This is a genomic window from Olsenella sp. SW781, from assembly GCF_012027725.1.
Classification (GTDB): Bacteria; Actinomycetota; Coriobacteriia; order Coriobacteriales; family Atopobiaceae; genus Thermophilibacter.
This window is the reverse complement of sequence record NZ_SJOU01000009.1, coordinates 57,672-101,555: the sequence shown is the minus strand read 5'-3', so window position 1 is coordinate 101,555 and position 43,884 is coordinate 57,672. Positions and strand designations below refer to the sequence as shown.

At 67.2% G+C, this 43,884-nt stretch carries 30 protein-coding genes; 12 read left to right on the top strand and 18 right to left on the bottom strand.

Translation table 11 applies throughout. The features are described 5' to 3' along the window. The 4 genes from dnaX to E0L17_RS06945 form a co-directional block, all read right to left on the bottom strand. A partial coding sequence (gene dnaX / locus E0L17_RS06960; protein WP_167930531.1) for a DNA polymerase III subunit gamma/tau occupies positions 1-2,017 on the bottom strand: 2,017 nt, incomplete at its 3' end. 111 nt (positions 2,018-2,128) lie between these two features. Further along, positions 2,129-3,823 carry a hypothetical protein gene (locus tag E0L17_RS06955; protein ID WP_167930530.1) on the bottom strand — a complete coding sequence of 565 codons (1,695 nt, stop codon included), beginning with the start codon at positions 3,821-3,823 and terminating at the stop codon, positions 2,129-2,131. 118 nt (positions 3,824-3,941) lie between these two features. Further along, positions 3,942-5,000 carry a hypothetical protein gene (locus tag E0L17_RS06950; protein WP_167930529.1) on the bottom strand — a complete coding sequence of 353 codons (1,059 nt, stop codon included), beginning with the start codon at positions 4,998-5,000 and terminating at the stop codon, positions 3,942-3,944. Positions 5,001-5,034: 34 nt separating this feature from the next. Then, positions 5,035-8,226 (bottom strand): beta-glucosidase, encoded by a 3,192-nt coding sequence (locus E0L17_RS06945; RefSeq protein WP_167930528.1) that lies wholly within the window; start codon positions 8,224-8,226, stop codon positions 5,035-5,037. A gap of 444 nt (positions 8,227-8,670) precedes the next feature. Between E0L17_RS06945 and E0L17_RS06940 the strand changes: the two genes are divergently transcribed. Both E0L17_RS06940 and E0L17_RS11260 read left to right on the top strand, forming a co-directional pair. Next, positions 8,671-9,381, top strand: a complete 711-nt coding sequence (locus tag E0L17_RS06940) for a LytR/AlgR family response regulator transcription factor (protein ID WP_167930527.1) — start codon at positions 8,671-8,673, stop codon at positions 9,379-9,381. After that, positions 9,378-10,721: a GHKL domain-containing protein gene (locus tag E0L17_RS11260; protein WP_167930526.1), complete on the top strand. Its 1,344-nt coding sequence runs from the start codon at positions 9,378-9,380 to the stop codon at positions 10,719-10,721. The genes E0L17_RS06940 and E0L17_RS11260 overlap by 4 nt, the downstream gene beginning before the upstream one ends. Before the next feature lie 137 nt (positions 10,722-10,858). Here the strand turns inward: E0L17_RS11260 and E0L17_RS06930 are convergent, their stop codons facing one another. After that, on the bottom strand, positions 10,859-13,672 hold the full coding sequence (locus tag E0L17_RS06930; RefSeq protein WP_167930525.1) for a glycoside hydrolase family 3 protein: 2,814 nt from the start codon (positions 13,670-13,672) through the stop codon (positions 10,859-10,861). Between the two features lie 145 nt (positions 13,673-13,817). Between E0L17_RS06930 and E0L17_RS11255 the strand changes: the two genes are divergently transcribed. Continuing rightward, on the top strand, positions 13,818-14,531 hold the full coding sequence (locus E0L17_RS11255; RefSeq protein WP_167930524.1) for a LytR/AlgR family response regulator transcription factor: 714 nt from the start codon (positions 13,818-13,820) through the stop codon (positions 14,529-14,531). Continuing rightward, positions 14,531-15,931: an ATP-binding protein gene (locus E0L17_RS06920; RefSeq protein WP_167930523.1), complete on the top strand. Its 1,401-nt coding sequence runs from the start codon at positions 14,531-14,533 to the stop codon at positions 15,929-15,931. Before E0L17_RS11255 ends, E0L17_RS06920 begins: the two co-directional genes overlap by 1 nt. Positions 15,932-16,024: 93 nt before the next feature. On the opposite strand, the gene E0L17_RS06915 is transcribed toward E0L17_RS06920, so the two are convergent. Together E0L17_RS06915 and E0L17_RS06910 are read right to left on the bottom strand one after the other, a co-directional pair. Then, positions 16,025-17,110, bottom strand: coding sequence for a Fic family protein (locus tag E0L17_RS06915; protein WP_167930522.1), 1,086 nt, complete (start codon positions 17,108-17,110; stop codon positions 16,025-16,027). 215 nt (positions 17,111-17,325) lie between these two features. Beyond that, the gene (locus tag E0L17_RS06910) at positions 17,326-20,412 is read right to left on the bottom strand and encodes a glycoside hydrolase family 3 N-terminal domain-containing protein (protein WP_206109046.1); all 3,087 of its coding nucleotides are present in this window, start codon (positions 20,410-20,412) and stop codon (positions 17,326-17,328) included. A 136-nt stretch (positions 20,413-20,548) separates the two neighbouring features. Here E0L17_RS06910 and E0L17_RS06905 point away from each other — a divergent pair, with 136 nt between their 5' ends. Both E0L17_RS06905 and E0L17_RS06900 read left to right on the top strand, forming a co-directional pair. Beyond that, complete coding sequence (locus E0L17_RS06905; protein ID WP_167930520.1) at positions 20,549-21,259, top strand: LytR/AlgR family response regulator transcription factor; 711 nt, start codon at positions 20,549-20,551, stop codon at positions 21,257-21,259. Continuing rightward, positions 21,259-22,602 (top strand): ATP-binding protein, encoded by a 1,344-nt coding sequence (locus E0L17_RS06900; RefSeq protein WP_167930519.1) that lies wholly within the window; start codon positions 21,259-21,261, stop codon positions 22,600-22,602. Before E0L17_RS06905 ends, E0L17_RS06900 begins: the two co-directional genes overlap by 1 nt. Before the next feature lie 128 nt (positions 22,603-22,730). Here the strand turns inward: E0L17_RS06900 and E0L17_RS06895 are convergent, their stop codons facing one another. The 3 genes from E0L17_RS06895 to E0L17_RS06885 form a co-directional block, all read right to left on the bottom strand. Beyond that, positions 22,731-24,473 carry a PH domain-containing protein gene (locus E0L17_RS06895; RefSeq protein ID WP_167930518.1) on the bottom strand — a complete coding sequence of 581 codons (1,743 nt, stop codon included), beginning with the start codon at positions 24,471-24,473 and terminating at the stop codon, positions 22,731-22,733. Continuing rightward, entirely contained in the window at positions 24,470-24,949 is a 480-nt protein-coding gene (locus E0L17_RS06890) for a PH domain-containing protein (RefSeq protein WP_167930517.1), read from the bottom strand. The genes E0L17_RS06895 and E0L17_RS06890 overlap by 4 nt, the downstream gene beginning before the upstream one ends. Positions 24,950-25,136: 187 nt before the next feature. After that, positions 25,137-28,169: a glycoside hydrolase family 3 protein gene (locus E0L17_RS06885; RefSeq protein WP_353652959.1), complete on the bottom strand. Its 3,033-nt coding sequence runs from the start codon at positions 28,167-28,169 to the stop codon at positions 25,137-25,139. A gap of 191 nt (positions 28,170-28,360) precedes the next feature. Between E0L17_RS06885 and E0L17_RS06880 the strand changes: the two genes are divergently transcribed. The 3 genes from E0L17_RS06880 (at position 28,361) to E0L17_RS06870 (ending at position 33,834) form a co-directional block, all read left to right on the top strand. Then, positions 28,361-30,217 (top strand): magnesium transporter, encoded by a 1,857-nt coding sequence (locus E0L17_RS06880; protein ID WP_167930516.1) that lies wholly within the window; start codon positions 28,361-28,363, stop codon positions 30,215-30,217. Then, positions 30,214-31,461: an Nramp family divalent metal transporter gene (locus E0L17_RS06875; RefSeq protein ID WP_167930515.1), complete on the top strand. Its 1,248-nt coding sequence runs from the start codon at positions 30,214-30,216 to the stop codon at positions 31,459-31,461. The genes E0L17_RS06880 and E0L17_RS06875 overlap by 4 nt, the downstream gene beginning before the upstream one ends. Before the next feature lie 348 nt (positions 31,462-31,809). Next, entirely contained in the window at positions 31,810-33,834 is a 2,025-nt protein-coding gene (locus E0L17_RS06870; protein ID WP_167930514.1) for an FUSC family protein, read from the top strand. A gap of 28 nt (positions 33,835-33,862) precedes the next feature. Here the strand turns inward: E0L17_RS06870 and E0L17_RS06865 are convergent, their stop codons facing one another. The 8 genes from E0L17_RS06865 to E0L17_RS10925 form a co-directional block, all read right to left on the bottom strand. Further along, complete coding sequence (locus E0L17_RS06865; RefSeq protein ID WP_167930513.1) at positions 33,863-34,723, bottom strand: aldo/keto reductase; 861 nt, start codon at positions 34,721-34,723, stop codon at positions 33,863-33,865. 2 nt (positions 34,724-34,725) lie between these two features. Then, positions 34,726-35,583 (bottom strand): protein phosphatase 2C domain-containing protein, encoded by an 858-nt coding sequence (locus E0L17_RS06860; protein ID WP_167930512.1) that lies wholly within the window; start codon positions 35,581-35,583, stop codon positions 34,726-34,728. Positions 35,584-35,688: 105 nt separating this feature from the next. After that, entirely contained in the window at positions 35,689-37,059 is a 1,371-nt protein-coding gene (locus tag E0L17_RS06855; RefSeq protein ID WP_167930511.1) for an LCP family protein, read from the bottom strand. Positions 37,060-37,063: 4 nt separating this feature from the next. Beyond that, positions 37,064-37,897: a class B sortase gene (locus E0L17_RS06850; protein WP_206109045.1), complete on the bottom strand. Its 834-nt coding sequence runs from the start codon at positions 37,895-37,897 to the stop codon at positions 37,064-37,066. 121 nt (positions 37,898-38,018) lie between these two features. After that, positions 38,019-38,618: a hypothetical protein gene (locus E0L17_RS06845; protein ID WP_167930510.1), complete on the bottom strand. Its 600-nt coding sequence runs from the start codon at positions 38,616-38,618 to the stop codon at positions 38,019-38,021. A gap of 397 nt (positions 38,619-39,015) precedes the next feature. Beyond that, the gene (locus E0L17_RS06840) at positions 39,016-39,408 is read right to left on the bottom strand and encodes an IS1096 element passenger TnpR family protein (protein ID WP_167930509.1); all 393 of its coding nucleotides are present in this window, start codon (positions 39,406-39,408) and stop codon (positions 39,016-39,018) included. Then, a complete protein-coding gene (locus tag E0L17_RS11250; RefSeq protein ID WP_353652958.1) occupies positions 39,405-39,785 on the bottom strand; it encodes an IS1096 element passenger TnpR family protein in 381 nt (126 codons plus the stop codon). Before E0L17_RS11250 ends, E0L17_RS06840 begins: the two co-directional genes overlap by 4 nt. Then, a complete protein-coding gene (locus E0L17_RS10925; RefSeq protein ID WP_206109044.1) occupies positions 39,680-39,979 on the bottom strand; it encodes a DUF6429 family protein in 300 nt (99 codons plus the stop codon). The genes E0L17_RS11250 and E0L17_RS10925 overlap by 106 nt, the downstream gene beginning before the upstream one ends. A gap of 179 nt (positions 39,980-40,158) precedes the next feature. Between E0L17_RS10925 and E0L17_RS06825 the strand changes: the two genes are divergently transcribed. The 3 genes from E0L17_RS06825 (at position 40,159) to E0L17_RS06815 (ending at position 43,694) form a co-directional block, all read left to right on the top strand. Next, positions 40,159-41,811 (top strand): ATP-binding protein, encoded by a 1,653-nt coding sequence (locus E0L17_RS06825; RefSeq protein ID WP_167930507.1) that lies wholly within the window; start codon positions 40,159-40,161, stop codon positions 41,809-41,811. Between the two features lie 155 nt (positions 41,812-41,966). After that, complete coding sequence (locus E0L17_RS06820) at positions 41,967-42,260, top strand: hypothetical protein (RefSeq protein ID WP_167930506.1); 294 nt, start codon at positions 41,967-41,969, stop codon at positions 42,258-42,260. 189 nt (positions 42,261-42,449) lie between these two features. Further along, the gene (locus E0L17_RS06815; RefSeq protein WP_167930505.1) at positions 42,450-43,694 is read left to right on the top strand and encodes a Fic family protein; all 1,245 of its coding nucleotides are present in this window, start codon (positions 42,450-42,452) and stop codon (positions 43,692-43,694) included. Positions 43,695-43,884 lie beyond the last annotated feature (190 nt).

The following is a 43,884-nucleotide window of genomic DNA, read 5'->3' as shown; positions in this document are numbered from 1 at the left end:
CGTAGACGGTGATGTCGGCATCTGAGTAGGGGACCTGCTCCGCGGCGGGCTCCTGGGGTGCGGGGGCTGCCTGGGCCGCGGGCTGCGGCGCCGGGGTAGGGGCGTCCCATGGCATGGGGTAGGCGGGCGCGGGGTCCGGGGCGCTCTGCGCGGGAGCGGGCGCCGCCGGAGCGGGCCGGGAAGCGGGCTGTGGCGCCGGCTGGGGCCTCGGGGCCGGAGCCGGGGCGGGCGCCGGGCGCTCGGAGCGGGAGATCGCCTGGTTGGCGAGGCTCGACTCCACATACACCACCTGGCGCGGCCCGAATGCGGCGGAGATCACCGGCTCCACGCTCTCGCGGACGTCCGCACGCTCGAGCATCCTCGCCGCGAAGTGCGACCCCTTCGGCAGCGACACCGTGAGCTTCTCGCCGTCGTCGGAGACCGCCGTAGACGAGAGGAGCAGCGAGCCCTTGGCCGGCACCTGCGCCACGAGCTGGTCGACGACCTGCTTCCAGAGACGCTGGAGGTTGCCGTTGGTATGGCCGCCCCCTCGGGCGCCGGGGTCGCTCCCGCCCGCTCCCCGCTCGCCACTACGCGGCTCGCTCGCTTCGCGAGTCGCGGCGGGAGCGACGGCGGAGCCCGAGGGGGCACTCTGCGTCGGCAACTCCGCGGGTCGGGAGGTCGTCGGCCGCTCGGGCGCCGGGGTGGCCACGGGCTCGCTGCTCCTCTCGGCGGTCGGCCTCGAGACGGCTTCCGTCTGGGGCTGGGATTGAGGCTCGATCGCCGTGCCGGCGGCAGGCGGGGCGGAGCCCAGCTGGACGGCGGGCAGCTGCTCGAGGTTCTTCTCGACCGCCGGCGCCATGCTCGCCAGGGCGCCCGGGACGGCGAGGATCGCCACCTGGCGCTCGAGGTCGGCCACGCGCTCGGCCAGGGACTCGAGCGTGAGGTCGGAGTCCGGGCGGGCGATCCTCGTGAAGGCGATCTCCAGAACGAGGCGCTGGTTGGGGGCGGTGCGCATCTCGCTCGACGCCTCGCCCAGGATGGTCAGGACCCGCGAGAGGCGGTCGGGCGCGCCAAACGCGGCGGCCTCGCCGCGAAGGGAGTCCAGCTCCTCCCCCCGCGCGCTCACCACGTCGTCGGCGCTCGGCACCACCGAGACCACGTAGACGTCGCGGACGTGCGCGGCGAGCTCGCGCGTGAACTGCAGGAGGTCGCGCCCCGCCTCCGCGAGCGACGCCACCTCGGAGAAGAGTGCCGCCACGTCTCGGTGCGCCATCGCGCGGGACACCTGCCCCAGCACGGAGCCCGAGACCTCGCCCAGGAAGTCGGACGCGGCGGCAAGGCTTATCTCCCCCGCCCCGAAGACGGAGAGCTGCTCGAGCGTGGTGAGCGCGTCGCGCATGCCGCCGTGCGCGTGGCGCACGATGAGCTCGAGCGCGCGCTCGTCGTAGGTGAAGCCCTCCTGGCCGCAGACGTAGGCCAGGTGCGCCTGCATTTCCTCGTTGCCGATGGCGTGGAAGTCAAAGCGCTGCACGCGGGAGAGGATGGTGGCCAGGATCTTCTGCGGGTCAGTGGTGCACATGATGAAGACCACGTGCTCGGGGGGCTCCTCGAGCGTCTTGAGCAGCGCGTTGAACGCCGCCGTGGTCAGCATGTGGACCTCGTCGATGATGTAGACCTTGCAGCGGCCGCGCGTGGGGGCGTAACTCACGCGGGAGATGATCTCCTCGCGGACGTTGTCCACGCCCGTGCGGGACGCGGCGTCGAGCTCGATGACGTCCGGGTGCTCGCCGGACGCGATGAGCTGGCACTGCTCGCAGGTGCCGTCGGGCAGGGCAGCCGGGCCGCGCTCGCACATGAGGGCCTTGGCGAGGATGCGCGCCATCGTGGTCTTGCCGGTGCCGCGCGGGCCGCAGAAGAGGTACGCGTGGCTCGTGCGTCCCTCGAGCACGGCGCGCTTGAGGGTCTCGACCACATGGCTCTGGCCCACGACCTGCTCAAACGTCTGCGGACGGTACTTGGTGTACAGCGATTCCATGCGACCTCCGATGGGCGGGATACTGACCTCCCAGTATACCCGGGCCGCCGGACGCCAGACCGCGCCCCACAGGTTCTTCTCGCTCCGCGCCTGGCGCCGGTGGCACGCCTATCAGACGAGGGCGAACGCTAGGATGAGGACGCTCAGGGCGCACAGCGCGAGCGTGGGGACGCCGATGCGGCGAAGGGCGCTCGGGTCCTCGCCCAGGCGCTCGACCGCGGCGCGGCGGCGCGTGGCCTCTGCCAGCACGTAGGCGATGGTCCCGCACGCGAGGCCGAATGCGATGTTGGAGGTGAAGAGCGTGCCGCCGACGGTGGCCGCGAAGGCCGCGGCGACGCTGTACTTCCTCCACTCCTGACCCAGGGCCGAGACCGCCATGGTGGCGCCGACGAGCACCATCACGACGTCCGCGACGGCAAACCCGCACTGCGCGAGCAGCTGCATCACAAAGCCGTAGTGGCCCACCATGTTGAACGTGACGTCATAGGAGGTCACCGTGACCATGAAAAACGGGACCAGCCACACGAACGCGTTCACGAGGTAGCCGAGGGCCGCAACGACCGCGGTGAGGCCCGTCCTGCCGCGATCCTCGACGCCGGCAACGGACTCCTGGCCAATGGCGATCGGCGAGACCCCGAGGACCGGCGCGGCCACGTTGGCGAGCGCGTTGCACGCGAGCGCCCGACCGGCATCCGCCCCGTCGCGCTCGCACGCGCCGGCTGCAGCGACGGCCTCGATCGTGGAGAGGGCGTCGGAGAGTGCCATGACCACGTACGTGGCGACGGAACCCAGCACGAGCAGGGCGACGTTGCCGCCGGCCGAGACGTAGGCGCTGAAGTCGGCCCCCTGCGAGAAGAGCGTGCCGATGGAGAGGTTGCTCATGACCGCACCGCTCAGCAGGTGGAACTGCATGGCGTCCTCGCCGCCGCCCATCCACAGGCGCGCCCAGAGCGAGTCCGTGGAGAAGCGGTCCGTCCCCGCGCTATAGCAGACGAGGCCGAGGTACAGGGCGAGAAACACGACAGTTCCCGCAAGAAGGACCAGGCCGAACGGATGGCGGCTGCGGCGCTTTGCCACGGGGAACAGCGCGAGCGCCACGACGCACGCGACGGCGGTGACGAGCAGCAGCGGGTGGTACTTGTCGGACCCGAAGCCGAGGCTGCCCCAGCCCACGATCGCGGGGAGGGCGGCCGTGTCGGGCGCGGACTCGAGGACCGTCGCGGTGCCGTAGGCCGGGACCTCGGAGCCCGCGACCGTCACGAGGCCGGAGAGCTGCAGCGCGACGAAGGAGATCAGCAGGCCCGCCGCGGCGGGAAGCGCGCGCCTGACCGGCTCGGGAATCGCGGCGAGCACGACGCGCCTCACCGCTGGCACCCCCATGAGCACGGCATAGACGAGCGCGCCGACGAAGCTCAGGAGAAGGACGTTGGCATAGGTGAGCCCGGTCGCCGTCCCCATGAGCGAGATGAGCACGCTCGAGAGCCCGAGGCTCGTGGTCTGGACGAGGGGCAGACGGGCGACGAGGCCCATGAGCAGGCTCGCCGCAAAGGCGACGAGCATCGTCACAAACCACGTGGCGGCGATGACCTCGCCGTTGGCCGCGACCTGGGCCTGGGTCGCCTCCGCATAGGGCCCGGAGACGAGCCTCTGGACAATGAGCTGCATGTTGACGAACATCCCGCACACCGAGAGGGCGCAGACGCCAAGACCGGCGATTATCTCGTCGGACACCCGCGCCCTCCTCTCGCGCAGGCGGAAGAACGCGTCGAGGGGCGAGCGAGCGCCCGCGTCAGACCGTGATGCCATTGACGGGTTCCTTTCTGTCGTGCCGTCGAACGGTGAGGCGAGACGGACGCCGCAGACATCCGTCTCGCCCCCAGGAAACAAGCGCAGGCGGGATGTGGTCATCCCGTTCACGCGATGGCTACTCGGCCAGCGAGCGCGAGGTGGTCTGCTGCGCCGGCGCGTCCACGCGCCCCTCCTGCTGATTGGGGGCCGCGGTCACGGAGGAGCCGTCGAAGCTCGGGTCGATGTAGAGCTCCGTCATGCCCTCGGTGAACTCCGAGGAGGGCTCGGCATCCGTGAGCGTGAACTCGATCGGCGTGCTTGGGTCGGAGTCGGCGACGTAGTCGTAGGCCGAGATCGCCTGGGCGGTCACGTAGTACGTGCCGGGCTCCAGCGTGAACGGGTAGATGTCGTTCACGTAGCCCCATGCGGCCTTCGACGGGTCAACGGGCCCGCCCATGAAGCTCGTGAGCTCGCCGTTGCTCTTGTGGAGGCGAACCACCGAGGCGTCGCGCGCCTCGCCCCAGATGTAGCCGGTTCCGGGAGGGTTCTTCTTCATCCCGCCGAGCAGCTCGTAGGTGTCCACCGTCTGCTCGTCAACGACCTGCGTGAGACCCTCGTCGGAGTAGAACGTGAACTTGACCTGGGGCAGGTACTGCAGCGTGTTGTAGTCGCACAGCGTCCACCAGTCGAGCACGAGCTCCACCTGGTTGCCGCTCACCATGGCGAGCATCTCCGGGCGCTCGAGCTTGCCGCCCACCCCGGACTGCAGGGTCAGGACGACGTTCTCGGGGGACTCGTAGTCGGTCCCCGCCGCGGGGTACGTCACGAGGTCAACGTGGTAGTCGCCATAGCCAAGGGCCGACAGGTCGACCTTCCCGCTCTTCTCGCCCGTGCTGCTGCCCGCGATGCGGTCGGACGACGAGACGACGTCGCCGGCCTCCTTGCCGTCGCGCAGCGCGTAGACGCGCACGTAGTAGTAGCCCGCGTTCTCGTCGTTTGCGGTGAAGGAGAACGCGCCCGTCTCGGGGTCGAACGTGAAGTCCGTGGGCTGGGCGAGCGTCTTTTCGGACGCCGCGGCGGCCGGGGCCGCGCCGGGATCAGATCCGGAGCCCCCCGAGGTCGCGTTGCAGCCGGCGACGCCGCCGAGCGCGAGCGCGCCCACGATGAGTGCCGTCGCCACCTTCTCTACTCTCATGTTTCCTCCTCTTCTCATCTCCTGTTTCTGAGACCTACTCCTGCGAGCCGTCGTCCTCGTCCTCGGCCCGCGGGGCCTGGGGGGCGTCGGCCGAGGCGGCCTTCTTCTTGCGCGCCCTCACCGCAAGCCCCGCCGCGACGGCCGCGGCGGCGAGAAGAACGCCGCCCGCGATGCCCGCCACGGGCACGTCGCCCGAGGACCCGGACGCCGCGGCCGTCACGCCGCCCGCGGCGTTGCCCGAGCCGTCCACGGTCTTGGTGCCGCAGTACTGGAAGAGCGCGTCGCGCATGAGCAGGTGCAGCTGGTGGCGACCGAGGACCGTCGAGGTGGCGTCGCCGAAGACCGCCACGGTCGAGGGGTCATCGGGGTAGGCGTTGAACGCGAGCATGCCGCCGCGCACCGCGAGGATGCACTGGGGGGTGTTGTACACGTCGCCCGAGGCGCCGTCGGAGTCGGTGATGAGCATGCCGTTCCAGCCCCACTCGTCGCGCAGCATCGTGTTGTAGAGGCCGTAGTGGAACCAGGACATGCCCACGCGGTTCATGGAGCCCATGACGCCGTTCATCACGTAGCGCTTGCAGGCAATCTCGAACGGGCGCTGGTAGACCTCGCGCACGGCCTGCTCGTTGACCCAGGTGGTGTTGCCGCCGCGGTTGGTGTCGCCGTCATTGACGCCCATGTGCTTGCCGAAGGTGCCCACGCCCGTGGACTGCACGCCGGAGACCCAGGAGCCGGAGATCTCGCCGGCGATGAGGCCGTCCTCGGAGAAGTACTCGTAGTTGCGGCCGCCGAACGGGGAGCGGTGGGTGTTGATGGCGGGGCCGTAGGTGATACCCACGTTGAACAGGATGTCCTGGTGGCCATGGGCGGTGCCGACGGACTTTGCCAGGTCGCGGTTCCAGGCGCTCGCCATGGAGACCGAGCACGGGAAGAACGTGCCGCCGGCGTTCTTGCCGAGGTTGGCCTCCGACGGGCCGTCGTTGCAGTTCTGGGCGAGCTTGCCGACGGACTTCACCGCCGGGACCTGCCAGCCGCAGTTGCCCTGGACCTCAAGCGCCTCGGCGATGGAGGTCTCGCTCGCGAGCATGTCCCAGATCGCCCGGCCCTCCTCGGTGTCGATGGGGACGTCGGCCATGTCGTCGCAGGTCAGCATGTGGTAGGAGCCGCTTGAGGGCTCGGCGTCCACGACGCGGATGAGGCCGTTGTCCTTCTCGCCCTCGACCACGTAGTAGGTCTGCTCCCAGGCGGGGTCCTCGAGGGAGTCGCACGGCGTCCCGTCGGGGAGGGACTTCGCAAACGGCATGATGTCGTTGCCATGGCAGTAGAAGGTCTTGGTGAGCGCGGTCTTCTCGCCCCGGACGAAGCTGTCAAAGTGATACTCCATCGTCTCCGTCCCGGAGAGCCCGAGCACCGCGACGGCCTCCTCGCGCAGGTTCTCGTTGGGCGCCTCGTCGGAGGTGTGAGCCATGATGGCGGCCATGCCGCCCGCGATGTCGGCGCGGGAGAGATAGCCCTCGAGCATGTTGCCGTCGCCGGCGGTGACGTCGTCCATGACGTTGCGCGCCACGCCCGCGTCGGAGGAGCGGGCGCCGGCGTACGTCGCGCCGGGGACGTCCCCCTCCTCGTCGTAGACGATGGGGACGTCGAGCGTCGCGCTCACCGTGGCCGCGGCGGCGTTCTTCGACCCGGACTCGCCCCAGTGGTGGGCGTCGTCCTGGACGTTGAAGCGGTACTCCCCCGCCTCGAGGACGTAGCAGCCCTGGCCGAAGTTGTCGAAGGACGCAAGGTCATCCGTGTCGAAGGTGATGGTGAGCTCCTGCGAGGCGCCGGGCTCGAGCTTGTCGGTCTTCTCAAAGTCGACGAGCACGACCTTGGCCTTCTCGAGGCCCACGCCCTTGATGCCGAAGTTGTCCGTGTCGGACTGCCAGGGGGCTTCCATGTAGAGCTCGACGACGCGCTTGCCCGCAACGGAGCCGGTGTTGGTGACCTTCACCGTGACGGAGTTGGTGCCGTGCGGCTCGAGAGGCACGTCGGAGTCCGTGATCTCCTCGGAGAACGTGGTGTAGGACATGCCGTAGCCAAAGGGGAACTGGACGACCTGGTCATAGCCCTTGGCCGGGCCGTTCTTGAAGGTGAGGGCCGCAAACTCGGGGGAGTCGAAGTAGCCCATCGCGTCTGCGGTCTCGAAGTAGCGGTAGCCGACGTAGATGCCCTCCTCGTACTGGTAGAAGGCCTGGTTGCCGCCGCGCGAGCCCTCGCAGTTGGCGTAGCGGTTGTCGTCGGTGTTGTAGTAGGTGGGGTTGGTGGTGACGTCGTAGGCGTAGGTGTCCACGAGGCGGCCGGAGGGGCAGTTGCGGCCGGTCAGCAGCGTGCCCACGCCGACGATGCCCGCCTCGCCCGGAAGGCCGATCCACAGGCACGCCTCGACGTTGTACTCCTCGGAGTCGAGAAAGCCCAGCTCCATGGCATTGGGGGAGTTCAGGAGGACGATGGTGTGGGCGAAGTTCTCCTTGCAGAACCTGAGCAGGTCCTTCTCGGCATCGCCGAGCTCGAGGTAGGTGGTGCCGGTGAGCGTGGAGCCGTCCCCGTCGAAGTCGAGCGAGGGGGACGCGCCCTCGGCGCCGTTGCGGGCGATGGTCACGATGGCGTAGTCGGTGTAGCCGTCGGAGAGGATGGAGCCCTTGCCGCCCTCGTAGGTGCTGACGGGGAACTCGTGCAGGCTCGAGTAGCCCTGCCAGGACGACGAGCGGCCAAAGCCGCCGCCGGCGCTGTCGGGGCTGAAGCTCGGGTCCTTCTCGTCGATCATGCGCGCGCCGCCGCACTGCTCGGCGAGCCAGGACCACGCGTCCTGGTTGACGTCGAGGCCCGCCTCGACGAAGGCGTCGCTCATGAGCACCGTGTCCTGGTCGTCCGCGCCCTGGCCGGAGCCGCCGACGATGTAGTTGTAGGACATCGAGCCGAGCAGGGTCACCTTGGTGCCCTCGTCCAGGGGCAGCAGGTCGCCCTCGTTCTTGAGCAGGACGGAGCCCTCGGCCTCGACGTCGACGCAGAGCGAGTAGCCCTCGCTGTAGCAGGCACCCGCGTCGAACGTCTCCTGCCCCTCGGCGGCCTCGTCCGCACGCGCGGCGACCGGGGCGGCCGTCGCGCTCAGCGCGGCAGCCCCGACCCCGAGCACCCCCGCGCGAGCGGAGAGGCGGAAGAGGTCTCTTCTTGAGATGCTTTCCATGTCATTCCCTCCCGTACGTATCCCTGCGCGGCGGCCAGGGCGCGCCGCGCACCGAACGACCAGTCGCCCCCTGCGAGAGGGGTGCGCGGCCCAAGGGAGGATGGGACAAAAAAGGAAGGGTGGGGTGGGCCGCGACCCTCTCGCCAAGAAGGCACCTGCACTGTATGGCGCGCGGGAGGGGCCCTTGGGCCACTTGCCGCCGTTGGGCGAAACCGTGCCGCCCTTGGGTGGCGCCCCCTCCCAGCGGCCGGCCCCCAAGATTGCCGTCGTGCTGCATGTACCAGCGCTTATGACGTAGATGGTCGCTTTGCTGCCCGCGTTGGCGACCAACGGGACCCCGAGGGGGCGAGACGGGCCGCCCGTCGAGTGCGGCGGGGCGAGGCGGGGTTTATCGGACAATGGGCGCGGGAAGAAGGTAGCCAGTCAAGCGGAAGGGACGGGCGCATGTACGAGATTCTCATCGTTGAGGACGACGACCGCGAGGCGGCCCGCCTCGCGGCGTACCTCGAGCGCTTCGGGGGCGAGCGCGACGTCGAGTTCTCCGTGCAGCGCCTCTCGAGCGCCGAGCAGATCGCGCGCGTGAGGCGCCGGCTCGACCTCATCTTCCTCGACATCCGCCTTCCCGGCATGGACGGCATGGAGGCCGCCACCCTCATCCGCAGCTACGACTCCGAGACCCCCATCATCTTCGTCACGAGCCTCGCCAGCTACGCCATTGCGGGATACGAGGTGAACGCCCTCGACTTCATGGTCAAGCCCATCGGCTACCTGTCCTTCTCGGAGCACATGGACCGCGCCATGCGCACCCTCGAGCGCGCCCGCCAGTCGCAGGTCACGGTGAGCACGCGCGGCGGTGTCCACGTGTTCCAGGAGAGCGACCTCGTCTACGTTGAGACGGTCAACCACGACCTCATCTACCACCTGGCGGCCGGGGCGGAGCCGATCCGCGTGCGCGGCAGCCTCACCGAGGCCCACGAGCAGCTCGGCGGCGGGTTCCTCAGGATCTCAAACCACTGCGTCATCAACATGTCCCATGTGGTCCGCGCGCGGGGAGACGCCTTCGAGCTCTCCGACGGCAGCGTCCAGTACGCGAGCCGCGCGCGCAAGCGAGAGGCGCTCGCGGCGCTGGCAAGGTACCTGGGAAGGTCGGCGTGAGCGCGGTGAAGGTCTTCCAGACGACGTTCGTCCTGCTCCTGCTCGCCGTCTGCGTGGGGGAGTTCGTCGTCCCGCTCCCCCGGCGACGCGGCTTCGCGGCGCGCGCCGTCACCGTGGGGTCAGGCATGGCGGCGCTCTGGGTCGTGTCCGTGCGACTGAGGCTCGGCCCCTTCTCCGATGCCGCGCGCATCGGGGACCCGACCTCGCAGATCCTGACGTTCACGGCAGCGCTCGGCGTCTGCTTTGTCATCGTGCTCTGGCTCTTCGACGTGACGCCGTGGGCGGCGCTCTTCTGCTGCACCGCGGGCTACACCGTCCAGAACCTGACGAGCGGCGTGCACTGGATCTTGGCCTCGTTCCTCCAGTCGCTCGACCCCGACGTGTGGCGCATGGACGGCATCCCCGTCGCGCTCTCGTTCTGCGCCGTCTCGGCCGCCTCCATCGCCATCTGCTACCGCGTCTTTGCGCGGAGGATGCGCGGGGCGGAGGTCGAGCGCTTCTCGGATCCTCGCATCATCGCCGCGCTGGCGGCGGTTCTCGTCTTTGAGATCTTCTTCGAGGTGGCCATTCGCAACATCGCCAGCGTGCTGTCACAGACGTCGCTCTCCGTCGCCGGGTGGCCGCTCGAGCTCGCCCTGCACGCAATCCAGCTCTGCACGTGCCTCGCGGTGCTCCTCATCCAGTTCGAGGTGCTCTACAACCACCTGCTGCGGCGCGAGGCGCGCGACTCGCGCGAGATCGTCCACGAGCAGGCGCAGCAGCAGCTGGTGTCCCGAGACGCCCTCGACCAGATCAACGCCCACCTGCATGACCTCCAGCACCAGATAGACACGCTGCGCAGCCTCGACGAGCTCGACCGCCCGACCCTCGAGCGCCTGAGCCAGAAGATCGGGACGTTCGGGGCGAGCGTGGCGACGGGCAACGAGCTGCTCGACGTCATTCTCACCGAGAAGAGCCTGCTCAGCTGGCGCGATGGCATCGAGCTCACCTGCGTTGCCGACGGGCGGTGCGTCTCGTTCATGTCCTCCTCGGAGCTGTATGCGCTCTTTGGCAACGCCCTCGACAACGCCCTCGCCGCTGCCGGGAAGTGCGTCGAGGGGGGCCGCTTCGTCAGTGTCACGCTCAGGCAGGTGGGGCAGATGGCCGTCGCGCACGTGGAGAACGGCTACGTCGGGGAGGTCGAGTTCGAGGACGGCCTGCCGCAGACGTCCGAGGACGGCGGGCTGCACGGCTATGGCATGCGCTCCATCGCGGCGACGGTCGAGCGCTACGACGGCACGCTCTCGTGCGCCGCCGTCGACGGCGTGTTCCATCTCGACGTGATGATCCCGCTCGGCTAGGTCGGTCGTGCCACTGGCGTCAGGTTTATTTGGCACGCGGTATGCGCGTGCCAAATAAACCTGACGCCAGTGGCACGGCGCCGGCCCGCGAGTGCGGACCGGCGCCCAAAACCTGACAGTTGACCCTGTCGCCTTTGTCAGGACTCGGAGCGGGAGAGCTTGCGGGCGAGCCAGCCCTTGGGCTTGCCGGCCTCGCGCCAGCGGACCATGCCCACGTGACGACGCCAGAAGTACAGCGCAAACAGGGCAAAGATCACCACGTCAACGACAATGAGCGCGATCACAAACGGGTACGGGCCCCAGTTGGCAGTCTCCAGCGCATCGCTGTTGGCAACCATGTAGAGGATGTTATGGCTGGCCTGGCGCAGCGCCTGGCGACCGGCAACGGTATCCGTGGTATCCGCAGTGATGTTGGAGAAGAACGAGAGCTGCAGGTCGTTGCCGGCGCGCAGGGCACGGTTGGGATCCTGCGTGGCGCAGGCCATGACGCAGTCCGTAACCACGGCACCCTGGAAGCCCCACTCCTGGCGCAGCACGCCCGTCAGCAGCTCCCAGCTCTCGGCCGCCGGGGTGGCGCCGATGCGGTTGAACGAGCTCATCATACCCTTGGAGCCGCCCTCCTTCACGGCGATCTCAAACGGGCGCAGATAGATCTCCCGCATGGCCTGCTCGGAAAGCCAGGTGGCAAGACCGCCCTGGTCGCGGTTGGTCTCCTGATCGTTCACCGCAAAGTGCTTGGTGTAGCAGTAGAGGCCCTGGCCTTGGATTCCCCTGATTTCTGCCGCCACGATCTTGCCGGTGAGCAGACCGTCCTCGGAGACGTACTCGAAGTTGCGGCCGCTGAACGGGCTGCGGTGGATGTTGGCGCCCGGCGCGTAGAGGCCGGCGGTGCCATAGGCCTTGGCCTCGGCGCCAAAGACCGCGCCCATCTGCTCGGCAAGCTCGACGTTCCAGGTGTAGCCGAGCATGCTCTGGGCCGTGAGCTGGGTGCCCTGGATGCCGGCCATGATGTTGTTGACGCCGGCGGGGCCGTCGATCTCGGAGAGGTGTGGCTTGCCCACGGAGTCCACCGCGATCGTCTGCCAGCCGCCGTTGGCCACGAGCTTGGTCATGTCGTCAACGGAGAGCTGCTCGAGAAGGGCGTCCCACTGCGGGTCGTCATAGGCGAGACCCTTCATGTCGGCCAGCTTGAGACCGTTGTTGGCAAAGGCGATGTCCTCGCCCTCGCCGGCCTCGAGGGGCTCGCCCGCAAAGTCGGCAATCTGCTTCTCGGTGGCCTCCTTGGACTGCGGCGCGCGCTCGGTGGGCATGGTGCCGGCCCAGTCGGAGCGGCTCACGTAGGTGATGCCCTCGTCAAGGCTCACGTCGTCAAAGCGGTTGGTGGCGGCGACCTCGTCCGTCGAGCGGGCGCCATCGGCCGCGTCGTTATAGATGTAATCACGCTCGACGGTCACGGTGCGCTCGTCAATCACGTCGTGGCTGTTCTCGCGCAGGCTCACCACGTAGTCGCCCGCCTCGAGCACGTAGGCGCCGCCCTCGGCCTTGATGCCCAGGTAATCGTAGCTCGCCATGTCCTCGCGCCCGAACTCGATGGTCAGCGTCTGCGACTCCCCGGGCTCGAGGAGCTTGGTCTTGGCAAAGCCGCCGAGCACGACCGCGCTCTTCTCGATGCCGCCCGGGGCGTAGGGGGCGCTGTAGTAGACCTGGGCGACATCCTTGCCCGCCACATTTCCGGTGTTGGTCACGCTCACGTCGATGCTGATGGTCTCGCCGTCATCGCGAAGATTGGCGATGGACTTCTCGAACGTGGTGTAGCTGAGGCCGTAGCCAAACGGGTATTGCACGGTCTCGTCATAGTCAATGAAGCCGTCCGCAGCCGCTGTCTCGTAGTAGCGGTATCCCACGTAGATGCCCTCGACGTAGTCGACGTAGTGAACGTTGTCGTCACCGGTGGAGGCGGTGCCGGTGCCCGCGAAAAGCGAGGTGTTCTTGTACGTGGCGTTGGAGTAGTCGTAGTCGCCAAAGCTGTAGTAGCTCGGCGCGCTCTCCACGGCGCAGGCAAAGGTGTCGACCGTATGGCCGGAGGGGTTGATGGCGCCGGTGAGCACATCGCCCACGGCATTCATGCCGCGCGTGCCGGGAAAGCCCATCCACACGGCGGCGTCGACGCCCTCAGACTCAACAAAGCCCAGCTCCATGGGGTTGGCAGCGTTCAGCACAACGATGACGTTGCCAAAGTTCTCCTCCACCATGGAGAGCATGGCCTGCTCGTCGGTCGTAAGTTCAAGGTAGTGCTTGCCCGCCTCGCCGCCGGCATAGCCCTCCATATCCATGGGCAGGTCGGCGCCCTCGCCGCCCATGCGCGAGATTACCACGATGGCAGTGTCGGAGTACGCCTTGGCGGAGTCAATGAGCGCTGGGTCATAGTTTTCCGCAGGCAGCTCGTAAATCCCCCAGTCGGTGCCAACCATCGCGATCTTCTCGCGCCGCTGCACGTTCTCATCGTAGAACTTCACCAGCTCCTCATTGGGCTGGAGGCCAGCGTTTCTGAGCCCCTCGATGAAGCCCACGTTGGTGCTCTCGTCACCAGCTCCCGAGCCCGTTCCGCCAAAGGCAAGGTTGACCTGTCCCGAGCCAAACACGTTCACCTTGGCGTCCACGGCAAGCGGCAGCGCGCCCTCGTTCTTGAGCAGAATGGCCGCCTCGCCCTCCACCTGCTCGGTCATGGCGGCGGTCTGCTCGCGCGCGGCATCAATCTCATCGCCCTGCGGCGCACCGCTCAGGATGAGGTTGAGCATGCCAAAGTACGGAGACGCCACGTTAGCCACCAGCGCGGTCACGCCGATCACCACGGCAAGCAGCGCGCACATGAGCACGAGCAGCGGCCGGTTGGGCCGACGCGGCACCTTGGCCTTGCGCTCGGGGCGCTTCCCCTGGTTCTTCTCCTCCATTTCCTTTCCTTCCACGAGGTTCTTCTCGCCCCATGCGGGGCCCTATCCTGAGCGCGATGCTATGCGCGACGGCGCGCGGCGGCCTGACGGTTGACTTAAAATGCAAGGCACATGACTCAGTTGACCAACGGAGGGCGAGAAGAACGTGACGTACCGAGCGCTCATCGTGGAGGACGACCCGCGGGCCGCCGACGCCCTGCGCTCCTACCTCACACGCTATGGCCGCGAGGTCGGCGCGTCCTTCTCGGTTGAGGTCCTGGGGTCCGCGCTCGAGTTTCTGGACGGGCGGCACACGGCCGACATCGTGTTTCTGGACATCGGCCTTCCCGGCATCAACGGCATGGAGGCCGCCGAGATCATGCGCCAGACCGATGAGGTCACGCCCATCGTCTTTGTGACCGACCTCGCACAGTACGCCGTGCGCGGCTATGCGGTTGACGCGCTCGACTTCATGGTCAAGCCCGTGACCTACGAGGACTTTGCCCTGCGTATGGGCCGCGCGATGCGCGTCATGGGGCGCAACGCGGATACCGCCGTCTCCATCCCCACGACGGACGGCACCCGCATCGTCCCCGTTCGCGACATCATCTACGTTGAGATCCTCCGACACGACCTCTACTGGCACGTGGCCGGGCAGACGGAGCCACTTCGCGTGCGCGGCTCGCTCACGGCCGAGGAGGGGCGGCTCGGCGCGCGGTTCTGCCGCATCTCCGCGAGCCATCTCGTCAACATGGGGCAGGTGAGCGTCGTACGCGGGAGCGGCGTCACCATGAGCGACGGCACCGAGCTCGCCTTCTCCCGCACGCGCAAGAAGGCCGCGCTCGAGGCGCTCGCGCGCTTTGCCGGCGGGAGCGTGTGATGGGCGACGCCGTCGCCTGGATGGGGACGAGCCTCGGCGGGGCCGGGACCTCAATGAGCCCCGCGACCATCGCGCTGGGCATCGTGTCCGTCGTCCTCATCTGCGTGCGCATCGTGGGCGGCATCGGCCTCTTCGCACGCGGGCTGCCTCCGCGCCCGCACTTTGCGGCGCGCTGCCTTGCGATCGTCGGGGCCGTGGCCGTAGTCTTTCTCGCCCTGCTCAGCGCGGCGCTGTCCGTGGGCGCCGTCTCCCCCGCCATGGGCTACCTCCTGCAGTTCGGCGCCTTCACGCTCATCCTCGCGGCCTGCGTGGGGGCCGTGATGCTGCTCTTTGACGCCTCCGTCTGGGTGGCGCTCTTCTGCGTGACGGCCGGCTACACGGCCCAGAACCTCGCGACCGGCGCCACCGAGCTCGTGGCGAGCGTGGCGCGGGCGGCCGGGGCCAACCCGTCGGCTCCGGCCTTCTACCTCACGAACGACCTCGTCTGCCTGACGCTCGTGCTTCTCGCCACGTACCTCCTGCTGGCGCGGCGCATCGACCACGAGGGGCTCGTGCAGATGGAGAACCACTCGATGCTCGCCATGATGCCCGTGGTGAGCCTTGTGATCATCGGCTTCGACGTCATGGTCAAGGCGCTCACCGGGGAGGGGCTGGCGCTTGGGTACGTGGTGGCGCTGCGCCTGTTCCACGGCATCGCGTGCGTGGCAACCCTGTGGATCGAGTATCAGCTGCTCTACCGCGTGCGCGTGGAGCGCGACCAGGCCACGGCGTCGCGGCTCATGGCCGAGCGGGAGCGGCAGCTCACCCTCTCGCGGGAGAGCATCGACGCAATCAACATCAAGTGCCACGACCTGCGGCACCAGATTCGCTCCCTTGCGGACGGCGGGGCCGTCGTGGACCGCTCCGCCCTCGACGACCTGGCGCGCGAGGTCTCCATCTACGACTCCGCCGTTGCCACGGGCAACGAGGCGCTGGACACCATCCTCACCGAGAAGAGCCTCGTCTGCGAGCGACGCGGCATCACGCTCACCTGCATCGCCGACGGCGCCGCGCTGGGGTTCATGGCCCCGGCGGACCTCTACGCCCTCTTTGGCAACGCGCTCGACAACGCGATCGAGGCGGTGAGCGAGCTGGACGACCCCGCGCGGAGGAGCATCTCGCTCGTGGTGCGCCGCGCGATGGGCGGCGTCTCCATCCACGTGGAGAACTACTACGCGGGCGAGCGGCGCTTCTCCGCGGACGGCATGCCCGAGACCACCAAGGCCGACCGCGCGTCGCACGGCTTTGGCACCCGCTCCATGCGGCAGATCGCCGAGCGCTACGACGGGTCCTTCTCCGCCGAGGCCAAGGGCGGCGTCTTCCGCCTGGACGTTATCCTCCCCGCGCCCGTGCAAAAGTGACAGGCACTTTTGCACGGCGTGCCCCGATTCGTGCAAAGGGGACAGGCACTTTTGCACGCATGCCCGTGCAAAAGTGCCTGTCCCCTTTGCACGCTACGCCTCTGTCAGGTTTACCCCGTCCCTTTGCCAGGTCAAAGGGCGCACCCAGCGGTAGCGCGTAGCCCGCGCGGCGCCGACCTTTTCCAGCTCGCCGGCCGCCTGGAGGCGCGCGAGCACGCGGTCGAGGGTGCGCGAGCTGATGGTGGGCAGGGCGTCCGCAATCTCGCGCCGGCTCACGGGCTCAAGGCGCCCGGCGAAAAAGGCCCGCACGCGCTCATCGGAGGACCCCTGAGACAGCACCGCCATGCGCTCGTCCAGGTCACGGTAGCAGGCGAGCACCACGCCAAGGAAGTACGTCACATACGGCAGGTAGTCGTTCTCCCCCTCCCGCCAGCCGGCCGAGCTCGCCGCCAGCGCCTCGTAGTACGTCTCCTTGGTGCGCTCGATCTCGTGCTCAAGGGAGACGTAACGCCCCACGTCATAGCCTCCGCGATAGAGCGTCAGCAGCATGAGGAGCCTGCTCATGCGCCCGTTGCCGTCGTTGAACGGATGGATGCTCACAAAGTCGAACGTGAAGAGCGCGCTGGCGAGAAGAACGTCGTAGCGACCGTCCTTGACGGCCCGCGCGTATGCGGAGCAGAGGCCCGCCATCGCGTCCGGCGTCTCAAGCGCACTTGTGGGGACAAAGCGCGTAACAAGCGTCCCGCTCGGCCCCGTCTCGGCGATGACGTTGTCGGCATCCTTCCAGCGGCCGCCAAAAGAGACGTCCACATAGCGATAGAGGTCGCGGTGGAGCTGCAAGATGACGTTTGGGGTCACGTCGATGTGCGCATGGCTTTCGTGAATGAGGTCGAGCACGGCGCGGTAGCCCGCTATCTCGCGCTCGTCACGGTTTCTGGGCTGAACGCGCATCTGGACGAGCTCACGCAGGCGGGCGTTTGAGGTGCGGATGTTCTCGAGGCTGTTGGAGGCGCCCGTGCTCTGGATGCGCGCAATCTCGCGCAGCCCCTCGAGCTCGACGGGACGCAGCTCCTGCCTGAGCTCCCGACGCGCCCGGAGCGCATGGATGGCCGAGAGAGCATTGACGACCTCGGGGACCATGAGCTTTGAGAGCTTCCGCTCGTAGTCAAACGCGCACATTTCCCCTCCCTCGAGTATCTCCGCCACCATGGAAGTATCTTCGCCAAATCTATCACATCTGGCGGAGATACTTGTGTGCCAACGGCGTCAGGCTTATTTGGCACGCGGTCCGAGCGTGCCAAATAAGCCTGACGCCGTTGGCACGGTGGCACGGTGGCACGGCGCCGGCCCGCGGATCGCGGGCCGGCGCCTGAGAGGGGGACTGTAGCCGCGCGCTACTGCTCGGCGCGCTCGGCCTTGCGCTTGACGTGGTTGCGCCAGGCGGTGAAGCCGATGAGGCCCAGGCCCACCACGCTCACGACGTTGATGCCGAGCATGATCTTCTCGACCGTCTGCATGCCGGGCTTGTAGACGCTGCCGGGCATGGCGCCGTCCATGGCGTTGGAGTTGGCCACGGTGTAGAGCAGGTGGTGGATCGCCTCGCGGCCGTAGTGATACTGAGCCGCATTGTCCTTGTCGTAGGTCCACCAGCTGCCCTGGTCCTGATAGGTGAGCTTGGAGTCGCCGCCGGCCTCGATCATCTGGTAGGCGTCCATGAACACGCCGGTGTTGGCGTTGTCCGTGATGATGAAGCCGTCGAAGCCCCACTCGTCGCGCACGAGCTCGGTGAGCAGCGCGTAGGAGCCGCCGGTCCACGTGGCGCCAATGCGGTTGAAGCCGGTCATGATGCCCTGGCAGGCGCGAATCTGCCTCGTGGCGTTGGCGTAGGCGCCATCGCCGTTGTCCTCGAGGTAGTTGAGGTCGACGTCGCCCACCTTCATGCACATCTCAAAGGGCTTGAGGTAGATCTCGCGGATGGACTGCTCGTTGGCCCAGGTGGCGATGGAGTACTGGCCCTCGCGGTCGCCGCGGTGGTTTTCCTGATCGTTGAGGGCAAAGTGCTTGATCATGGCGTAGACGCCCTTGGAGGCGGCGCCCTTGACCTCGAGCGAGCCGATCACGCCGGAGAGGAACCCGTCCTCGGAGTAGTACTCGCCGTTGCGGCCGGTGAAGGGCGTGCGGTGGATGTTCATCGAGGGGGCGTACCAGCCGTTGGTCGTGCCCATCGCGGCGTCGTTTCCGATCATCTCGCCGTAGTCGAGGTAGATCTCCTGGTTCCAGGTCTGCGTCACGGTGACGGGCGTGCAGAAGGAGAGGCCGTTGCCGCCGTAGATGAGACCGGAGGCGGTGTCGGCGTCGATGGCAAACGGCTTGCCCACACTCTCCAGCGCCTCGGTGCCGTAGCCGCCGCGGGCGATGGTGAGGTCGTAGTCCTCGGGCGTCAGCTGGTCGAGCAGGTCGTCCCACAGGGGGTCGTCGTAGTCCTTGCCGCGCAGGTCGATCAGCGCGAGGCCGTTGTCCGCGCCATAGACCGGCTCGTCGGTGATGCTCGCCGGGTCCACGGGGTTGCCGGACTCGGTGGAGTCGAGCTGGGCCACCAGCTCGTCGGACGCCTCCTTCACGTAGAGCAGCGAGGCCGGCTGGCCGTCAAGCTCACCGTTGATCTCGTTGCCCCAGGTGGAGACGGCGCCCTCGAGCGGGGTGCCGTCATGCGCGGGCCAGGTGCCCGTCCAGTCGGCGCGCGTGAGGTACGTGGCGTCGCCGGCGGCCTCCTCAAAGAGGTTCTCGATCTTCTCGCCGGTGTAGGAGTCGGCGGCGTAGGTCGTGGCGTCCACGTCCGCGTTGTCGGGCACGTAGGTGGCCGTCATCGCGACGTTGCCCTCGGCGTCCATGCCGTCGGCCGTGACGTAGCCCTTGGCGGCGAGCACGTTGTTCACGGCGTCGTGGGCGTTCTTCCCGGCGGTCACGTAGTAGGTGCCCGCGTCGAGGATGTAGGTCCCGGCCCCGTTGGCGTCATAGGCCTTGAGCTGCTCCTCGCTGAAGGAGATCTCCACGGTCTGGGACTCGCCCGGCTCGAGGAGCCCAGTCTTGCCCAGGCCCACCAGCTCCACGGCGGCCTTCTCCACGCCGTTGGCGCGGTCGTAGTCCGTGTAGGGGCTCTGCGCGTAGAGCTCAACCACGTCCTTGCCGGCCACATCGCCGGTGTTGGTCACGGTCACGCGCGCGGTGCACGTGTCGCCGTCCCAGCTGGTCTGGAAGTCCGACCACTCGAAGGTGGTGTAGGAGAGGCCAAAGCCAAACGGGTGCGTGACCTCGTCCGCGTAAGAGAAGTCGCCGGCGTTGCCGGTCCCCATGACCACGTCCTCGTAGCGGGTCTCGTAGTACTTGTAGCCCACGTAGATGCCCTCGGCGTACGTGACGTAGTTGTACTTGGTGAGCTCGCCGCTCTTGTCCACGTACTGGTAGTCGCCAAAGTTCTGGGCAGCCGGGCTCTTGAGCGGCTCGCCGGAGAAGGTGTCCGCGGTGCGGGCGGACGGGTTGATGTCACCCGCCATGATGCCCGCGAGCGAGTCGAGGCCGTAGGTGCCCGTGCTCGGCACGAAGAGGACCGACTTGATGTTGGGCATGTCCTCCAGGAAGTCCAGGTCAAGCGCCGAGGCCGTGTTGACGATGAGCACGGTGTTGTCGAAGTTGTCGTTCAGGTACTGCAGGATCTCCAGCTCCGTGCTATCCGGCTCCAGGTAGGTGCGCGCCTGGTCCTCGGGGCTGTCCGCGTGGTTGTACATGGAGCGCGGCATGTCGCGGCCCTCGCCGGCCACGCGGCGCAGCACAAAGACGGGCGTGGTGCCCTCGGCGCTGGCCAGCACGCCGGAATCCTCCATCACGGAGAGCGGGCACTCGTTGATGGAGAAGTCCTCGTCGTCGCCGAAGCTGATGGAGCCCGCGCCCATCGTGTACGCGGCACCGGCGCCCGTGGTGTAGAAGTCGAGCAGCTCCTCGTTCACCGTGAGGCCGTGGGCCGCAAAGGTGTTGAGGAAGGTGGAGTTGTCCACCTTGCCGCCGCCCGTGTACTGGCTGATCATGCTCTGGCTGCTCGTGAGGTTCTTGACCGACTCGCTGAAGAAGCTGAGCGTGGTGCCCTCCGGCAGCGGCAGGCTCTCGCCCTCGTTCTGGAGGAGCACGTAGCCCTCCGCGGCAATCTGCTTGTCCAGCTCCTCCGCGGCCGCCTTGAGCTCGTCGACGCTGGCGTAGTCGGCCTTGTTGTAGTCGAGGTCCAGCCCATCGGCATTGACGCCCGAGTTGTCCCAGGACTGCTGGTAGCCGAGCATCGAGTCGACCATGCGGCTGAATCCGCTGTAGAGCCCCGGCAACACGAAGTTGTTCACGGCCAGCAGCGCCACGAGCACGATGGCCACGATCACCTTGACGATCGACTTCACCACCCTTCCCACCTTGCGAGCGGTGCTAATCTGTTTTGCCACGTCCTTCTCCCTTCCTCCCGCGGGCAGCCGGCATGCCGCCCGCATCCTATCCTGACGCTCAGCTTACGTTCAGCCCCGCCCCGTGTGCGAGGTGTGACAGAATCGGTCGCAGGGCGTGACGCTTTCGGGAGGACACATGTACAGGATGCTCATCGTCGAGGACACTCCGGCGGAGGCCGACCTCCTGCACGGCCACCTGCAGAGGTACGCCAGCGAGAAGAACCTGTCCTTCTCGATCGAGACCCTGTCGTCGGCCCTCGAGTTCATCAACTCCCGGCACGTGGCCGACCTAGTCTTCATGGACATCGACATGCCCGGCATCAACGGCATGGAGGCCGCGGAGATCCTGCGCAGCTACGACACCGAGACCCCGCTCGTCTTTGTGACCAACCTCGCGCAGTACGCCGTGCGCGGATACTCCGTCGACGCGGTTGACTTCGTGGTCAAGCCTGTCGAGTACGGGGACTTTGCCATGCGCATGGACCGCGCGATGCGCGCGGTGGCGAGAAACGCCGCGCGCACCCTGGCACTGCCCACCGCGGACGGCATGCGCGTGATCGCGCAGAGGGATGTCACCTACGTCGACCTCGTCAAGCACGATGTGCGCTATCACCTTGTCGACGGCACCGAGCTCCGCGAGCGCGGAAGCCTCCGCGCAGCAGAGCAGCGGCTCGACCCGCAGTCCTTCCTGCGCATCTCCTCGGGCTGCCTCGTCAACATGGCGCGCGTGGAGCGCATCGGCCGCGAGTCCGTGACCGTGACGGGCGGGGCCGAGCTCTTCTACAGCCGCTCGCAGCGCAGGCGCGCCCTCGAGACGCTTGCCAACTACGTGGGGAGGAGCTTCTAATGGCCACGGCGGTCGCGTACGCGCTCTCGTTTCTCGTGACCTTCGGCAGCGCCGTCGCAGGCGTGGGGATGTTTGCGTGGCAGCTCGAGCGGCGTGCGGGGTTTGCCCGGCGCGTGGCCGCGATTGCGGTCGTTGGCGCGGCGGTCTGCACGGTTCTTCTCGCCATGCCGGCGCCTGCGGCCCCGCCAGACCCGTCCGACGCCCTTCCCTATCCGGTACAGCTCCTGATGTTCTCTGCCCTGCTGGCCATCATGGTGGGCGTCACGCTCTGGCTCTTTGACGCCTCGGTCTGGACGGCGCTCTTCTGCTGCACCGCGGGGTACGCCGTCCAGAACTTTGCCTCGGGGCTCACCGAGCTCGTCTGGGTGGCCGCCGGCGTGCCGGAGTCCGCGGACCCCACCCTGCGCGGGCACCTCGTGCGGTTTGCCCTCAACGTCATCTGCATCCTTGCGGTCTACGTGCCGTTCTACCGCGTCTTTGCGCGCCACATCAGCCGCGAGGGACTCGAGGAGGTGTCCGACCGGGCGCTCATCGTCATCATGGTGGTGGTCATGCTCGGTGTCATCGGGTTCGACCTCATCATCAAGGACATGGCGGACCGGGGGCTGCCCCTCATGTACGAGGCGGCGCTGCGCGGATTTCACGGGCTTACCTGTGGGCTCACGTACGCGCTCGAATACGAGCTTCTCGTGAGCCGCCGCCTCCAGGTGGAGCGCGCGACGACCGAGCGCGTGCTCGCCGAGCGGGAACGCCAGTACGAGCGCAGCCGAGAGAACATCGAGGCCATCAACGTGAAGTGCCACGACATCCGTCAGCAGATCCGCAGCCTTGCCGATGGCGGAACCGTGGTTGACCGGGGCGCGCTCGACGACATCGCGCGCGAGGTGGACGTCTACGACTCCACGGTTCGCACTGGCAACGAGGCGCTCGACACCATCCTCACCGAGAAGAGCCTCGCGTGCCGGCGGGCGGGCATCACCCTCTCCTGCATCGCCGACGGCCCCGCGCTCGACTTCATGTCCGCGGCCGACATCTACGCGCTCTTCGGCAACGCGCTCGACAACGCGATCCGCGCCGTGAACGAGCTCGATGACGCGGGGGTGCGCTCCATCTCGCTCGTCGTGCGGCGCGTGGCGGGAGTGGTGTCCATCCACATAGAGAACCCGTTTGCTGGGAGCATGGAGATGCGTGACGGCTTGCCCGTCACAACAAAGGACGACCGCACGGGTCACGGTTTTGGGCTCCGCTCGATGCGGCTCACCGCGGAGCGCTACGGAGGCACGCTCACCGTCCTCGCCGAGGGCGGCCGATTCCACGTGAACGCGATCTTCCCCGCAGGCTAAGGCGTGCCACCGGCGTCAGGTCCGTGCCACTGGCGTCAGCGTGCAAAGGGGACAGTCACTTTTGCACGGACATACGTGCAAAAGTGACTGTCCCCTTTGCACGCTGACGCCAGTGGCACGTTGGCACGCTAAGACCGGGGACGATACCAGGCCAGAAACTCGTCGGCCGCCTCTTCGGGAAGGTCGCGCAGCTCGAGGCCGTCAGCGTCGCTCGCCGCCGTGCGCGCGGAGAGCGTGGCCACGCCCGCGCGGCGCTGAAACGGGTTGGCGCGCACCTCCATGCACTGCAGGCGGACCCGCGGCGCGATCACGGTGAGCCGCGTGAGCCCGCCGGTAACGAGCACCAGCTCGCGGGCGGTGTGGCCATAGCGAGCGGCGCCCCAGGCGCGCAGCGCGTCCACGATGAGCCCCACGAGCAGCACTACGCTCAGCACCCCCGCGGCAATGAGCAGCGGCTCCAGCAGCCATCCCGCGCTCTCAAGCAGGCCGGAGAGGCCGAAGAGCCACTGGGCGCCAAGGAAGATCGCAGTCGCGAACGGCCACCAGATCACCGCGCGCACCACGGCGCGCCGACGCGCGACGGGCCCCAGCTTCCCCAGCTCAACATGGCCCAGAACGCCCGAGCAGTCCGGCAACACCTCGGCGAGAAACGCGTCGATCTCGCCCAAGCGGATAAACGGATGCAGCAGCACGCTGCCCGAGGGCTCGCCGTCCTTCTCGCCCGGCGCGGAGACCACCTGCGCCGTGACCTCGGCATACCCGATGAGCTGGCGAATGATGCCCTGCCGCACCGCCACGTACTGCACGCGCCCCGTCGCGAGCGTACGCGACGAGCGGGAGAGCAGGCCGTGCTCCACGACCACGCGGTCGGCATAGCGCTCCACGCGATAGCCCGCGTAGCGCACGAGGTTTACCACAAACGAGACTGCCGCCCCCAAGAGGAGCGCAAGAGCGAGAAACGCGAGGACCACGGGCACAATCATCGGGGAGAGCCCGGCCATGAGCTCGTCTCCCCTGCCCACGACGTCGAGCAGCCCCCACTCGATCAGCTGGTTGGCCCCGTTGACGAGAAGGACCACGAGCGCAATGGCCTGGCTGCCGGCGCTCATCTGGGAGGCCGCGGCGAGGGCGAGCTTGCGGCCTTCAAGCGAGAAGACCGCGAGCGGCTCCTCGGAGGAGGAGGACGGCGCATCGCCAGCCGAGGCGTTCTTCTCGCCCGCCGGGGCGCGGTCCCCGGCGACCCTCCTGCGACGGAAGAGCTCCGCGCGCAGCGCCTCCGCCTCGCCCGCTCGCAGGCCGGAGATCTTGGAGGCGTCGCCCTCGGAGGCCGCGGCGCCCGTGTCCAGGTCGAGGGCTATGAGGCCGAAGATCCGGTCGAGCAATGACGAGTTCATCGAGACGGTATGGATGTGCTCGTAGGGAACCGTAAGGCTGCGGCGGCTGAACGGCCCCCAGCCAAGGCCCCAGCACAGGCGGACGCCCTCGTCCGTGAGCTCCCAGGTCCGCGCACGCCAGACGGCGAAGCTCAGCAGCAGGCAGACGGCGAAGATGCCAACGGCGGCGAGGACCAGCTTGGCCAGCGCGAGGAGGTCCCCGGCAAAGAAGTCCCGGGCCAGGCCAAACGCCACAAGAACGACCAGGCCAGACGCCATCTTGATCGCCTCGGCGAGCACGGAGAGGGGGTTGGCGCGGTGCGTGCCGCGCAGCGTTTCCGGAGTTGTGTCAACGCCCTCGAAGAGCGAGCGCCTGGGGACGGCCAGCCGCTCGAGCTCCCTCTCGACGCTCGCGGCGCTTGGGGGAGCGGCGTCGGGCGCGGGCGGGCGGACGTCCTTCTCGCCGGGCGCGGGCGGGGTGCCGCCGGCGGGGCTCACACGTCCTCCTTGGCGAGGCGCGCGAGCTCGGCCACGCGGTCGCGCAGCTCGTTGGCGTCGTCCTCGGCGAGGCCGGGAATCTCGAAGCTCTCGCCCGCCGTGGAGATGGTCACGGCTGCCAGGCCGTGCGCGCGCAGGATGGGGCCCTGCTTGGTCTGCACGTGCTGGACGCGCACGAGCGGCACGAGCACGCGCTTCTTGGTGAAGACACCGTGGTAGAGGTCCACATCGGTGGGGGTGACGTCATAGCGCCAGGTGGCGTACTCGACGCGCGGCGAGACGAGAAGATCGACGACGCAGATGGCCTCGATAACGCCCGCGACGAGGTAGACCCAGAAGACGTCGCCCCCCAGATGGCGCACGATGAGCCAGGCCGCGACGGCCAGTGCGGCAACCACCGCGATGCCGATGACGTCGGAGACGTACCACACCCGCAGCATGCGCGGGTCAAGCCGGTGCGAGGGCAGGTCTGACATGCCGGTCCTTTCCATGGGGGACGCCACATCATTCTCTCATGGCCGCCGTGCCACTGGCGTCAGGTTTATTTGGCACAGGGACCGTGCAAAGGGGACAGGCACTTTCGCACGGGCGAACCGTGCGAAAGTGCCTGTCCCCTTTGCACGGTCCCTGTGCCAAATAAACCTGACGCCAGTGGCACGCACATCAGAGCCGCGCCCGGCGGCGTGCTAGGGCCCGGTGCGCCCACGCGATCACGCCCACGCCCGCCACGGCGTCGGCGATCGCGAGGGCGGTCCCCACGTAGTTGAAGCCCTGCGTCTTGACCGGCCGCTCGATGCCCGGCTCGCCCACGCTCGCCGCGGCCTCGTTGTAGGCGAGGTTGGTGGCGCGCGCGTTGAGCCACGCATAGAGCACGTTCTTGGCGGCGCGCCTCAGGTTGGTGAGGTAGCTCACGGCGCGTGGCTCCTCGGGAGTGCCCTCCGCGGCCAGGAGCTCGTCCTGCGTGAACCCGTACGCAAAGGCGCCGTTGCGGAAGACGCCGTCCATGTAGAGGTCCCCGCCGGCACGCAGCATCTCGTCCGCGTTCATGTACGTCTGATGGTCGGCGTAGTCCGTGATGACGGCGCCCTCGAAGCCCCACTCGCCGCGCAACACGCTCGTGAGCAGCGCGCGGCTGCCGCCCGCCCACGTGGCGCCGATGCGATTGTACGAGGTCATGAGGCCTGTCGTCCCGCGCTCGACGGCGCGCTGGAACGGCGCGAGGTAGATCTCGCGCAGCGTCTGCTCCGTGAGCCACGTGTAGAGCGAGTCCCGGTAGGAGTCCTGGTTGTTGACGGCAAAGTGCTTGAGGAAGGCGTACGTTCCCGCATCGCGCGCGCCGGCGACCACCTCGGCGGCCATGGTGCCGCACAGCAGCGGGTCCTCGGCGTAGTACTCGTAGTTGCGGCCGCCCACGGGCGTGCGGTGGACGTTGGCGCAGGGCGCGTACCAGCCGTCCACGCCGATCATCGCGCACTCAAGGCCCACCTGCGCACCGTACTCGCGCGCGAGGTCGGCGTTCCACGCCTGCGCGAGCACCGTCGGGCCGGGATAGCCCACGCCATAGCTCAGCTGGTTGAACGACCCCACCTGCGCGGGGCCGTCCACCTCCTTGGTGCGCGGCTTGCCGATCCCGTCGATGTCCCCCGTGGCCAGGTAGCCGTGGAGAACGAGTCGCTCCATGTCCGCCAGCGAGACGTAGTCGAGCAGGAGCTCCCAGCGCGGGTCGTCGTAGTCAAGGCCCAGCTCCCTGCCCATCTGCGTGAGCTCGCCGTCCTCGGTGAGCTGCCAGTAGTCGCCCGCGGACGAGACGAGTGGCTGGTTGAGCGGCGTGGCGAGCTCGCTCTCGTAGCGGCGCGCATCGGCCTCGACGCGGTCCTCGCCGTAGAGGTTGAGGGCAATGACGTTGTCCGTCATGGCGCGGGCCGCACTCCCCTGGCGCGGGAACGTGCCAGCGAAGTCCGCGCGCGTGAGGTACGTGATGCCGGCGGCGGAGTCCGAGCCGTCGATGGAGACGCCGTCCTCCGCGGACTCGCCGGTGAAGCGATTGGCAACGGTGGCACCCGTCTGGAGGTCCTTCTCGCAGAGCACGTCAGAGGGCAGGTAATAGGTCGTCCGCGCGTAGTCGCAGTCCGCGAGCTCGTGCGCGTTTCGCTTGAGCTCGACGACATACTCGCCGCGCTCGAGCTCGTAGCCCGCAAAGTCGTTGCCGTTGGCGTCATAGCAGTCGTAGGAAGCAACGTCGTCGAGCGCGAAGGAGAGCGTCACGTCCTGGCTCTCCCCCGGCTGCAGAAGGCGCGTCTTGGCAAAGGCCACGAGCACCGTCGAGGCCTTCTCGATGCCGCCGGGCTCGTAGGGCGGCGTGCAGTAGAGCTGCACCACGTCGCGGCCGGCCACCTCCCCGGTGTTGGTGACGCGCACGGTGATGGAGACGTTCGTCTCGCGGTCCACGCGCATGCCCTGGCCGGGCGCGCGCGCCGTGACCTGCCACGAGAAGGACGTGTAGCTGAGGCCGTAGCCAAACGGGTACTGGACCACGGCATCGTAGCCCGTGCCGTGCTCGTTCTCCACGTCGTCCCAGAAGCCCTCGGCGTCGGCCGTCTCGTACCAGCGGTATCCCACGTAGATGCCCTCGGCGTAGTCCACGAAGCGCACCCCGTCGTAGGTCTCGGCCACGCCGACGTTGGCGTTGAGCGTGCCGTCGGCCGGGTAGAGGCCCGCGCCGTTGGTGTAGAGCCCCTCGCCCATGGCGCCCGAGTTGGCCCAGCTCGCGGCCGTCTCGAAGGCGTAGGCGTAGGTGTCCGCCGTGCGGCCGGAGGGGTTGACGTCGCCCCAGAGCGCGCCGACGACGGCCCGGGCGCCCACCTCGCCGGTGGTGCCCACGATGAGCGCGGCGTCTATCCCCGGTATGGTCTCGAGCTCGCCGAGCTCCATCGTGTTGGTGGAGTTGACCAGCACCACCACGCGCTCGTAGGTCGCGCCCACGTAGCGCAGCAGGTCCTCCTCCTCACGAGAGAGCTCGAGGTAGCCGCGCGTGGCGTCGACGTCCACCTCGCCGTCGCGGCCGCTCACCTTGTGCTGCGCGCTCGGGCAGTCGATGGACTCGCCGGAAACGCGCCCGATGACCACGATCGCCGTGTCCGAGTACGCCTCCGCCGCGGCGAGAAGGTCCTCGGAGTAGCACGTCCTGTCGCGGACGCTCGGCTCGTAGAGGCGGCAGAACTCGGTGTCATGGCTGTTGAGGGCGCCCGCAGAGCGGTAGGCGCGCTCGCCGTGAAAGCCGCGGTACATGTCCGTGAGCTGCGTGTTGTACGCGATGCCCCGCTCCTCGAGCGCGGCGAGAAGCCCCGTCGCCTCGCCGGTCACCTGGCCGGAGCCTGACCCGCTCGCCACCCACTGCGTGGACGCCCAGCCAAAGACGTTGACCTGCGTCACGTCGGCGGGGAGGGGCAGCGCCTCGCCCTCGTTGCGCAGCAGGACGATGCCCTCGGCCTCCACGCGCTCCGCGAGCGCGCGGCCCCTCTCCATCGTGGCGTCGCGCTCCTCGGGCTCGACGTTCACCACGTCGGTGCCCAGGAAGGAGTCGACCGTGTCGCCGAGAAGCGCCATGGCCACGTTGGCCGCCACGAGCGCGCCCACCGCCACCACGGCACCCGCGCACGCGACCACCCTCACGACCCTGCGACCCCTCTTGCCCACGCACCCTCCTCAGATCGACGCCGCCCCGCGGCTCCCGTCCTATTCTAACGACCCGCCACGACACGGCATGGGCTACAATGTCGGTTGGAAAATCCCCGAAGAGAAGGGTCCGCATGAAACCTCGACCTCACAGTCGATGACCTGCGGCGCGCTCCCGTGGCGCGTCGAGTGACGCAAACGAAGGAGCGCAGATGATCTACCTGTCCCAGCTACTGGGCAACCCCGTTCTGGATGCCGACGGCGAGAAGATCGGCACGGTTTCCGACCTCGGCATCGCCACCGGCGAGGTCTTCCCCCGAGTCACGAGCCTGGCCTTCATGGGCCCCGGGCGCACGCCGATCATGATCTCCTGGCGCAAGTACGTCGAGCGCTATGACGAGAACGAGGTCAACCTCAAGGTCATAGCCACCGACCTGCGCTTCTCGTATCTCCAGCCGGACGAGGTCCTTCTCGCCCGCGACATCCTGAACAAGCAGATCGTGGACACGCACGGCATGCGCGTCGTCCGCGTGAACGACCTCAAGCTCTCGGACACGAGCTCCACCCAGCTGCGCCTGCTCGGCGCCGAAGTGGGCGCACGCGGCCTGCTGCGCAGCCTCCACCCCGCGCTCGAGAGCGTGGCCCTCAGGCTGGCGCGGACCTTCGGCCACCCCATGCCGGAGAGGATCATCGCGTGGAACTACATGGACCTCGTGGAACGCGACCTCTCCAACGTCAAGCTCTCCGTCTCCCACAAGACGCTCGACGACATGCACCCCGCCGACATCGCCGACATCATCGAGCGGCTGGACCCGCGCCTGCGCGGCCAGGTCTTCGCGCAGCTCGACGACGAGCAGCGCGCCGACGCCATGGCCGAGTTCGACGACGACGCCATGGCCGCCGAGCTCATGGGGTCGCTCAACGAGACCGACGCCTCGCGCATGCTGGCCGAGATGGACCCGGACGACGCCGCCGAGCTCGTCTCCGAGCTCGACTACGACAAGGCAGAGAAGCTCCTGCGCCTCATGGGCGTGCAGGAGCAGCGCGCCATCCGCCAGCTGCTGGGATACCGCGAGAACACGGCCGGCCGCATCATGACCTCCGAGGTCGCCACGGTGCCCGACGACGCCACCGTGGCCGACGCCGTGGAGATGCTGCGCGGGCTGGACGAGGACTTCGAGTCCGTGCGCTACGTCTACCTCACCGACGAGGGCGGCAAGCTCGCCGGCGTGGTGACGCTTCCCGGCCTCATCGTGGCCGACCCCGAGACGCGGCTCTCCGAGCTCGCGACCGAGGACCTCATCACGGCGAGCCCCGAGGACGACCAGGAGGACGTGGCCGAGGACATCGCCAAGTACAACCTGCTGGCCATGCCCGTCGTGAACGACGAGGGGCGCCTCTTGGGCATCGTCACCGTCGATGACGCGCTCGACGTCCTGGAGGAGGAGCACGCCGAGGACCTGCGCGTCGCCGGCGGCTCCGCAGACGGCGAGGACTCCGGGCACGCGAGCACGCTCATCTGGCTCGTGCGCCGCAACGTGTGGGTGGTCCTGTGGGCCGTCGGCGTCGTGGCGCTCGCCCTCGTCGCGGGGACGCGGCTCGGCCTCGGCGAGACGCTCGCAGCCACCATCCCGCTCGCGGTCGCGCTCGTGCTCGCGGACGACTCCGTGAGCTACGTCACCAACTTCTTCCTCGAGAACGACCCCGACGACGAGGACGCGCCCTCCGCGCTCGGCTTCGCCTTCAAGGGGCTCGGCCTCGGCGTCGCGCTCGGCGCGCTCGTGGCGCTCATCGTCCTCGGGCTCGAGAGCGTCATCGCCTCCCCCGCCGTCCCCTCCTCGATCGAGCGGCTCGGCCCCGCGCTCTCTGCGGGAGGCGTGGCAGCGGCCGTCTCCACGTTCGTCTCGTTTGCGACCACGCCCATCTACCTGGCCGTCCTTCGCCGGCGCGACGAGACCAACAAGGAGACCTCCGGCTTCACGCTCTCCCTCGTCTCAATGCTGGTGGCCGTGGTGGTGTTCCTTGCTGCCGTGCTGGCGCTCGCCGGACCCCTGGGGCTGGTGGGATGATGAAGGACGACGCGCCCTCTTCGTCGCTCGAGCCGCGACGCATCCTCGCGGCGATGGGCCCCGGCATGGTGGCCGCCCTCGCCGGCGCGGACGCGGGCGGCGTGGCCACCTACTCCAACGCCGGCGCGCTCTTCGGCTTCGACCAGCTCTGGACCGTGCCGGTGATGTGCTTCCTGCTGATCGTGGCCCAGGAGACTGCCGCGCGCATGGGCTGCGTCACGGGCAAGGGGTTCGCCTCGCTCATCCGCGAGCAGTTCGGCGTGCGCCTCTCCGTCGTGGCCATGCTCGCGCTGCTCATCTCAAACACCACCGTCACGCTCTCCGAGTTCGCCGGCATCGCCTCGGCACTCGCCCTCTTCGGCGTGCCCCCGATCGTGTCCGTGCCGGTGGCGGCGCTCGCCATTTGGCTGCTCACGATGAGCGGCTCATACCGACGCATCGAGAAGGTCCTTCTCGCCATCGCATGCGTCTTCGTGACCTACGTCATCGCCGGCGTGATGGTAGGGCCCGACTGGGGCGACGCCCTGATCCACACCGTGATCCCGCACGTCACGGCCTCGCCGCAGTACCTCTCGCTGCTGGTCGCGAACGTCGGCACCACCATCGCTCCCTGGATGCTCTTCCTCGCCCAGAGCAACGTGGTCGAGAAGAACGCACGGGCGGCCGACCTCCCCTACCAGCGCATCGACACCGTGACGGGGGCCGTGGTGGCAAGTGCCATCTCGTGGTTCATCATCCTCACGACGGGGGCTGTGCTGAACCCGGCCGGGGTCGTCGTGAACGGCGCGGAGGACGCGGCGTCGGCGCTCGCACCGCTCGTCGGCGGCTACGCGGAGGCGCTCTTCGGCGCGGGGCTCGCCGGGGCCTCGCTCCTCGCGGCCTGCGTCCTGCCCGGAATCACCTCGAGCGCCATCTGCGAGGCCTTCGGCTGGGAGCGCGGCGCCGACCGCAGCTGGTCGGAGGCACCCGCCTACCGGGGAATCATCACGGCGGTCATCGCCATCTCCGCTGTCGTGGTGGTGCTGCCCAACGTCAATCTCTTCGGCATCATGATGGTGGCGCAGGTCATCAACGGCGTCCTGCTGCCCGTCCTCCTCGTCTTCATGGTGCTCATCGCGAGCGACCGCCACGTGATGGGGCGCTTTGCGAACGGCCGCATCTGGAACGCGCTCACATGGTTCACCATCGTCGCCGTGGCCATCCTCACCGTCGTGATGTTCGTGATGCAGGCCATGGGGATGTGACGTGTGGCGCACCGTCCATCTTCTTCTGCAATCAGGGGGATAGTGTAAAAAATCCGGCCGTCCAGCTGCAATCGGGGGGATAGTGTGAAGCACTTTTCGTGCTCCAGGCGTCCTTTGCCCCGTATCAGTCTGACGCCAACTGGGGTTTTGTCGGGCCTCCACCCGGGGGCTCTCCGAAAACCCTTCACACTATCCCCCCGATTGCAGGCCGCCGCCCGATTTTTTCACACTATCCCCCTGATTGCAGGCGCCCATGCCGTCGGGCATGCCCTCCACCCCCGCTGGGCGCCTTGCGCGACCCAGCGCCGTCTTTGCGGTATGGTCGAAGGGAGCTGAGGGGGCGAGGGGATGCATTCAGAGAGCGTGCACGCATGGGCCGAGGACTGGCGGGGCCGCTTTGCCGACACGCTGCCCACCATCCTCTTCTTCATCGCGCTCTTCTGGATCGTGCATCTTGCCTTTGGGTCCAACTACCTCCTTGCGGTCTCCCCGTACACCTCGCTCTTCCAGGCGCGGCTGCGAAAGTACAACCCACCGGGCCAGTACGCCCGATTCGTGCTGGTGAGCGCGCTCGCGCTCGTCGCGGCGCGCGTTGCCGTCATCGGCGTGGTGCCGTGCGTCATCGTGAACCTCCTCATGCCGTTCCTGCTCGTCTTCATGCGCTCGTCGCAGCTCAACCCACGTCGCTACTTCCCCTACACGATGCTCTTCTGCTTCCTTGAGCTCCGGCCCGAGGCCATCGTGGACACGTTCGCGACGCAGGCCCTCGTGCTCGCCACCTGCTGCGCAACCCTCATCGTCACGCTCGTCGTGGCAGGACACCTCCAGCACCACGCGCAGCGTGCCCGCGCCCGCCTGCACGAGCTCGTCGGCCGCCTCGCCGATGACCTGGCGCAGGCCTCAAGGGGCGGCATCGGCCCCAACCTCAGCTCCGAGCTCCTCCAGCTCCGGCGCGACTTCGCCCGCATGGCCTACACCGCCCGGGAGGACTCCTCGGCGCCCGTTCGCGTGCAGAACCTCCTCGACATGTTTGCGACCCTGGCGCAGCGGACCGCCTACCTCGCCGGCAACTTCGACTGGGACGCCAGCCACCAGGAGGAGCACGCGCGTGCCCTCGGCGAGCTCGGCCAGCTCACGCGCGACCTCAACGCCGCGCTCGAGGGCGACGTCTCCGTGCGCTGCCACAGGCTCATCCCCCGCGCGCAGGAGCTGCTCGAGGGGACGAGCATCGCCGAGGACCGCTTCCGCATCTTCTATCAGAGCTACCTCAACCTGGTGCTGCTCATCCTCCGCACCGCGCCCGACCCGCACCAGCGTCCCTGGCGCCTCTCCGCCTCCGACCTCGCCCGCGTGACGAGCTTCCGCAAGCGCCTCAGCCTCGAGTCGTTTGAGATGCGCTTCTCCATCCGCTGCGGAGCCGTCCTCGCCGTGAGCTGCGCCTCGAACCTGCTGTTCCCCGTCGACCACCTCTACTGGTTCGCCCTCCACGCCTTCCTGCTGCTGCAGCCCTTCCCGCACGAGTCGCTGCACCGCATGCGAACCCGCATGGTGGGGACCGTCATCGGGTGCCTCTTCGTGCATGGCCTGGCGCTGCTCGACCTCGGGTGGGTCGAGGTCACCATCCTCGGGATGTTCCTCGTGGGGCCGATGTACGCCACCAAGCCCGGCTCCGTTCCGTCGGCGTTCTTCGCGACGGCCTACGCCGTCTCCATGGCGTCGGTCTCCATCGACGACCGCTACGCCACCACCATGCGCATCGCGAGCCTCCTGCTCGCCATCGCCACCGTCGCGATCGTCAACCACCTCGTGTGCCCCACCTCGGAGCGGCGGCTCTTCGTTGCCAACTTCCACCAGATGATCGGCATGGTCGGGCGCTACTGGCGCCTCATCCGCCTCACCCTCACGCACCGCGTGGACACCGTCGTCTCGTCCGAGACCCTGCTTCACTTCCAGATGCTCCACACCCAGGCGGCGGAGTTCGTCGAGTCGCTCGGCGAGGCCGGCGAGAAGGACCGCGAGATCGCCGAGCTGGCGCGCTACCGCGACGCGGCGGAGCGAGCGCTCTTCTGCCTCTGGGAGATCATGTGCGAGCTCGAGCAGCTCGAGCTGCTGGTGCGCCTGCACGAGGTGGGAGACGACGAGCGGCCGCTCTTCGAGCGGATCATCGACCTCGCCGAGGCAAACTGCGACCCGCAGCGCTTTGGCACGGGCGTGGACGCGGCCGAGGAGATGCTCTTCGAACTTGAGGAGCCGGACCTGCGCTACGTTCTCGAGCAGTACGTCGACCGCGCGGGAGAGCTGCGCCTCGCCATCGACGACGCCCGGGGCGCCCTCGTGCAGCGCCCCACCTACGTCGAGGAGATCCGCCCGTAGCTTTCGGGGGCAGGCCCGAACGCCGAGCTCAGAGCATTCCGCGAGCGAGCATGTCAGCCGGATCCTGGCGGTTGACGTTCGTCTCCGGGTCGCCAAAGAGTCGGGCATCCGGGCTGTTGAGCGCCGAGATGGCGGCGAGCTCCGCCTCCGTGAGCAGCGGCGCCACCTCCGCGGCGGCAAGGTTTTCCCGCATGCGAGCCTCGTGCGCGGACTTGGGCAGGACCACCCTCCCCGACCTCAGGTGCCAGCCAAGAATCACCTGCGCCGGCGAGGCGCCGACCCGATCCGCGGCGGCGACGACCAGGCCGGCGGCAAGGTCCCCGCCGTGGCCGAGCGGCGCATACGCCTCGACCACGATGCCGCGCTCGCGACAGTAGGCCTCGAGTTCCGGACGCCAGAAGCTCGGGTGGCTCTCCACCTGGTCGATGGCGGGAAGCACCCCGACCTCATCGGCCAGCCGCGCGATATGCTCGGGCAGGAAGTTCGAGACGCCGATCGCCCTGACCGCGCCCTCCTCGAGCAGCCGGGCCATCGCTCGCCACGAGTCAACGTAGGTCCCCAGCGCGGGGGCGGGCCAATGGATGAGGTAGAGGTCGACCACGTCGACGCCCAGGGCGGCGCGCGACGCCTCAAAGGCGCGCAGCGTGGGGTCGTACCCCTGCTCGAAGGTCCGCAGCTTGGTCGTCACAAAGACCTCGCCCGCCAGGCCCGTCGCCGCGAGCGCCGCGCCGACCCCCGCCTCGTTCATGTACGCTGCCGCGGTATCCACGTGGCGGTAGCCCAAGGCCAGCGCCCCCTCCACGGCGGCCTGCGTCTCGTCGGGGCGTATCTGAAGCGTGCCGAAACCGATCTGCGGGATCTCCACGCCGCCCGTCAGCATGACCCCCATGGTCACCCCTCCCTTCCAAGCCAGAACACGCTTGCGTCGTCCGATTTCTTGAGGCGAGGATATCGCACGTAGTCCGGGTCCTTCTCCTCAAGCTCCCGGAGCTCCGCCACGAGCCCCTCGACTCGCGCGGCGGACAGCTCCGGCAGCTCGCCTGCGGCATCGGCCAGCCCAAAGGACCCGAACGCCCGCCACATCCCGTCGCTCATGCCGGCAACCGCGACCACCTCAGGGCGAGGAAGCGTCACGCGGCGCAGGTGGGCAAGCCCCGCGCCGGAGGGGTCCAGGCACCAGTAGCCGCCCTCGGAGTTCCGCAGCCGTCGGTGGCCCAGAATGACGTCATCCACCAGCGCCCGCTTCTCGGGGCCCGAGAGAGCGCTCCCGAAGGCAGCGGCACGCTCGCGGCTCACGCGGAGCGCCTCGGCATCCAGCCCCTCGAGCACCTCGTCCGTCGAGAAGAACGTCGAGCCATCGCGCATGACGGCAACGAGCGGGGAGTCCCCCAGCCCGTAGAGCTCCACGGCGTCGGCGGACACAACGGCGAGCGCGAGTGTCGCCGAGGGAATGGCGTCGGGGTCGGCCTGCGCAAGCGGGCAGCCCAGCGCCTCCTCAAGCTCCGAGCGCGCCGAGGCGACGGCGGACCGGAGCGCCTCCTCGGCCGAGGCCCCTGCCTCCAGCGCCTCGCACGCGCCGGCGCCCACCGTGTGGGAGAACCACCGCGCATTGCTCCCGAAGCGCCCCGCAAAGAGCGGCGCGCCCGCAAGCCCCGTGGCCCCGTCAATCACGATGCCATAGCTCGACGTCGCCCGGACGAAGTCCTCGTTCACGGCGTTCCCGCGGTCGGTGAAGTGGAAATGGCGCATCGGATACCTCCGCCACGTCAGGGGCGGACCGCCCTCGGGAAGCTTACATGCCTAGGATAGTGCAGCTTTTCTGCGCCAAACCGGATGGGATAGAAATCCCGCCTCTTACTCCGTCGCCGCGGTCGGCTCCGGCGCGCTCTCCTCGATGGGCGTGTAGAACACGTCGAGCACCGTCTCGTAGACGGCCTCCTGGTCGAGGTGATACTCGACGTACTGCTCGCCCTTGACGGCCTCGCCCGCGAGGGTGACCACGTCGAGCTCGCTCATCCCGTGCTCCACGAGCGTGGCGGCCAGATAGCTGAACTCGCTCAGCTCGAGGTTGGTGGTCGAGTACTCGGTCGCGGTCTGGTAGAGGCCGATCAGAATCCCGGGGTCTCCCGCCGCATTGCCCACGACCTGCGAGAAGAACGCCTTGAGGTACTGCGACTGACGCGCCTGGCGGTCAAGCGAGGAGGTCAGCTGCGAGGTGTCGCGATACTGCACATAGCGCATCGCGTTGTTGCCGTAGAGCTTGATGGGGACGTCCTTCACGATGGCCGTATTAGGGATGGAGGAGAGCGGCGTCACCGTCACCCCGCCCGCGGCGTCGTTGATGGGGCCTATCCCGTTCATGTCCAGGGCAAAGTAGTAGTTCATCGGCATGTTGTACAGCACGCGCGACACGGCGCGCACCACGTTCTGCGCGCTCGTCTCATACCCGTCGCCGTAGCTGAACGCCAGCGCGATCTGCATCTTGTCCTGGCCCAGAAACGCCTCGCCGACGTTCTCGTCAACGTCCACCATCGTGTCGCGCGGCACGCCGATGACGCGCATCTGCCCCGTGCGCGTATCCAGGGCAACCACCATCACGGCGTCCGCCTGGCCGGCGGCACCCGTCTCGGAGACGTCCTTGCGTCGGTCGTAGCCCATGACCACGATGGAGACGACGTCCTCGTTGTAGCGGTACTTCTTGCCCTGGTACTCCACGGTGAGACCATCGTCGGCGGTGTCCGCCTCCGCGGCCGTCTGGATGTTCTGCGGCTTGGAGGCCTCCTTGAGCGCCTGGCCGCCCGCCTCGATCATGTGCGCCACAGCCAGCGCGGCCCCTCCTCCCGCAAGCGCAAGGGCGAGAAGGACCACGCCCACGATCCTCAGCCGGCGCAGCATCCGCTTGCGCGCGTGACGCTTGATGCTCTCCTCGCTGCGCCGGCGCTTCTGGGGCAGCTCGTCAAGCGTGGGCCAGGCGGGCTCCTCCCCGTCGACAACGGTCTCCGACCCCTCGGCGGCATCGGGCGCGGCCTCCGCCCCGGCCGCCCGCTCAGGCGGGCACTCGGGCTCGACCCCGTCTACGGCCGCGGCAGGGGCCTCCCCGGCGGCCGATTCCTCGGCCACGGACTCCGGCTCCGGGTCCGGGTCCGGGTCCGCCCGAAAGTGCTTCCCCCGCGGGACAAACTCCTCCTCGGGCGCCACGCTCTTCTCGTCAGCGTCTTTGGTCATGCGCTCACCTGGTCTCCACGTCGCTCACGAGCACGCCCGTCACGAGGTAGCGCCCGCCGCTCACGGACCCCTCGCGCGGGCAGGTGCTCAGCTGCACAATGCGGTCGTCCACGGAGAGCGAGGCGCCCTCGCGCACGTTCACGACCATAGAAACGGGATTCAGCACCGCATCGAAGTACTGCCGGCGCACCTCGGGGTCAGAGAAGTCGAAGCTGTTGAGAATGTGCCGGTCATCATAGCGGTATGCGGAGATGATTCGGTACGTGAGGATGTGCCCCGGCGTGTAGATGTGGAGGTCCTCGTGCGCGGCAAAGAACTCCGGATCCTCAAACTTGTGCAGGTCGGCAAACATGAGGCCATCGGAGGAGTTGTGTCCGTAGAGCACCGTGACGGGGTCGGAGAAGTCCGTCGCGTTCATGCTCTGGCTGTAGATGCTGCCGTAGACGGAGTAGTTGCCGTCAAGGTCGCGCCGCAGGTAGAAGTTGTCGTCCACAGCGCTCTGCACCACCGGGTAGTCAATCTGGGTGTCCGGAATCTCAATCCAGGCGTAGACGTCGGGGTGCTCGGCCTTGAGGGTGGGAAAGTCCACCGGGTTGGCCGGGCGCGGGTCTTCCGCAGGCTCGGGGTCGGCGGCTTCGGCGGGCGCCTCGCCGGCGGCCTGACCGGGTCCGAGCGCCTCCTGCTCGGAGCGAATCTTCTCCGCGGCCGCGCTCTGCATGACAAAGTACGCAATCCCGCATCCCGCCACGGCGAGAAGGACCACGAGGGCCACGACCAGGGGAATCACGCCCCTGCGCCGCGCGCCGCCGTTCTTCTCGCCCTTGTCCTGACCTGGCATCGTATCCTCTTTGCCCGCCTGCGGCCTCGTGGCCGCTCCCCGTATCCTACAAAAAGGGACCCGCGCGAGACGGGCCCCTCATCGTCCATTTGACACCCGGCCTGACCGGGCGTTTCCTGCGTTACTCAGAAACCTTCTTGCGAAGGGTCACGGCAACCACGCCAGCGCCAGCGAGGGCGGCAACGGTCACGCCCGCAACGGCAGCGGAGTTGACGTCCGTCGCGGGGGCGGTGGCGGAGGTGTCGGTGGCAACGCCGCCGTCAGCCGGGATGGTGGACTCGTCAATCACGATGGAGAAGACGGAGAGGCGGTCGACGGTGATGGTCACGGTGCCGTCAGCGGCAACGGTGGCCTCCTGGACGTCGGTGGTGCCGTCACCGTGCTGGATGTAGGCCGTGGCCTTGGCGCCGGCGTACTGGGAGCCCACGCTGAAGACGAGGGAGAGCTCGGAGAACTCGACGTCGCCGTGCTCGAGCACCTCGAAGGTGGCAAGCGGGGTGACGCCCTCGGGCACGTTGGAGGCCACCACGTCATGCGGCTCAACGGAGATGTAGCCATCGCCGGAGGCGCTGGAGACGTCACCGGAGACGGAGATGGCGACGCCCGTGCCGGGGGCGGTGACCGTGGTGCCGCTGGGGCTATTGAACTGCGCCGCCATGGCAACAGTGGGCAGCGCGAGCATCATCGTAAAGGCAGCAAAGGCGCTCACGAGCTTCTTCATTTATGGTGTCTCTTCTCGTCAGGAGCGGGAGAAGGTACCCCCTCCCCCAATAATGCTATGACTCTAGCAGCCTGAGGGTTATATGGTCAATCATCAGGGCCGTTAATTTGGGATTTCCTTACGGTTGCCACCGGCGGGTGGGGGACGGATGCGGCCCCTGTTGAGGTCCCCCGTCGAGGCCCCTCCCCTCACCGAAACAGAGGATTCGGACAGAGTTGGCCTCTCAGGGAGGCCGTTTCTGTCCGGATCCTCTGTCTCGACGCGACGCTGGCGGCGCGGCGGGGCGGGCGGCCGCGGTGAGCCCCCTGCCCTGAGAGATGAGTGACTACTTCCGACCAAACCGGGCCTCTAGGAGGGACCCGTTCGTCCAAAAGCTGTCACTCGGCGCGGAAGCTGGTCAAAAGCTGCCACTCAGCGTGGAGGGGTCAGCCAGTCCGCCCGCGCATCGGCACTCGTACCGCTCGTTCCGCGCGCGGACGAGCTCGTCGGTCTTCCATGCGCGCATGCGACGACTCACGGAGGTGAGGTCAGATGGCTCGTAGAACTGGCTCCAGCCCCATCCGGCCAGGTCATCGTACTCGGAGCGCGCGGAATCTCCGATGGCCTGAAGGAAGTGCTCGAACCCGCCAACGTCGCCCACGTCCTCCGGCGGCGCGTCGCCCGGAACGGGCACGGACGCGGGCAGCTCTCCGCCATACGAGTCGATAACCTCTGGGATCTTGACGTCGTGCTTCCAGCCGTCACCGCAATCGTAGAAGTAACGCGCCTTGCGCGCGCGGAAAGACGTCACTCAGAAGCAGCCGCACGGAGGCGAGCCGCCGCGGGTGCGGCCTGCCCACACCCCACTCCTCCCCGAGCTCCGCAATCTCGCGCGCATCCATAATCTCGGCGTCCCCTTCGCGCGCGCAGCTCAAATCGGTGGAGATGGTAGTCCCGCCAGAGAAATGCAGACTGGATGGCGCTATGCAGGTCCGTAAACGCAGCCGAGGCGGGAAGCACAAGCGCGTGCCAGCAAGGGTGTCCCTGCCAGAGCCGCAGATCGACGCAGAACTTGAACGCCCTCACACCCGCGGACCGCAGGGCGAGAAGAACGCTCTTCTCGCCACCTTCTTCGCCGTGGCCCCACGCACCATCCAACCGCGCCACGATCTTCTCGCCCGACGGCATGCCTCATCCGAGAGATGGGCCGACTTGGCCCGATGGCTCGTGCCGATGAGGCGCTCCGAGTCCAGGCGGTCGATGGCGTCCCAGTCGTAGCTTTTCCACGCCCGGCGAACCGAGCCGCCGGAGCCCTTCTCCTCCCAGGAGGTGAGATAAAGCATGACAAACGTGAGGTCATAGAGCAGGTCGTCGCGGCTCATGACGGCTCCCGTCGGAAGGGCGGCTTGATGGGTTAACTGGAGCAGAGCACAGCCCTTGGCGGCGCAAAAGCGGCTCGACAGGACGTCAAGCTCAGAACAATCTCAGAATATCTCTGAATTCTGAGATATATCTCTGAATTCAGAGATATTCTGAGATAAGCGCAAGAGAAAGGGAACCGATGAGCCTTATTCCCCCCTCCGAGACCCTCTCCGTAGAGTTCAACAGCGACCGCAAGACCATCTCCGACACGGTAATATCCGAGGAGATCGTCGCCCTCGCAAACACCGACGGCGGAGATCTCTATGTTGGGGTCGAGGATGACGGCAGCGTCACAGGCGCCCAGCCCCAGCACCGCGACCCCATCCGCATGACAGCCATGATTGCCAACAAGACAGTCCCGCCCATCTCCGTCCGTTCAGAGATACTCGATGAGGAGCTTCCCGTTCTCCACGTGGAAGTTCCCCGATCTCTGAGCATCGTCGCAACGTCATCTGGAAAGATGCTGCGTCGACGGCTCAAGGAGGACGGCAAGCCCGCAAGCGTCCCCATGTACCCCTACGAAATCGCGACGAGGCTGTCTGACCTCGGCAGGCTGGACTATTCCGCCCAGCCCATGCCCGACTCGTCTTGTGATGATTTCGACCCCATTGAGCGGCAGCGGCTCAGGCGCATAATCAGCTCGTCAAGAAACAGCGACCGAAGCCTGCTCGAGCTGGAAGACGAGGAGCTGGAGCGGGCGCTTGGACTCACCACGACAGTTGGGGACAAGCAAGTACCAACGCTCGCGGGCGTTCTCATCCTAGGAAAAGAAACGTCCATAAAGCGCCTTGCCCCCTCCGCAAAATCGGCCTTTCAGGTGCTTCAGGGCACCGACATCAAGGTGAATGACGAGTATGGCGGCGGCCTCCTTAAGACCATCGAACGGATTTCCGAGGCAATCGAACCCTGGAACCCTGTCACAGAGATTCCCTACGGGCTTTTCACCGATCCCGTCCCCGCCTTTGACCGCAGGGCTCTGCGAGAGGCTCTCGTCAACGCCTTCGGCCACCGCGACTACTCGATCCTTGGCAACGTAAGGGTGCTCATAGATGACGCTGGCATCACCATCTCCAATCCTGGCGGATTCGTGGAGGGCGTCACGGTAAAGACGCTCCTGACGGCGGAGCCCCACGGGCGAAACCCCTGCCTCATGGATGCCCTCAAGCGAATCGGCCTTGCCGAGAGGACCGGCCGTGGTGTCGACAGGATCTTTGAGGGCTCGCTTCTTTACGGCCGGCCACTGCCTGACTACTCGGAGTCAACCTCGACCGTAGTCCGTCTTTTCATTGCCCGAAGTGAGCCTGACCTGGCGTTTGTCAGCCTCCTTGCAGACGAGAGCAGGAAGAGCGGCAAGCCAATGCCCATCCAGTCTCTGCTCGTGCTCGACGCGCTCAAGCGCATGAGAAGGACGTCTGTCTCGGACCTCCAGGCAGAGGTTGATGTACAGCCCACGCGACTCAAGCAGACGGTCGAGCTTCTCACAGAAGCAGGACTCGTCGAAGCGTCCGGAAACAGAAGAAGCCGCATGTATCACCTCAGCTCACACCTCTACAGGTCGGCCCGGAAGGGACTCGAGTATGTGCGACAGACGGACATCGATCGACTGCGTTACCCCGAGCTCATCATGAAGCTCGCGGAGAGCCAGGGACGGGTCAGCACCGCCAGTGTGGGCGAGCTGCTGCACATCGACAAGAATTCCGCTTATTACGAGATTCGCAAGCTTGTCAATGAGGGGAGGCTCCGGAAGGAGAAGAACGGGCCGGATGCGTACTACACGCCAGTTAATGTCTGACGTCCCATCAACAGTCTTGGAGCGGGATCGACAAGCGACGCCCCCTCCGCCGAATGACGCAATTCGATAAAACGAAGCCTCGTCAAGGGTGCCATCCGTTCAAAAGCTGTCACCTAACCTCAAGTGCGGTGGCCGCCGACACGACAGGTCACGATATGGACGCTATCGCTGGGCCGGCCTCGTCCTCGCCTATGCGAAGCGTCTTCGAACGTCTGCGGAGGGAGTATCTCGACCTGCCGCTCCTTCCCGTCCTCGGCGCAAATAGGCAGGGCAACAGCCACCAGACGGTCATCGCGAGCATAGTCCAGCAGTACAGCTCGCACATTCCGATGTCCCGACACTACTTCGACCTCATGATCAGCGCCAGGAAGGAAAGCATGGAGTGGGACGCCCTAGGCCTCGTCCTCCTCAGGCGCTACATTCGCGAGGCGCTGCGGTTTTACGAGTAGCGGGCGAGACCACCGACGCGATACCTTAGCAATTGCGCAAGCAAAGCGAGTTGGAACTCTTAATCTCCCAATCGGCCAAGAGTACAAATAGCACCCCGAATCCCACTCTCTTATTTGTACTATTCGCCGAATAGTACAAATAAGAGAGTGGGATTCCATCTATAATCGCACTCTCGATTGGAGGCACACATGGCATATAGAACCCTCGCCAAGCTCTTCCACATGGATTCGTCAAGCAAGCGCTACGAGAAAAACGAGGCGCTCGCCGCGACACGACTTGAAGCAGAGTCAACCTTCAGGACCGGCGTTGAGACCCCTCACGGAGAGCTCTTTCTTGCCGTCCCTCGCGAGCTCTCCGTTCTCAACGAAACCATCCTTCGCCGCGAGAGACAAATCGCGCTCTTGCTCTCGAGGCTGCCCCCCATCGCAACCGGAGCCCTCATCAGGAGCCTCGTCATCGATGAGGTCGTTTGTTCCAATGAACTCGAGGGCGTCCACAGCACGCGGAGGCAGATTAACGACCTGCTCGAGACAACATCTGCCGACCCATCGAAACTCGAGCATAAACGCTTTCGCGAACTCGCACGACTTTATCTTGAGCTAAGTGACCACGAGCACATTTTCCCTCAGACCCCCGAGGACATCCGCACCATCTACGATCGAATTATGGAGGGCGAGGACCTGGGCAAGGACGCTCCGGACGGCATTCTGTTCCGAAAGGGCGAGGTCAACATCATCGGGAGCGGCAGCAGAATTATCCATACGGGTCTCTCTCCCGAAAGCCGCATCGTGTCCGCGATGACACGCATGATTGCACTGGCCTCCTCGGAAGATATCCCCGAGACATGCGGCGCAATCGTCTCCCACTTCCTCTTTGAGTACGCGCACCCCTTCTATGACGGGAACGGCAGGACGGGGCGCTACCTTCTTGCCCTCTACCTCAGCAGGCCGCTCTCAACGCTCACCGCACTGTCCGTCTCTCGCTCGATTGCTGAGAGTAGGGGCGCCTACTACCGGGCGTTCCGCGAAGTCGAAGATCCGCTCAACCACGGCGAGCTCACGCCTTTTGTCCTCGCAATGCTGGAGTATGTGGACACCGCCCAGCATCGCGTTCTCTCCGACCTGGAGACGCGCCAGGGCCAGTTTGAGGTAACTGTGACAGCAATCGACGAGCTCGTTAATTCGATCGACCTCCCCGACAAGGAGCGCGACGTGCTTTTTATGCTGGCCCAGTACGCCCTGTTTGGCGCGTTCCCCGATGTGCTTCTTCGTGACGTGGCGGAATACCTAAACCTCAGGGAGTCAATGGCGAGGCGTCACACAAAGAGGCTCGAGGAGAAGGGCCTTGTAAAGACCGTGAGCGCGCGGCCTCTCAGGTTCGTGCTCACGGACAAGGCGAAGGAGCTTTTGAAGATTCCCGAGAAGGACCTCTAGGGAATTGCTGATATCAACCTCAACGCTCGGCTCCGAACCTCCCCCCACATCCCAGGATGAGTGACTCATTCTGACCAAGCCAGGCCCCAAGAAGGGCCCCATCCGTCCAAAGACTGTCACTCAACGTAAGTCGTCACACCGTGCGTCGGCACCCGCGGCGCCTGGATAACACACGACCCCTTGTGGAGGT

What these genes read in the sequence shown, in the direction of transcription:
- E0L17_RS06955 (WP_167930530.1), bottom strand. Translation starts at nt 3,823, where the DNA reads ATGGCATCACGGTCTGACGCGGGCGCTCGCTCGCCCCTCGACGCGTTC.
- E0L17_RS06950 (WP_167930529.1), bottom strand. Translation starts at nt 5,000, where the DNA reads ATGAGAGTAGAGAAGGTGGCGACGGCACTCATCGTGGGCGCGCTCGCG.
- E0L17_RS06945 (WP_167930528.1), bottom strand. Translation starts at nt 8,226, where the DNA reads ATGGAAAGCATCTCAAGAAGAGACCTCTTCCGCCTCTCCGCTCGCGCG.
- E0L17_RS06940 (WP_167930527.1), top strand. Translation starts at nt 8,671, where the DNA reads ATGTACGAGATTCTCATCGTTGAGGACGACGACCGCGAGGCGGCCCGC.
- E0L17_RS06930 (WP_167930525.1), bottom strand. Translation starts at nt 13,672, where the DNA reads ATGGAGGAGAAGAACCAGGGGAAGCGCCCCGAGCGCAAGGCCAAGGTG.
- E0L17_RS06920 (WP_167930523.1), top strand. Translation starts at nt 14,531, where the DNA reads ATGGGCGACGCCGTCGCCTGGATGGGGACGAGCCTCGGCGGGGCCGGG.
- E0L17_RS06915 (WP_167930522.1), bottom strand. Translation starts at nt 17,110, where the DNA reads ATGTGCGCGTTTGACTACGAGCGGAAGCTCTCAAAGCTCATGGTCCCC.
- E0L17_RS06905 (WP_167930520.1), top strand. Translation starts at nt 20,549, where the DNA reads ATGTACAGGATGCTCATCGTCGAGGACACTCCGGCGGAGGCCGACCTC.
- E0L17_RS06900 (WP_167930519.1), top strand. Translation starts at nt 21,259, where the DNA reads ATGGCCACGGCGGTCGCGTACGCGCTCTCGTTTCTCGTGACCTTCGGC.
- E0L17_RS06890 (WP_167930517.1), bottom strand. Translation starts at nt 24,949, where the DNA reads ATGTCAGACCTGCCCTCGCACCGGCTTGACCCGCGCATGCTGCGGGTG.
- E0L17_RS06880 (WP_167930516.1), top strand. Translation starts at nt 28,361, where the DNA reads ATGATCTACCTGTCCCAGCTACTGGGCAACCCCGTTCTGGATGCCGAC.
- E0L17_RS06875 (WP_167930515.1), top strand. Translation starts at nt 30,214, where the DNA reads ATGATGAAGGACGACGCGCCCTCTTCGTCGCTCGAGCCGCGACGCATC.
- E0L17_RS06870 (WP_167930514.1), top strand. Translation starts at nt 31,810, where the DNA reads ATGCATTCAGAGAGCGTGCACGCATGGGCCGAGGACTGGCGGGGCCGC.
- E0L17_RS06865 (WP_167930513.1), bottom strand. Translation starts at nt 34,723, where the DNA reads ATGGGGGTCATGCTGACGGGCGGCGTGGAGATCCCGCAGATCGGTTTC.
- E0L17_RS06860 (WP_167930512.1), bottom strand. Translation starts at nt 35,583, where the DNA reads ATGCGCCATTTCCACTTCACCGACCGCGGGAACGCCGTGAACGAGGAC.
- E0L17_RS06855 (WP_167930511.1), bottom strand. Translation starts at nt 37,059, where the DNA reads ATGACCAAAGACGCTGACGAGAAGAGCGTGGCGCCCGAGGAGGAGTTT.
- E0L17_RS06850 (WP_206109045.1), bottom strand. Translation starts at nt 37,897, where the DNA reads ATGCCAGGTCAGGACAAGGGCGAGAAGAACGGCGGCGCGCGGCGCAGG.
- E0L17_RS06845 (WP_167930510.1), bottom strand. Translation starts at nt 38,618, where the DNA reads ATGAAGAAGCTCGTGAGCGCCTTTGCTGCCTTTACGATGATGCTCGCG.
- E0L17_RS11250 (WP_353652958.1), bottom strand. Translation starts at nt 39,785, where the DNA reads ATGCCGTCGGGCGAGAAGATCGTGGCGCGGTTGGATGGTGCGTGGGGC.
- E0L17_RS10925 (WP_206109044.1), bottom strand. Translation starts at nt 39,979, where the DNA reads ATGAGCCGCGACGACCTGCTCTATGACCTCACGTTTGTCATGCTTTAT.
- E0L17_RS06825 (WP_167930507.1), top strand. Translation starts at nt 40,159, where the DNA reads ATGAGCCTTATTCCCCCCTCCGAGACCCTCTCCGTAGAGTTCAACAGC.
- E0L17_RS06820 (WP_167930506.1), top strand. Translation starts at nt 41,967, where the DNA reads ATGGACGCTATCGCTGGGCCGGCCTCGTCCTCGCCTATGCGAAGCGTC.
- E0L17_RS06815 (WP_167930505.1), top strand. Translation starts at nt 42,450, where the DNA reads ATGGCATATAGAACCCTCGCCAAGCTCTTCCACATGGATTCGTCAAGC.